This window comes from Streptomyces toxytricini, assembly GCF_014649915.1.
Taxonomy (GTDB): Bacteria; Actinomycetota; Actinomycetes; order Streptomycetales; family Streptomycetaceae; genus Streptomyces; species Streptomyces toxytricini.
The window spans coordinates 212,315-269,985 of record NZ_BMTY01000001.1; the positions used below are offsets into that span (position 1 = coordinate 212,315).

General features: G+C 72.8%; 47 protein-coding genes and 1 pseudogene (2 of these 48 running past the window's edge). 28 read left to right on the forward strand and 20 right to left on the reverse strand.

The genetic code is table 11. The features are described from left to right. From IE170_RS00880 to IE170_RS00910, 7 genes are all read left to right on the forward strand, one after another. A protein-coding gene (locus IE170_RS00880; protein WP_189807348.1) for an ABC transporter substrate-binding protein crosses the window boundary here: on the forward strand, window positions 1-867 show its 3' portion. 498 nt of this gene lie to the left of the window's left edge; the window shows 867 of its 1,365 coding nt (coding positions 499-1,365); its start codon lies off the left edge, out of view; its stop codon occupies window positions 865-867. Beyond that, the gene (locus IE170_RS00885; RefSeq protein WP_189807349.1) at window positions 864-1,796 is read left to right on the forward strand and encodes a carbohydrate ABC transporter permease; all 933 of its coding nucleotides are present in this window, start codon (window positions 864-866) and stop codon (window positions 1,794-1,796) included. The genes IE170_RS00880 and IE170_RS00885 overlap by 4 nt, the downstream gene beginning before the upstream one ends. Continuing rightward, a complete protein-coding gene (locus IE170_RS00890) occupies window positions 1,793-2,644 on the forward strand; it encodes a carbohydrate ABC transporter permease (protein ID WP_229884536.1) in 852 nt (283 codons plus the stop codon). Before IE170_RS00885 ends, IE170_RS00890 begins: the two co-directional genes overlap by 4 nt. 63 nt (window positions 2,645-2,707) lie before the next feature. Next, window positions 2,708-5,761, forward strand: a complete 3,054-nt coding sequence (locus IE170_RS00895) for an alpha-mannosidase (RefSeq protein WP_189807350.1) — start codon at window positions 2,708-2,710, stop codon at window positions 5,759-5,761. 158 nt (window positions 5,762-5,919) lie between these two features. Beyond that, window positions 5,920-7,944 carry an NADPH-dependent 2,4-dienoyl-CoA reductase gene (locus IE170_RS00900; RefSeq protein ID WP_189807351.1) on the forward strand — a complete coding sequence of 675 codons (2,025 nt, stop codon included), beginning with the start codon at window positions 5,920-5,922 and terminating at the stop codon, window positions 7,942-7,944. A gap of 47 nt (window positions 7,945-7,991) precedes the next feature. Further along, window positions 7,992-8,405 carry a PaaI family thioesterase gene (locus IE170_RS00905; RefSeq protein WP_189807352.1) on the forward strand — a complete coding sequence of 138 codons (414 nt, stop codon included), beginning with the start codon at window positions 7,992-7,994 and terminating at the stop codon, window positions 8,403-8,405. Window positions 8,406-8,408: 3 nt separating this feature from the next. Beyond that, a complete protein-coding gene (locus IE170_RS00910) occupies window positions 8,409-9,788 on the forward strand; it encodes an MFS transporter (RefSeq protein ID WP_189807353.1) in 1,380 nt (459 codons plus the stop codon). A 97-nt stretch (window positions 9,789-9,885) separates the two neighbouring features. Here the strand turns inward: IE170_RS00910 and IE170_RS00915 are convergent, their stop codons facing one another. Then, complete coding sequence (locus tag IE170_RS00915; protein ID WP_229884537.1) at window positions 9,886-11,445, reverse strand: alpha/beta hydrolase; 1,560 nt, start codon at window positions 11,443-11,445, stop codon at window positions 9,886-9,888. A gap of 462 nt (window positions 11,446-11,907) precedes the next feature. On the opposite strand from IE170_RS00915, the gene IE170_RS00920 reads away from it, so the two are divergent. The 4 genes from IE170_RS00920 (at window position 11,908) to IE170_RS00935 (ending at window position 17,678) form a co-directional block, all read left to right on the forward strand. Continuing rightward, the gene (locus IE170_RS00920) at window positions 11,908-14,289 is read left to right on the forward strand and encodes a SpoIIE family protein phosphatase (RefSeq protein ID WP_223855785.1); all 2,382 of its coding nucleotides are present in this window, start codon (window positions 11,908-11,910) and stop codon (window positions 14,287-14,289) included. Window positions 14,290-14,487: 198 nt separating this feature from the next. Beyond that, a complete protein-coding gene (locus IE170_RS00925; protein WP_229884538.1) occupies window positions 14,488-15,201 on the forward strand; it encodes a DUF4142 domain-containing protein in 714 nt (237 codons plus the stop codon). Between the two features lie 9 nt (window positions 15,202-15,210). Continuing rightward, the gene (locus IE170_RS00930) at window positions 15,211-16,602 is read left to right on the forward strand and encodes a DUF1996 domain-containing protein (RefSeq protein ID WP_189807356.1); all 1,392 of its coding nucleotides are present in this window, start codon (window positions 15,211-15,213) and stop codon (window positions 16,600-16,602) included. Between the two features lie 149 nt (window positions 16,603-16,751). Continuing rightward, window positions 16,752-17,678: an RNA polymerase sigma factor gene (locus IE170_RS00935; protein WP_189807357.1), complete on the forward strand. Its 927-nt coding sequence runs from the start codon at window positions 16,752-16,754 to the stop codon at window positions 17,676-17,678. Window positions 17,679-17,755: 77 nt separating this feature from the next. Here IE170_RS00935 and IE170_RS00940 read toward each other — a convergent pair whose 3' ends face one another. Then, complete coding sequence (locus IE170_RS00940) at window positions 17,756-19,123, reverse strand: PucR family transcriptional regulator (protein WP_223855784.1); 1,368 nt, start codon at window positions 19,121-19,123, stop codon at window positions 17,756-17,758. Window positions 19,124-19,569: 446 nt separating this feature from the next. On the opposite strand from IE170_RS00940, the gene IE170_RS00945 reads away from it, so the two are divergent. From IE170_RS00945 to IE170_RS00960, 4 genes are all read left to right on the forward strand, one after another. After that, complete coding sequence (locus tag IE170_RS00945; protein WP_189807358.1) at window positions 19,570-20,691, forward strand: hypothetical protein; 1,122 nt, start codon at window positions 19,570-19,572, stop codon at window positions 20,689-20,691. Continuing rightward, window positions 20,688-22,133 carry an NADH-quinone oxidoreductase subunit NuoF family protein gene (locus IE170_RS00950; RefSeq protein WP_189807359.1) on the forward strand — a complete coding sequence of 482 codons (1,446 nt, stop codon included), beginning with the start codon at window positions 20,688-20,690 and terminating at the stop codon, window positions 22,131-22,133. Before IE170_RS00945 ends, IE170_RS00950 begins: the two co-directional genes overlap by 4 nt. Window positions 22,134-22,271: 138 nt before the next feature. Further along, window positions 22,272-23,309, forward strand: coding sequence for an SCO0930 family lipoprotein (locus IE170_RS00955; RefSeq protein WP_373298931.1), 1,038 nt, complete (start codon window positions 22,272-22,274; stop codon window positions 23,307-23,309). 17 nt (window positions 23,310-23,326) lie between these two features. Beyond that, window positions 23,327-23,797, forward strand: coding sequence for a hypothetical protein (locus IE170_RS00960; RefSeq protein WP_189807360.1), 471 nt, complete (start codon window positions 23,327-23,329; stop codon window positions 23,795-23,797). Window positions 23,798-23,892: 95 nt separating this feature from the next. Here the strand turns inward: IE170_RS00960 and IE170_RS00965 are convergent, their stop codons facing one another. Next, entirely contained in the window at window positions 23,893-24,228 is a 336-nt protein-coding gene (locus tag IE170_RS00965; protein ID WP_189807361.1) for an antibiotic biosynthesis monooxygenase family protein, read from the reverse strand. A 236-nt stretch (window positions 24,229-24,464) separates the two neighbouring features. Then, on the reverse strand, window positions 24,465-25,421 hold the full coding sequence (locus tag IE170_RS00970; RefSeq protein WP_189807580.1) for a bile acid:sodium symporter: 957 nt from the start codon (window positions 25,419-25,421) through the stop codon (window positions 24,465-24,467). A gap of 131 nt (window positions 25,422-25,552) precedes the next feature. Here IE170_RS00970 and IE170_RS00975 point away from each other — a divergent pair, with 131 nt between their 5' ends. The 4 genes and pseudogenes from IE170_RS00975 to IE170_RS32330 all read left to right on the forward strand — a co-directional run. Then, a complete protein-coding gene (locus tag IE170_RS00975) occupies window positions 25,553-25,918 on the forward strand; it encodes a zinc ribbon domain-containing protein YjdM (RefSeq protein WP_189807362.1) in 366 nt (121 codons plus the stop codon). A 69-nt stretch (window positions 25,919-25,987) separates the two neighbouring features. Next, complete coding sequence (locus IE170_RS00980) at window positions 25,988-26,128, forward strand: DUF6126 family protein (RefSeq protein WP_189807363.1); 141 nt, start codon at window positions 25,988-25,990, stop codon at window positions 26,126-26,128. A gap of 50 nt (window positions 26,129-26,178) precedes the next feature. Further along, window positions 26,179-26,907 carry a trehalase-like domain-containing protein gene (locus tag IE170_RS00985; protein WP_229884539.1) on the forward strand — a complete coding sequence of 243 codons (729 nt, stop codon included), beginning with the start codon at window positions 26,179-26,181 and terminating at the stop codon, window positions 26,905-26,907. Window positions 26,908-26,959: 52 nt separating this feature from the next. Beyond that, window positions 26,960-27,013: pseudogene (locus tag IE170_RS32330) on the forward strand (hypothetical protein); the annotation flags it as partial. A 243-nt stretch (window positions 27,014-27,256) separates the two neighbouring features. On the opposite strand, the gene IE170_RS00990 reads toward IE170_RS32330, so the two are convergent. Together IE170_RS00990 and IE170_RS00995 are read right to left on the reverse strand one after the other, a co-directional pair. Beyond that, window positions 27,257-28,486 (reverse strand): cation:proton antiporter, encoded by a 1,230-nt coding sequence (locus tag IE170_RS00990; protein WP_189807364.1) that lies wholly within the window; start codon window positions 28,484-28,486, stop codon window positions 27,257-27,259. A 3-nt stretch (window positions 28,487-28,489) separates the two neighbouring features. Beyond that, the gene (locus IE170_RS00995) at window positions 28,490-28,960 is read right to left on the reverse strand and encodes a cation:proton antiporter regulatory subunit (RefSeq protein WP_189807365.1); all 471 of its coding nucleotides are present in this window, start codon (window positions 28,958-28,960) and stop codon (window positions 28,490-28,492) included. Window positions 28,961-29,231: 271 nt separating this feature from the next. Between IE170_RS00995 and IE170_RS01000 the strand changes: the two genes are divergently transcribed. Next, on the forward strand, window positions 29,232-30,203 hold the full coding sequence (locus IE170_RS01000; RefSeq protein WP_189807366.1) for a sensor histidine kinase: 972 nt from the start codon (window positions 29,232-29,234) through the stop codon (window positions 30,201-30,203). Beyond that, window positions 30,200-30,853, forward strand: a complete 654-nt coding sequence (locus IE170_RS01005; RefSeq protein WP_189807581.1) for a response regulator — start codon at window positions 30,200-30,202, stop codon at window positions 30,851-30,853. Before IE170_RS01000 ends, IE170_RS01005 begins: the two co-directional genes overlap by 4 nt. A 6-nt stretch (window positions 30,854-30,859) precedes the next feature. On the opposite strand, the gene IE170_RS01010 is transcribed toward IE170_RS01005, so the two are convergent. The 3 genes from IE170_RS01010 to IE170_RS01020 all read right to left on the reverse strand — a co-directional run bounded on the left by IE170_RS01010 (window position 30,860) and on the right by IE170_RS01020 (window position 35,192). Further along, the gene (locus tag IE170_RS01010) at window positions 30,860-32,746 is read right to left on the reverse strand and encodes a potassium channel family protein (protein ID WP_189807582.1); all 1,887 of its coding nucleotides are present in this window, start codon (window positions 32,744-32,746) and stop codon (window positions 30,860-30,862) included. Window positions 32,747-32,844: 98 nt separating this feature from the next. Next, a complete protein-coding gene (locus IE170_RS01015; protein ID WP_189807367.1) occupies window positions 32,845-33,897 on the reverse strand; it encodes a PucR family transcriptional regulator in 1,053 nt (350 codons plus the stop codon). A 77-nt stretch (window positions 33,898-33,974) separates the two neighbouring features. Then, window positions 33,975-35,192 carry a cation:proton antiporter gene (locus IE170_RS01020; RefSeq protein ID WP_189807368.1) on the reverse strand — a complete coding sequence of 406 codons (1,218 nt, stop codon included), beginning with the start codon at window positions 35,190-35,192 and terminating at the stop codon, window positions 33,975-33,977. A 1,010-nt stretch (window positions 35,193-36,202) separates the two neighbouring features. On the opposite strand from IE170_RS01020, the gene IE170_RS01025 reads away from it, so the two are divergent. Next, complete coding sequence (locus IE170_RS01025) at window positions 36,203-37,315, forward strand: tyrosine-type recombinase/integrase (RefSeq protein WP_506417264.1); 1,113 nt, start codon at window positions 36,203-36,205, stop codon at window positions 37,313-37,315. Window positions 37,316-37,347: 32 nt separating this feature from the next. Here the strand turns inward: IE170_RS01025 and IE170_RS01030 are convergent, their stop codons facing one another. The 5 genes from IE170_RS01030 to IE170_RS01050 all read right to left on the reverse strand — a co-directional run bounded on the left by IE170_RS01030 (window position 37,348) and on the right by IE170_RS01050 (window position 42,098). Next, complete coding sequence (locus tag IE170_RS01030) at window positions 37,348-38,343, reverse strand: IS5 family transposase (protein ID WP_223855783.1); 996 nt, start codon at window positions 38,341-38,343, stop codon at window positions 37,348-37,350. Window positions 38,344-38,478: 135 nt separating this feature from the next. Next, entirely contained in the window at window positions 38,479-39,855 is a 1,377-nt protein-coding gene (locus tag IE170_RS01035; RefSeq protein WP_189807370.1) for an SCO6881 family protein, read from the reverse strand. Between the two features lie 27 nt (window positions 39,856-39,882). After that, window positions 39,883-40,572, reverse strand: a complete 690-nt coding sequence (locus IE170_RS01040; RefSeq protein WP_189807371.1) for a hypothetical protein — start codon at window positions 40,570-40,572, stop codon at window positions 39,883-39,885. Then, on the reverse strand, window positions 40,572-40,880 hold the full coding sequence (locus tag IE170_RS01045) for a DUF6112 family protein (RefSeq protein ID WP_189807372.1): 309 nt from the start codon (window positions 40,878-40,880) through the stop codon (window positions 40,572-40,574). The genes IE170_RS01040 and IE170_RS01045 overlap by 1 nt, the downstream gene beginning before the upstream one ends. A gap of 78 nt (window positions 40,881-40,958) precedes the next feature. Continuing rightward, entirely contained in the window at window positions 40,959-42,098 is a 1,140-nt protein-coding gene (locus IE170_RS01050) for a C40 family peptidase (protein ID WP_189807373.1), read from the reverse strand. A gap of 581 nt (window positions 42,099-42,679) precedes the next feature. On the opposite strand from IE170_RS01050, the gene IE170_RS01055 reads away from it, so the two are divergent. Continuing rightward, a complete protein-coding gene (locus tag IE170_RS01055; protein ID WP_189807374.1) occupies window positions 42,680-43,426 on the forward strand; it encodes a DNA-methyltransferase in 747 nt (248 codons plus the stop codon). 95 nt (window positions 43,427-43,521) lie between these two features. On the opposite strand, the gene IE170_RS01060 is transcribed toward IE170_RS01055, so the two are convergent. From IE170_RS01060 to IE170_RS01075, 4 genes are all read right to left on the reverse strand, one after another. Next, window positions 43,522-44,454 carry a DUF5655 domain-containing protein gene (locus IE170_RS01060; protein ID WP_189807375.1) on the reverse strand — a complete coding sequence of 311 codons (933 nt, stop codon included), beginning with the start codon at window positions 44,452-44,454 and terminating at the stop codon, window positions 43,522-43,524. 211 nt (window positions 44,455-44,665) lie between these two features. Further along, window positions 44,666-46,243: a UvrD-helicase domain-containing protein gene (locus IE170_RS01065; protein WP_308428345.1), complete on the reverse strand. Its 1,578-nt coding sequence runs from the start codon at window positions 46,241-46,243 to the stop codon at window positions 44,666-44,668. Beyond that, complete coding sequence (locus IE170_RS01070) at window positions 46,149-48,335, reverse strand: ATP-dependent nuclease (RefSeq protein ID WP_223855858.1); 2,187 nt, start codon at window positions 48,333-48,335, stop codon at window positions 46,149-46,151. Before IE170_RS01070 ends, IE170_RS01065 begins: the two co-directional genes overlap by 95 nt. Before the next feature lie 158 nt (window positions 48,336-48,493). After that, window positions 48,494-48,727 (reverse strand): helix-turn-helix domain-containing protein, encoded by a 234-nt coding sequence (locus IE170_RS01075; protein ID WP_189807378.1) that lies wholly within the window; start codon window positions 48,725-48,727, stop codon window positions 48,494-48,496. Between the two features lie 503 nt (window positions 48,728-49,230). Between IE170_RS01075 and panD the strand changes: the two genes are divergently transcribed. After that, window positions 49,231-49,656, forward strand: a complete 426-nt coding sequence (panD, locus tag IE170_RS01080; RefSeq protein ID WP_189807379.1) for an aspartate 1-decarboxylase — start codon at window positions 49,231-49,233, stop codon at window positions 49,654-49,656. 398 nt (window positions 49,657-50,054) lie between these two features. Here panD and gnd read toward each other — a convergent pair whose 3' ends face one another. Further along, on the reverse strand, window positions 50,055-51,494 hold the full coding sequence (gene gnd / locus IE170_RS01085; protein WP_189807380.1) for an NADP-dependent phosphogluconate dehydrogenase: 1,440 nt from the start codon (window positions 51,492-51,494) through the stop codon (window positions 50,055-50,057). Window positions 51,495-51,681: 187 nt separating this feature from the next. On the opposite strand from gnd, the gene IE170_RS01090 reads away from it, so the two are divergent. The 4 genes from IE170_RS01090 (at window position 51,682) to IE170_RS01105 (ending at window position 57,315) form a co-directional block, all read left to right on the forward strand. Further along, window positions 51,682-52,995, forward strand: coding sequence for a transglycosylase family protein (locus IE170_RS01090; RefSeq protein WP_189807381.1), 1,314 nt, complete (start codon window positions 51,682-51,684; stop codon window positions 52,993-52,995). A gap of 1,077 nt (window positions 52,996-54,072) precedes the next feature. After that, window positions 54,073-55,560: an SDR family NAD(P)-dependent oxidoreductase gene (locus IE170_RS01095; protein ID WP_189807382.1), complete on the forward strand. Its 1,488-nt coding sequence runs from the start codon at window positions 54,073-54,075 to the stop codon at window positions 55,558-55,560. Window positions 55,561-55,941: 381 nt separating this feature from the next. Then, window positions 55,942-56,115, forward strand: a complete 174-nt coding sequence (locus IE170_RS01100; RefSeq protein ID WP_185902756.1) for a hypothetical protein — start codon at window positions 55,942-55,944, stop codon at window positions 56,113-56,115. 204 nt (window positions 56,116-56,319) lie between these two features. Beyond that, complete coding sequence (locus tag IE170_RS01105; RefSeq protein WP_189807383.1) at window positions 56,320-57,315, forward strand: NAD-dependent epimerase/dehydratase family protein; 996 nt, start codon at window positions 56,320-56,322, stop codon at window positions 57,313-57,315. Here IE170_RS01105 and IE170_RS01110 read toward each other — a convergent pair. Next, a protein-coding gene (locus tag IE170_RS01110) for a lipase maturation factor family protein (protein ID WP_189807384.1) crosses the window boundary here: on the reverse strand, window positions 57,301-57,671 show its final stretch. 1,090 nt of this gene lie beyond the right edge of the window; only the last 371 of its 1,461 coding nucleotides appear in the window; its start codon lies beyond the right edge, outside the window — the gene reads right to left on this strand; it ends in the stop codon at window positions 57,301-57,303. The two genes, IE170_RS01105 and IE170_RS01110, sit on opposite strands and share 15 nt — an antisense overlap.

A 57,671-nucleotide genomic window follows, 5' to 3' on the forward strand; every position in this document is an offset into this window, starting at 1 on the left:
TGGTACGTCACCCCGGAGATCCTCACCTACAACCGCGAGCTCTTCCGCGCCTCCGGCCTCAACCCGGACCGGCCGCCGACCACCGTCGAGCAGTTCTTCGACCACGCCGACCGGATAGCGGAGCGCTCCGGTGGCCGGTACGCGGCCTTCATGGCAGACCCCAAGGGCAGACTCCCCGGTGACTGGCAGAAGATGGGCGTGCCCATCCTCAACCCCGCCCGGAACCGGTTCGCGTTCGACACCCCCGGGGCCGTCGCCTGGGTGGAGCGCATGAAGTCCCTGTACGCCAAGGGGGCCATGCCGAAGGAATCCCTCCTCAAGTCCGACGACGTCAACCAGCTGTACGGCAGCGGAAAGCTCGTCTTCGGCCCCGGATCCCCCGGCTTCGTCCGCGACATCAAGCAGAACGCCCCGCAGGTCTACGCCGACACCCAGGTCGCCGGCGCCGTCACCGGCAGGCTCGGCCACATCGGCATCTACGCCCAGTCCCTCGGGATCCGCAAGAGCACCCGCCACCCGGACGCCGCGATCGCGTTCGCCCGGTGGGTGACCAACGGGCCCAACCAGGTCGAGTTCTCCCGGAACGCGACCGTCTACCCCTCCAGCGCGCAGGGCCTCGCCGACCCCCGCTTCGCCGACCGCGGGGACGGCCGCGACGCCGACACGGTCGCCCGGGCGGTCGGCGCCGAGCAGCTGAAGACCGCCGCCCTCGACGCCAACACCCCGGTCGAATGGACGAACCAGGTCGGCGACGCCGTGGTCCGCGAGGTGCAGAAGGCGATCAAGGGCGAGCAGGACGCCGCGACCGCCGTGCGCCGGGCCCGGGAGGAGGCCGACAAGCTGCTCGCCGACGCGGCCCGCAGGTGACCGGGGACGACCGCCGGCCCGCCGCGGCGCGCGCGGCGGGGGCGGCGCGCCGACCCCTCCACCGCCGGTGGTGGAGCCCGTACCTGTTCCTCGCGCCCGGCCTGGCGTCGGTGGTGCTGTTCGGCCTGTGGCCGTTCGCCAACACCGTGGTCCTGTCGTTCACCGACGCCCGCATCCTCACCGGCGGCGGCTTCGTCGGCCTCGACAACTACCGCCGTGCGCTGGGCGACCCGGACTTCTGGACCGCCGCCGGCAACAGCGTCCTGTACCTGCTCGTCGTCGTGCCGTGCCTGGTGCTGCTGCCGCTCGCCCTGGCCGTGCTGGTGCAGGCGAGGGTGCCGGGGATCGGGTTCTTCCGCTCGGCGTACTACACGCCGGTGATCGCCTCGGCCGTCGTCGTCGGCCTCGTCTGGCAGTGGGTGCTGCGCAGCGACGGCCTCGTCAACACGGTGTTCCTCAGGCTCCGGATCGTCTCGGAGCCGGTGCCGTTCCTGACCGACAGCACCCTGCTGCTCGTCTCCGCGATGCTCGTCACCGTGTGGAAGGGGCTCGGCTACTACATGGTCTTCTACCTGGCGGCCCTCGGGAACGTCCCCGCCTCCCTCCACGAGGCGGCCGCCCTCGACGGCGCCGGCCCCGTCCGCCGCTTCGTCCACGTCACCGTCCCGCAGGTGAAGCCGATGATGCTGCTGGTCGGCACTCTCTCCGCGGTGTCCGCGCTGCGCGTCTTCACCGAGGTCTACATCCTCGGCGGGGAGAGCGGCGGCCCCGGCGGCGGCGCCCGCACCCTGCCCTTCCTCATCCGCCAGGTCGGGCTCGGCTTCGCCGGCGAGACCGGTTACGCCTCGGCGATCTCCCTGCTGCTGTTCCTGCTCACCCTGGCGTTCAGCCTGCTCGGCCGCCGCCTGGCGAGGGGGGACGAGGCGTGACCCGTCCCCGGCCCCGCCCCCGGCCCGCGGCCCGCCGCGCGGCGGCGCTCGCCGCCCGGTACGCGCTCCTCCTGGCCGTCCTCGTCCTGATGACCGGGCCGCTGGCCTGGCAGTTCCTGACCTCGCTGCGCGGCCGCACCGAGAACGTCTACGCCGGCGTCCTGCCCTCGCAGCCGACCCTCGACAACTACGTCCGCGTCGCCGAGTCGTTCCCGCTGCTCCAGTACACCGCCAACACGCTGGCCGTGGCGGCCCTCGCCGTCACCTCGAACGCGGTGTTCGCCGCGATGGGCGGCTACGCGCTCTCCCGCGCCGGGTGGCCGGGCCGCCGCACGGTGTTCACCGTGCTCGTGGCGACGCTGATGTTCCCCTTCGAGTCCGTCATGGTCTCGATGTTCCTCACCATCCGCGGCATGGGGCTCGTCGACAGCCTCGTCGGGGTCTGGCTCCCCGGGGCCGTGTCCGTCCTCAACATACTGATCATGCGGTCGGCGTTCCTGGCCGTGCCACAGGAGATCGAGGAGGCCGCCGTCCTCGACGGGGCCGGCGAGTGGACCCGCTTCACCCGCGTCTTCCTCCCCGCCGCGAAGGGCTCGCTGGCCGTCGTGTGCCTGACCAGCTTCATGGGCGCCTGGGACGACTTCCTGTGGCCGCTGCTCGTCCTCACCGACAGCGAGCACTACACCCTCCAGCTGGGCCTGAAGACCCTCGCCGGCGCCACCACCACCAACGACCAGCGGATCATCGCCGCCGGTGCGATGGCCGCCCTGCTGCCGATGGTGCTGCTCTTCTTCGCCCTCCAGCGTTTCTTCTTCAAGGGCGTGGGCGAGGGAGCGGTCAAACTCTGACCGCGGCCCCGCCCGCGGCCCCGCCGCCCCGCACCCCGTCCCGTCCGCCTTCCTGGAGCCGCCGTGCACGACGACCGCAGTATCACCGAGCACCGCCTGCGCCGGACCCTCGCCGAGCGCATCAAACCCGCCGTGTACTCCCGGCCCGTCCCCCTCGCCGTCGAGCGCTGGGACGCCCCCGGCGAGCCCGTGCCCGCCGCCGAGGGCCTGGCGGCCCCGTACGCCCCCTGCGCCGTCGGCGACGCCTGGGGGCCGGCCTGGGGCACCACCTGGTTCAAGGTCACCGGCACCGTCCCCGGCGACTGGGCCGGGCGCACCGTGGAGGCCGTCCTCGACCTCGGCTTCGACCGGATGATGCCCGGCTTCCAGTGCGAGGGCCTCGTCCACCTCGCCGACGGCAGCGAGGTCAAGGCCCTCAACCCGTACAACGCCTGGGTGCGGGTCGCCGACCGGGCGGCCGGCGGCGAGCCGGTCGAGTGGTACGTCGAGGCCGCCGCGAACCCGGTCCTCGTCGAGCACGTCCCCACCTCCGAGGGCGACCGCCTCACCAGCGGCGCACAGCCGCTCTACCGCCTGGCCCGGATGGACCTGGCCGTCTTCGAGGCGGAGGTCTGGGAGCTCGTCCAGGACCTGGAGGTCCTCCACGACCTGATGGTGCAGCTCGCCGCCGACGACGCCCGCCGGTACGCGATCCTGCGCGCCCTCGACGCCGCCCTCGACGAGGTGGACCCGCAGGACGTGCCCGGCACGGCCGCCGCGGCGCGGGCCCGGCTGGCCGGGGTGCTCGCCTCGCCGGCCGCCGCCTCCGCCCACCGGATCAGCGCCGTCGGCCACGCCCACATCGACTCGGCGTGGCTGTGGCCGCTGCGCGAGACGGTCCGCAAGGTCGCCCGGACCGCCGCAAACGTGGTCTCCCTCATGGACGCCCACCCCGGATTCGTCTTCGCCATGTCCCAGGCCCAGCAGCTCGACTGGATCAAGACCCACCGGCCCGCCCTGTTCGAGCGGATCAAGAAGAAGGCCGCCGAGGGCCGGTTCGTACCGGTCGGCGGCATGTGGGTGGAGTCCGACACGAACATGGTCGGCGGGGAGGCGATGGTCCGGCAGTTCCTCTACGGCAAGAAGTTCTTCCTGGACGAGTTCGGCATCGAGACCCGCAACGTGTGGCTGCCCGACTCCTTCGGCTACACCGCCGCCATGCCGCAGATCATCCGCCTGTCCGGCTCGCAGTGGTTCCTGACGCAGAAGATCTCCTGGTCGCAGGTGAACGCCTTCCCCCACCACACCTTCCGGTGGGAGGGCATCGACGGCACCCGCGTCTTCACCCACTTCCCGCCGGTCGACACCTACAACGGCGACCTCGGCGGGGCCCAACTGGCGCACGCGGCCCGCAACTACCGCGAGAAGGGCCGCGGCACCCGCTCCCTCGCCCCCTTCGGCTGGGGCGACGGCGGCGGCGGGCCGACCCGCGAGCACCTCGCCCGGGCCGCCCGCCTGCGCGACCTCGAAGGCTCCCCGCGCGTCGAGGTCGAGCCGCCCGACGCGTTCTTCGAGAAGGCCCGAGCCGAATACCCGGACGCCCCCGTCTGGGCCGGTGAGCTCTACCTGGAGCTGCACCGCGGCACCTACACCTCGCAGGCCAAGACCAAGCAGGGGAACCGGCGCAGCGAGTCCCTGCTGCGCGAGGCCGAGCTGTGGGCGGCCACGGCCGCGGTGCGGGTGCCGGCGTACGCCTACCCGTACGAGGAGCTGGAGCGGATCTGGAAGACGGTGCTGCTGCACCAGTTCCACGACATCCTGCCCGGATCCTCCATCGCCTGGGTGCACCGCGAGGCCCGCGCCACCTACGCCCGGATCCACACCGAGCTGCGCGCGATCACCGTCGCGGCCCAGGCGGCGCTCGCCGGGGACGGCGACACCGAACTCGTCTTCAACTGCGCCCCTCACGCCCGCCGGGGCGTCCCCGCGGGCGGCGCCGGGGTGCCGGAGCCGCCGGCCGGGAGGGTGTCCCTGCGGGACCGGCCGCAGGGCGGGTACGTCCTGGAGAACGGGCTGCTGCGGGTGGAGGTCGACGGGCGCGGGCTGGTCGTCTCCGCCGTGGACCTCGCGGCGGGCCGCGAGGCGGTGGCCCCCGGGCAGGCCGCCAACCTGCTGCAGATCCACCGCGACCTGCCGAACATGTGGGACGCCTGGGACGTCGACGCGTTCTACCGCAACAGCGTCGCCGACCTCGCGGACCACGACTCCCTGGCCGCCGACCAGGACGGCCCGGACGCCGCCACGGTCCGCGTGGAGCGCTCCTTCGGCCGGTCGCGGGCCACCCAGTGGATCACCCTGCGGGCGGACGCCAAGCAGGTGGACTGCGTCACCGAGGTCGACTGGCACGAGAAGGAGAAGTTCCTGAAGGCCGCCTTCCCGCTGGACGTCAAGGCCGAACGGACCTCCTCCGAGACGCAGTTCGGGCACGTCCACCGGGCCACCCACACCAACACCTCCTGGGAGGCGGCCAAGTTCGAGATCTGCGCCCACCGCTGGATCCACGCGGAGGAGCCGGGGTGGGGCGCCGCGCTCCTCAACGACTCCACGTACGGGCACGACGTCACCCGCGACGTGCGGCCCGACGGCGGCCAGACCACCACGGTCCGGCTGTCGCTGCTGCGGGCGCCGCGCTACCCCGACCCGGAGACCGACCAGGGCCGGCACACCATGCGGTACGCGCTGGCGCCGGGGGCCGGGATCGGCGACGCGGTCCGCGAGGGCCGCTTCCTCAACCTGCCCGAGCGGACGGTGGCCGGCGCGGGCCCCGTCGCGCCGCTGGTCTCGGTGGCGGCCGCGGGCGGCCCGGCGGGCGGCGCAGTGGGCGGCTCGGTGGTCGTCGAGGCGGTCAAGCTGGCGGAAGACCGCAGCGGCGACGTCGTGGTCCGCCTGTACGAGTGCCTCGGCGGCCGTGCCGCGGCGGTCCTCACCGCGGACTTCCGGCCCGCGGCCGCCGTCGAGAGCGACCTGCTGGAGCGGCCCCTGGAGGGCACGGCGGTCGGCCCGGTGGCGGCGGACGGATCGGTGCCGCTGACGCTGCGCCCGTTCCAGATCGTGACGGTCCGCCTGCGCCGCGCCTGACCGCTGGCGGCCGCCGGGTGTGGGTTGCGCCACAGCCGGCGGCCGGCCGGCCCGGCGCGCCGGGGGAGTGGCCCGGAACTGGTTATGCACTTAGTTGCAAAAGGGGGGTCTCCTCGCTACAACAGGTTCCATCCACCCCCGCGCGAGGAGGCGCCCCCATGAGTTCCCAGAGCCGGTACCCGCACCTGCTGAGCCCCCTGGACCTCGGCTTCACCACCCTGCCGAACCGCGTGGTCATGGGCTCGATGCACACCGGCCTGGAGGAGCACGAGGGCGGCTTCGAGCGCCTCGCCGCCTTCTACGCCGAGCGCGCCCGCGGCGGCGCCGGCCTGATCGTCACCGGCGGCATCGCCCCCAACGACGCGGGCCGGCCCTTCGAGGGCGGCTCCCGCCTCACCACCGAGGAGGAGGCCGCCGAGCACCGGGTGATCACGGAGGCGGTCCACGCCGAGGGCGGGAAGATCGCCATGCAGATCCTCCACTTCGGCCGCTACGCCTACCACAAGGACCTCGTCGCCCCCAGCGCCCTCCAGGCCCCCATCAGCCCCTTCGTCCCGAACGAGCTGACCGAGGAGGAGGTGGAGCAGACCGTCGAGGACTTCGTCCGTGCCGCCCGCCTCGCCAAGATCGCCGGCTACGACGGCGTCGAGATCATGGGCTCCGAGGGCTACCTGGTCAACGAGTTCATCGCCGCCGCCACCAACCGCCGCGAGGACCGCTGGGGCGGGTCGTACGAGAACCGGGTGCGCTTCCCCCTGGAGATCGTCCGGCGCACCCGCGAGGCCGTCGGCCCCGACTTCATCCTGATCTACCGCCTCTCCATGCTCGACCTGGTCCCCGGCGGCTCCACCCTCGACGAGGTCGTCCACCTCGCCAAGGAGATCGAGGCCGCCGGCGCCACCATCATCAACACCGGCATCGGCTGGCACGAGGCCCGCATCCCCACCATCGCGACCTCCGTCCCGCGCGGCGCCTACACCTGGGTCACCAAGCGGCTGATGGGCGCCGTCTCCGTCCCGCTCGTCACCAGCAACCGCATCAACACCCCCGAGAAGGCCGAGGAGATCCTCGCCGAAGGCCGCGCCGACCTCGTCTCCCTGGCCCGCCCCTTCCTCGCCGACGCCGACTTCGTGGCCAAGGCCGCCGCGGGCCGCCCCGAGGCCATCAACACCTGCATCGGCTGCAACCAGGCCTGCCTCGACCACACCTTCAGCGGCAAGATCACCAGCTGCCTGGTCAACCCCCGCGCCTGCCACGAGACCGAGCTCGTCCTCTCGCCCACCCGGCTCGCCAAGCGCGTCGCCGTCGTCGGCGCCGGCCCGGCCGGCCTCGCCTGCGCCGTCACCGCCGCCGAGCGCGGGCACACCGTGACCCTCTTCGAGGCCTCCGGCCACATCGGCGGCCAGCTCGACATCGCCCGCCGCATTCCCGGCAAGGAGGAGTTCGAGGAGACCATCCGCTACTTCGGACACCAGCTCGCCGAGCGGGGCGTCGAGGTCCGCCTGAACACCACCGCCGACCCCGAGCTCCTGAGCGGCTACGACGAGGTCGTCGTCGCCACCGGCGTCACCCCCCGCACGCCCGCCATCGAGGGCGTCGACCACGCCAAGGTCGTCAGCTACCTCGACGTCCTGCGCGACGGCGCCCCCGTCGGCGAGAACGTCGCGGTCGTCGGCGCCGGCGGCATCGGATTCGACGTCGCCGAGTACCTCACCGACAGCGGCGAGGGCGCATCCCAGGACCCAGAGGTCTACTTCCGCCACTGGGGCGTCGACACCTCGTACGCCGGCCCCGGGGGCCTGACCGCCCCCGACCGCCCGGTCTCCCCGCGCCGCGTCCACCTCCTCCAGCGCAAGGCAACCAAGGTCGGCGCCGGACTCGGCACCACCACCGGCTGGATCCACCGCGCCGAGCTCAAGCACCGCGGCGTCGTCTCCGTCGCCGGTGCCTCCTACGACCGCATCGACGACGACGGCCTGCACATCACCGTCGACGGCGAGCAGCGCCTCGTCCCCGCCGACACCGTCGTCCTGTGCACCGGCCAGGAGCCGCGCCGCGACCTGTACGAGGAGCTGCGCGCGGCCGGCGTCGAGGCGCACCTGATCGGCGGCGCCGACGTCGCCGCCGAGCTCGACGCCAAGCGGGCCATCCGCCAGGGCACCGAGCTGGCCGCCTCGCTCTGATCCGCGGGGGGATTGTGGCGGCCCCACCGGGCCGCCACAATCTGCGGGTGACCCTGACACCGGCAGACGCAGACAAGGTCCTCAAGGACAACTTCGCCCCGTGGGTGCTGGCCCTCGGCCTGACCGTCGAGGAGACGGGCGACCGGCACGCCGTGCTGCGGCTGCCCTGGTCCGGCGAGCTCGCCCGCGATGGCGGCGGGCTGTCCGGGCAGGCCCTGATGGCCGCCGCCGACACCGCCACCGTCATCGCGATCAGCGCCGCGCGCGGCGGATACGGGCCGATGACGACCGTCCAGCAGTCGACGAGCTTCCAGCGGCCCGTCGCCGGCTCCGACGTGCTCATCGAGGTCCGCGTCACCAAGCTGGGCAAGCGGATGGCCTTCGCGGACATCACGATGACGCCGGAAGGGGCGCAGGACCCGGCCGCGACCGCGTCGACGGTCTACGCGCTCCTCGGCTGACGCGTGGCGTCGGCCTCCAGGACCCCGTTACCGCAGGACCCGGCTCCGCCGCTCCGGCGGAACCGGAGCTTCACCGTCTTCTGGCTCGGCCAGGCGCTGTCCGTCCTGGGCGGCTCGATCACCTACCTCGCCCTGCCGCTCCTCGTCCTCGACGCCACCGGGTCCATCGTCCGGATGGGCCTGCTCACGGTGGTCATGGGTGCGACCGGCATCGTGACGGGGCTGTTCGCCGGGTACGTCGTCGACCGCACCGACCGGCGCCGCCTGATGGTCGCCTGCGACCTGGGGCGCGCCCTGCTCCTCGGCGCGGTGCCGTTCGTGTGGCTCGCCGGGCCCCGCCTGTGGCTGCTGTACGTGCTGACGGCGGCGGTGACCGTCCTGAAGACGCTCTTCGACGTGGCGTACGTGACCTCCGTGCCGGCCCTGGTGCGCAGGGAGGACCTCGCCGCCGCCAACGCCCGCCTGATGGGCACCTTCGCGGTCGGCACGCTGTTCGGGCCGGTCGCGGCGGGCCTCGTCACGGCCGGCGTGGGCGCCGCCTGGGCGCTGGCCGTGGACGGGGCGACCTTCCTCGTCTCGGCGATCAGCCTGCGCTGGGTCGCCTTCGGCCCGGCACCGGAGCGCACCGGCCCCGGCGGGGGAGGGTCCGTCGGGGGCGGGTCCGGCCGGGAGGGGGCCCGCGGCAGGCTCCGCGAGGTGTTCACCACCGGCTTCGCGTTCCTGTGGGGCCACCGGCTGCTGCGGCCGCTGACCGTCCTGCTCACCCTGCTGACGTTCCTCACCATGGGCGCCACCGACCTGCTGGTCTTCCGGCTCCAGGAGGACCTCGGCCGGGACGCGGCCGTCGTCGGCCTCGTCGTCGCAGTGAGCGGCCTCGGCGTCGTCGCCGCGTCCGCCTGCGCGGCCCGGCTGCAGCGGGCCTTCGGGTTCGGCCCCTGCTGGCTGGGGGCGGTCGCGCTGATCGGAGCCGCCGTGGCCGTGACCGGGACCAGCGCCAGCGTGCCGGTGATCGCCGCCGCCGCGGCGGTGTTCATGTTCGGGATGACCCTCGGCGGCGTCAGCTCCATGACCCTGCGCCAGGAGGTCACCCCCGAGCCGCTGCTCGGCCGGGTCACCTCGGCGTTCTGGACGGTCCACAATGCCGCCGGCCCGATCGGCGCCGCCGTCCTCACCCTGTGCGCGGGCCGCTGGGGCGTGACGCCCGTCAGCCTCGCCGGCGGGGTGTTCTGCCTGCTGATCGCGGCCACCGGACTGCTGACGCCGCTGCGCTCGGCCCGGTCCGGCGGCCCGCCCGCCCCGCCGGCCGCGGCCGGCCCCGGCCCGGGGGCCGCCCGGCCGGCGGGCGCGGACACCGGCGGGGTCGGCGGAGCGAAGCAGACGTGACGCCGGCCGGCCCGATCGGGCCGGCCGGGCTCCGGGCCCGCACCCCGCTGGGGAGCACGGGACCGGCGTACGCCTGCGCCCCCGTCGGCGCGCCGGCTCAGAAGCGGAGCGGGGAGCCGCCCGGGAAGCGCTGCGGCGAGGACGGCACCGGCTCGGTGCGGCGCTCGCCGCCCGCCGGAGCCGTCCGGCAGGTCACGTCGGCAGCGGGCAGGCCGCCGCCGGCCAGGTAGGCGTTGACCGTCGCGTTGACGCACGACTCCGGCTCGAACAAGTAGACGCCGTGCCCCTCGCCGCCCTCGGCGAGCACCATGCGCGACCCCGACAGCGCCCGGTGCAGTGCCCGGCCGCTGTCCAGCGGGGTCTGGGAGTCCCACTCGTTCTGCACGGTCAGGACGTTCGCCCGGACGTTCGTCTTCGTGGGCGGCTCGATCGGCCGCTGCCAGTACGCGCAGGGCTTGATGTTGGAGGCGAAGTCGCCGTACAGCGGGTACTTCGCCTTGTCGCGGGCCGCCTCGCGGGCGTACTGCTCCGGATAGCGCGGCCACTCCACGTCGCCGCACACCACCGCCCAGAACGCGGCGGTGCCGTTGTCCGACGCCGGCTCCGACGCCGGCCGGAGCAGTCCGCGCTGCTCCGGAGTGAGGGCGGCGGGCCGGCCCTCCGCGGCGTCGACGAGCGCCCGGACGACGGGCGACGCCTGCGCCGGGTAGAAGAAAAGGGCCCGCGCCGTGCGGATGTCGTCACCCGTGAGCTTCTGCCCCTCGAACTCGATCGGCTCGCGGTCCGCGCGGGCCACCAGGTCCCAGAAGGTCTTGGAGACCGCATCGGGCGTCGCGCCCAGCCGGTACTCGCCGTCCCGCTCGGCCGCCCACCGCGTCCAGCGCGCGAACGCCGGCTCGGCCTCTGTCGCCCAGACCTGGATCATGCCGCGCCAAGCCCGCTTCGGGTCCACGCCGCTGTCGAGGACGAAGCGGTCGGTGCGGGAGGGGAACATCTGCGAGTAGACCGTGCCCAGGTACGTGCCGTACGAGTAGCCCACATAACTGATCTTCTTCTCGCCCAGTGCGGCGCGGATCGCGTCCATGTCGCGCGCCGTGTTGCGGCTGGTGATGAAGGGCAGCACCTGCCCGGACTTCTCGCGGCACTTCTCGGCGACGGTCTGCGCCCACGCGACGTCCGCCGCGAAGGTCTCCTCCTTGTACGGGCGGTTGAAGTCCTGCTCCTCGTCGGTCAGACCGCAGGTGACCGGGCTGCTCGCCCCGACTCCGCGCGGGTCGAAGCCGATGACGTCGTACCGGTCGCGGACGTCCTTCGGCATCAGCTCGGCCGCCATCAGCGGCATGTCCAGGCCGGGGCCGCCGGGGCCGCCCGGGTTCATCAGCAGCACGCCGTGCCGCTTGGCCGGGTCGGCGCTCTTCAGTCGGGATATCGCGATGTCGATCGTGCGCCCCTGCGGGCGCCGGTAGTCGAGCGGCACCTTGACGGTCGCGCACTCGTAGGAGGCCGGCTGCTCGGGGCTGCACCGCTGCCACGCCGGCTTCTGCGGGACGAACTCCGCGGTTCCGGCGGCCGACGCCTGCGGGGCGGACAGCAGGGGGACGGTGGTGGCGAGCAGGCCGGCGGCGGCGAATACCGGCGCGAGGCGTTTGATGTTCACGAAATGCCGTTTCCTCTCCGTGAAGTCGGTGGCGCCACCACCCTGTTGCACGGACGGGTCCGGGCGAATCATCCCGGAGGGCCGCCTCCTGTGCGCCTCTCGGACGAGCAAGGATCCGGACAACTGGCCGACACACCGCCCCAGTCGGGCCGAGCCTCGCGGGCCGGGCGGCCCCCGGCGGCCGCCCGGCGGTGCGACGGCGCAGGCCGCGCGGTACGGGGGAGCGCCCCGGCAAGGCCGGCCGCCGCCGCGGTCCCCGGCCGGGCGGCGTACGACGTACGGGGGACCCGCCCGGCGGGGCCCCGGACCCCGCAGTCCGTCGTACGGCGGAATGCGGGCGCGGCTGGGGCTGCCCGTCCGCGTCGGGGGAGGGAGGATGGAGGCGTCCCGGGTCCGCCCGGGGCACGGAACGGGCGGGCCGGCGCTTCCGCTCTCGGCGGCGGACGGGAAGGAGCGGTCGGCATGAGCACGGCGAACGGCGTCCCGGCCGACTCCGCAGGCACCCCGCCGGACCCGACCGGCCCCGCCGGCAGCCCCGGAGGGCCGGACCCCGGCAGCCCTACCGGAACCCGCGGCTCCGGCAGCCCCACCGGAACCCCGAGCCCCACGGGAACACCCAGCCCCACCGGAACCCCGAGCCCCGGCAGCCCCACCAAAACCCCCGGCCCCACCCCCACCGGAACCCCGGGTCCCACCAGCCCCACCGGAACCCGCGGACCCGGCGGCCCCACCGGAACCCCGGGCCCCGGCGGCCCGACCGGCCCGACCGGCCGCGCCGAACCCGGCGGGGCCGTCGGCAGGGCCGGGCCCCCCGGCCCCGGCACCGGGCGGGGCCTGCTGGACGTGCTCGGCGTCGCCGCGATCGTCCTCGACTCCGTCGGGCGGATCGTCCTGTGGAGCCCGCAGGCCGAGGAGCTCTTCGGCTACCCGGCAGAGGAGGCGCTCGGCGAGTACGCCGCCCGCCTCCTCGTCGACGACGAGCACCTGGGCGTGGTCCTGTCCCTGTTCGAGAAGGTCATGTCCGGCGGCGGGCCCTGGGCCGGGGTTTTCCCCGTCCACCACAAGGACGGCGGCACCCGCCTCACCGAGTTCCGCAACATGCGCCTGGAGGACCGCGAGGGCCGCCTCTACGCCCTCGGCATCGCCTCCGACCAGGCCACCCTGCGCCGCCTGGAGCGCGACCTCGCCCTCTCCGTGCGCCTGGTCGCCCAGTCGCCCATCGGGCTGGCCGTCCTCGACACCGACCTGCGCTACGTCATGGTCAACCCGGCACTCGAACGGATCAACGGGCTGCCGGCCGAGCAGCACCTGGGCCGCCGCGTCCACGAGGCCCTGCCCCGGGTGGACGCCGCGGCCATCGAGGCGGCCATGCGCGAGGTGCTGGTGACGGGCGTCCCCCGGCTGGACCAGTTCACCACCGGCCGCACCCCCGCCGACCCCCACCAGGACCACGCCTTCTCCGCCTCCTTCTACCGGCTCGACGACCCGGCCGGGCGGCCCATCGGCGTCGCCGCCTCCATCGTCGACGTCACCGAGCAGCACAAGACGGCGCAGGCCATCGCCCTGGCCCGGCAGCGGCTGGCCCTCATCGCCGACGCCTCCGTCCGCATCGGCACCACCCTCGACCTCGGGGTCACGGCCCGGGAGCTCGGCGACATCGCCGTACCCCAGCTCGCCGACGTCGCCACCATCGACGTCCTGGACGACGTCCTCACCGGCGACCCGCCGTCCGGCACGGCCCCCGCCGGGACCGTCCGGTTCCGGGCCCTGGCCGTCAAAGCGGCCCGCCCCGGCCCCGCCGTCCGCGCGGTCGACCCCGTCGGCACCATCGCCCGCTACGACGACACCCGCCTCGTCACCCGCTGCGTCCGCACCGGCCGGCCCGCCCTCCAGGCCCGCGTCAGGCCCGGCGACCTCGGCGGGATCGCCCGGGACGCCGAGGCCGCCGCCCTGCTCGCCGAGGCGGGACTGCACTCCTACCTCGCCGTCCCGCTCATCGCCCGCGGGGAGGTCATCGGCGCGCTGGGCCTGCAGCGCACCGACAACCCGCTGCCGTTCGACGAGGACGACGTCCTGCTCGCCCAGGAGCTGGCCGCCCGCGCGGCCGTCTGCATCGACAACGCCCGCTGGTACCAGAAGCAGCGCCGCGCCGCGCTCCTCCTCCAGCGGCACCTGCTGCCCCACCAGCCCACCCCGACGCCCGGACTGGAGATCGCCTTCCGCTACCAGCCCGCCCAGAGCGCCGGCGAGGTCGGCGGCGACTGGTTCGACGTCATCCCCCTCGCCGACGACAAGACCGCCCTCGTCGTCGGCGACGTCATGGGCAGCGGCATCAACGCGGCCGCCGCCATGGGCCAACTCCGCACCGCCGCCCGCACCCTGGCCGAACTCGACCTCGACCCCGCGGCCGTCCTCACCCGCCTCGACCACACCGCCACCGGCCTCGGCCACACCATGGCCACCTGCGTCATCGCCGTGTACGACCCCCGCCGCAACCGCTGCCGCATCGCCACCGCCGGCCACCTGCCGCCCGTACGCGTCGGCCGGGGCCGCCCGCCCGAGCTGCTGGACCTGCCCACCGGGGTGCCCCTCGGCGTCGGCGGCGTGCCCTTCGAGGCCGCCGCCCTCGACCTGGACGTCGGGGACGAACTCGTCCTCTACACCGACGGGCTCGTGGAGCGCCGCGACCAGGACATCGACACCCGGCTCCGCGCCCTCACCGACCTGCTCGACGCACCGGGCCGCCCACTGGAGGCGACCTGCGACCTGCTGCTGGGCCGGCTGCGCCGCCCGGACGACCGCGACGACGTCGCCCTGCTCATCGCACGCGCCCGCCCCCTCTGAGGGGACGTGCGGCCGCGGCACGGTACCAGTCTTCCGGGGAATGGACCGGATGTTTGTCCATTCGTGATGGTCCTTCCGAACGACCACCACAACTGGCACTAGCGTCCCGTGGCACCCGGGGAGCGCGGGTGCTCGCGGCACGACTGCCGTGTCCCTTGCCCCTGCCGCCCCTTCCGGCCCATGCAGCAAGGAGGCACAGTGCTGTCATTCCGTCGGTCGGCCGTCGGCAGCATGTCGGTCGCATCGAGACACGTGTTGGCCACGGTCGCCGTCATCGGCGCCCTCGCCTTCACCCTGATCGCGTTGCTGGTCCCCGTGGAGAAGTTCAACGGGGGATCGGCCGCCGCGACCACGCTCCCGGCCGCCGACGACGACGGCCTCGGAACCATGAGCACGGCCTTCGGGCCGCTGACCGCCCAGGACCGGGACTTCGTCCGCAAGGTGCGCCTCGCCGGCCTGTGGGAGCTGCCCGCCGGCCGTCAGGCCCTCCAGCGCAGCAAGCGCTCCGCCATGCGCACGGCCGGCGAGCACCTCGTCGAGGGTCACACCGAACTGGACCGGCGCGCCCTGGAAGTGGGCGGGGCGCTCGGCATGGAACTGCCCGACCAGCCCACCCGGCAGCAGCAGGAATGGCTCGACCAGCTCACCAACGCCCAGGGCACCCAGTACGAGCAGCTCTTCGCCCAGCTGCTCCGCCGCGCCCACGGCAAGGTGTTCTCGCTCGTGGCCCAGATCAGGGCGCAGACCCGCAACTCGATGGTCCGGGGACTGGCCACGGACGCCAACGCCACGGTCCTGGACCACATCACGGTCCTGGAGGCCACCGGCATGGTCGATTTCGACGGCCTCGCGGACGCGCCGCCGACCGCGGTCCCCGCGCCCGCCTCCTCCACCGTTTCCCGACCGAAGTGAAGTGATCGCATGAGTCAAAAGGGCCACAAACGCCGTCTGCGGACGTCGCACAAGGTCCTCGCCATGGTGTCCGCCCTGGTCCTGGGCGGCGGCGGGGTCGTGTTCGTCGCACAGGGCGCGTTCGCCGGACAGGACGACCGCGCCGCGCCGGTGACCGCCACCATCGACTGCCCGGACGTCGGCGACAAGCTCACCGACGTGCCCGAGAAGGCCCGTCCCGAGGTGGACAAGAACCTGGCCCAGCTCGACACCCAGGTCGCCGACGCATACAAGCAGCTCGCCACGGGCCGCGCCAAGGGCGGGGCCCTGCTCAGCGGCCTCGAGCAGCAGCGCGGCAGCACCATCGGTGCCATCGGCGACGCGATGGCGGGCGCGGGCGCGAGCCGGCAGGGCCTGGACGGGCTCGCCGGCTGTGAGATGAAGCAGGCGGCCGCCCCCGACCCGAAGGACGAGCCGGCGGCGGCGCAGGGGGTCGCTGCCCAAGGCGCCGCGGCCCAGGGCGGCCAGGCGGCGGCCAAGGGCGGCCCGGCCCGCAGCGACTTCGTCGCGATCGGCAACGTCCGGCCGAACGTCCGCAAGCCCGCGGACCGCCAGAACGCCTCCAAGGGCTCCTTCTCGGTGAACTGCGGCCGCAACGAGAACGGCCACTTCAACCCGGACAACGTCATCGTCGCGCCCGGTGTCAGCAACGGCGCCCACCACATGCACGACTACGTCGGCAACCTCACCACGGACGCCTTCTCCACCAACAACAGCCTCGCCGCCTCCGGTACCACCTGCACGAACGGCGACAAGTCCACCTACTACTGGCCGGTGCTCCGGCTTCGCGACGGCCGCGCCGAACGCGACGCCAACGCGCCCGGCGGCGGTCAGGACGGCAACGTCGGCACCATCCTCAAGCCGAAGCAGGTGACGATCGAGTTCAAGGGCAGCCCGGTCTCCAAGGTCGCCGCCATGCCCCGCTTCCTGCGCATCATCACCGGCGACGCGAAGGCCTTCACCAACGGGGTCGGGAACGCCAACGCCTCGTGGAGCTGCACCGGCTTCGAGAACCGCCAGCTGAAGGACAAGTACCCGGTCTGCCCCAAGGGCAGCGACGTGGTCCGCACGTTCAGCTTCCAGAGCTGCTGGGACGGGCGGAACATCGACAGCGCCAACCACCGCACCCACGTGGCCTTCGCGAACAAGGACGGCTCCTGCAAGCCCGGCTTCAAGGCCATCCCGCAGTTGGTCCAGCGCATCGTCTACAGCGTGCCGCCCGGCTCCCGGTTCGCCGTCGACAGCTTCCCCGAGCAGCTCCACAAGCCGGTCACCGACCACGGCGACTTCATCAACGTGATGTCGGACCGGCTCATGGCGAACGCGGTTCGCTGCATCAACGACGGGCGCACCTGCCGCTGAGTCCCTCGGGGCGGCGCACCCCCTCCCCCTCCCCTGCGCCGCCCCGAGAGCGGTGCCGGCCCGAAGCCGACTTCGGGCCGGCACCGCCGTACGCATGTGTGCAGCCGTTCCGAGGGCCCCCGGCGGGGCCGACGTACCGAGGGAGTGCCATGTCCGGGTTAGCACCCGAACCCGAACCCCGACCCCAGCCCGAACCGCATCCCGCGGCGGACCCCGGTGGCGGGGCCGGGCCGTCCGACGCGGAGCTCATCCGCCGGCTGCGGCGGGCGTTCGCGGCGGGGACCGCGGACGCCGGAGTCTGCGAACTGCTCCACCGGCGGCACGGTGCCGCCGCTTTCGCATGTGCGCGCGCGTGCTGCCGTACGCCGCACGACGCCGAGGACCTCGCCTCCGAGGCCTTCCTGCGGACCCTGCAGGCCGTCCGCTCCGGAGCCGGCCCGCGGGAGCTCTGGCGCCCGTACCTGCTGGCGGTCGTCCGGCGCACGGCCTCGGAATGGCGGGCCGGCGCGGGCCGGACGCTGCTGACGCCCGACGTAGAGCCGTGGTGCGGCCCCGGGGCGGGCGGCGAGGACCCGCAGCGCCGGCTGCTGGAGTGCGAGGACCGCCGGCTCGTCGCCCGCTCGTTCCGCACGCTGCCCGAGCGGTGGCGGGCCGTCCTGTGGCACACGCTGGTCGAGGACGACTGCCCGCACCCCGTGCCGCTGCTGCTCGGCATCACCCCCAGCGCGGTGACGTCGCTGGCGTTCCGGGCCCGCGAGGGGCTGCGGGAGGCGTACCTGCGGGCGCACCTCGACGGGGCCCCGGACCCCCGCTGCCGCCGGTACGCGGGCCCGCTCGGCGCGGCGGTCCGGCGCGGCGGGGCCCTGCGCGCGCCCGACCTGGCCGGACACCTGGCGTCCTGCGCGCACTGCTCGCGCGCGTACGCCGAACTGCGGGACCTGCACGCCGCGCTGCCCGCCGGACCGGCCGGCCAGGCGGCGGCCGGCCGCGGGCGCGCGCACGGCCCCGGACCGCTCGCGCCGGGAGGGCGGCGAGGGGGCCGGGGCCGTGGGGGAGTCGATGCGGGAGCGGATTGACAGGGGGGAGCAGGGGGACGGGGGAGAGGGGCGCGGGGTGGCTGTGGAGGTGCCGCCCGCGTCGGCGGGTCGCGGTGCTACAGGCCGTTGACGCGGGCCATGCGGTCCACGCCGAGGGGGCGGAAGTCGGTGGCGGCGGCGCGGGCCTTGCGGCCGACCCGCGCGTACTGGCGCCGCACCTGGGCCATGAGGCGGCGGCTGCGCAGGGCCATCTCCAGCTCGAAGCGGGTGCGCGGGTCGCGCAGTCCGGGGCCGAAGAGCTTCTCCAGCTGCCGCATCCGGTAGCGGACGGTCTGCGGGTGGACGCTCAGCGCCTTGGCGGCCTCGGGGGCGCCGCCTCCCTCCAGCCAGGCCAGGAGGGTGACTTCGAGCCGCTCGCTCTGGCGCGGCGTCAGATCGGCCAGCGGACGCAGCCAGCGGGCGGCCAGGGCGTGCGCGAGGGGTTCGTCCTGGAGCAGGAGGAGGGTGGAGAGGTGGTCGTCGACGAAGAGGGGACGGCCCTCCGGTCCGGGCCTGTGGGGGGCGAGGGCCAGCAGGCGCAGGGCCCAGCGCAGGGAGTGGCTCGTGTCGCGCGGTGCGACGGGATGGCCGACGGCCGCGAACCGGCCGCGCAGCAGGGACTCCAGGGCGGTGCGGGTGTCGGGGTCCTCGGGACTGGGGACGAGGAGGCACGGCTGGCCGCCGACCATGCCGGCCAGGGCGTCGCCGAGGGAGGCGGCCAGCTGCTGGGTCTCGCCGGGCGTCGCGAGGGCGATGGCGCGTATTTCGGGGGGAAGGGGCCAGCCGGCGGCGCGGGCGAGCTCCGACAGTGCGATTTCAGCCATGGGCATGTCACTTGTCAGAGCAGAGAAGAGCTCCCTCCGCGCCCGTTCGGAGGAGCTGCCCGGCCCCCCGTCCGACGCGACCACGGTGAGCGGGGCCGTCCGGGTGCGGTACGAGCCCTGGCGGGGGATCCGGTCGAGGACCGGGTCCGTACCCCCGCCGTGCAGTCCGGGCCCGTGCAGGCTGCCTCCGGGGAGTCCGGCCGCCGCGTCCAGGGCCGCCACGTCGAGGTCGACGTCCTCGTCCGGGTCGATCCCGGTGCGGCCGTCCTCGTCGGTGTCGTCGTCGACGTCCGGATGCCCCGCGGGCGTGCCGTACGGGCCTGCCCTGACCGGTTCGGGGCCGCCGTCGGGCGCGGCGCCGTGGGCCTCCGCCCGCTCCTGAGGGCGCGTCAGCGGCTCCCGGTACCCGAGCGCCGTCAGCAGGGCCGCCTCGACCTGTGCTCTGACCACCTCGTCGTCGAGGTCGTCCACCAGCGCGGCGAAGCCTGGGATGCCGTCCCTCAGCTCCTCCACCATCCCGGATGCCAGCCCGGGGAGTTCCCGGCGCAGGACCCGGGTCCACTCGCCGCGCGGTCGGGCCCAGATACGGTTCAGCAGTTCGCACATTGTTACCTCGTTCATGCCGGGGTAAGGCCTGCCCCGCGGGGAGGGTGACAGGCCCGCGTCGAGCCGCCCCCCTGCCCGCCGTACCGACGGTGCGGACGGGGCAGTTGAGCACCTCGTACACCCTCCAGGAGGGCGTCAACCACTTGCGGTCCCGCGGCTTTGCCTCGATTTTGCCGACGGGGAGGTGTGGTGGCCGACCAGGCGTGACCGGGAGGGCCGCCCCACCGTTGGAAGGGAATCTTCCGGGGACGTTCGGCGCGGCGGCGCCACGCGCACAAGAACTTGTCACGATTCGATAAATACTGTGGAGGCGTTGCGAAGGTCCACGATGCTTCTGCACTCCGGCCCCCGCTCCCGGCCGGCGAGGCCCATCTCCCGCCCGCCGCGGAGCAGTTCCGTCGACCACCCCGGGCGCCGAGTGCGAAGTGGAGTGCCTCGGGCCCGGCGTATGGGAGAACCCGATGCCCCTGTCCCAGACCCGCGCGCCCCGCTCCCACCGGGCCCGCCGGACCAGACGCCACGCCGGCGCGGCCGCGGCCGCGGCAGCCGGACGGCGGGCGGTGCGCCGACCTCCGCTGCTGTCCCCCGCCGGAGGCCCACGCCCCGCCACCCTGGCCCTCGGCGCCCTCGCCGCCCTCCTGGCCCTCGGCGTCGCCGCCCGGGCCGGCGCCCTCACCAACCTGTGGGAGTTCCTGGACTACGGGGCGGGCGTCCTTTCACTCGTCTCCCTGACCTCCGCCGTCCTGTGGGGCCTCGCCGCCACCGACCGCGTCCTGCTCACCTCCGGCCACCGGATCGTCGCCCAGGGCGTCCACCGCGGGCTCGCGGTCGCCGGCCTCGGCTTCCTCGCCCTGCACATCTGGATCAAAATCGCCGAATCGCGGACGGACGTCGGCTCCGTCCTCATCCCCTTCACCGACGACAACCAGCCGATGCTGATCGGACTCGGCAGCCTCGCCGGCTACTTCTTCGTCAGCACGGCCGTCTCCGGCGCCGTCCGCAGCGCGTTCGCCACCAAGGGCCGCTCCCGCTGGTGGCGGGCCCTGCACGTCGGCGCCTACCCCGCCTGGGGGGCGTCGCTCGTGCACGGCCTCAAGGCCGGCCGCCCCGCCAGCGGCTGGGTCACCGCGGCGTACGCCCTCTGCCTCGTCGCGGTCGCCACCCTCCTCGTCCTGCGCATGCGCGAGCGCATGAGGACCGAGCGGGCCCGTCCCGCCGCCGCGCAGCCGCAGCCCGCGCCCCGCCCCGGGGGCCGGGACCGCGCGGGGGCCGCCCAGCGCTTCGTACGCCGCCCGGCCGAGTGGGCCGCCGAGCGGCTGACCGCGCGCCTCGCCCGGCAGGGCGGGGGAAACCCGTCCGGGACGCAGCCCGGCCCGTTCGTCGACACCCTCCCCGATCCGCTGCCCGCGCAGGGCCCCGGCGCGGGCCGGGTGCCGCGCCCGGAGGCCCCGCCGCGGCCCACCCTCGCGCCGATCCCCGACCGCCCGCCCTACGGCGCGGGCGCCGCGTTCGTCACCAGCCGGCTCGACGTCGTCACCGACCGGCCCGGACAGCCGCTCGGCGGCGGGCGGAGGGGCCAGTGACCGAAGTGACCCCGGCCCTCGGCTGCGTGGGCCAACCCCGGGTGCTCGCGGGCCTCGACACCCTGCCGCGCCTGGACCGGGCCGACCACCTGGCCGTGCACGGCCCCCTGCCCCTCTACCGGCCCGAAGAGCTCGTCGAGCTCGCCGAGGACATCGACCTGCGGGGCCGCGGCGGAGCCGGCTTCCCCTTCGCCCGCAAACTGCGGGCGGTCATGCGGACCGCCCGCTCACGCGACGGGCGCACCGCCGTCGTCGTCAACGGCAGCGAGGGCGAGCCCAGTTGCCTCAAGGACAAGGCGGTGCTGCTGCACGCCCCCCACCTCGTCCTCGACGGGGCGCTCCTCGCGGCCGCCGCGCTCGGCGCCGACGACGTGGTCGTCGGCGTCACCCGCGACGACGTGGAGCGGTCCCTGCGTGAGGCCGTCGCCGAGCGCGGCCCGGCCGGCAGCCGCGTCCGCGTCGCCAGGCTCCCCGAGCGGTTCGTCACCGGTGAGGGCACCTCCCTCATCAACGGCATCGAGGGCGGGCCAGCCCTGCCCAACGGGCAGAAGGTCCGCACCAGCGACCGCGGCCTCGGCGGCGTCCCGACCCTGCTGTCCAACACCGAGACGTACGCCCAACTCGCCGTCGGCGCACGGCTCGGCGCCTCCGGGTACTGCTCGGTCGGCCTGCCCGCCGAGCCCGGGACCGTCCTGCTCACCGTCGCCGGGTCGACCGTCGTCGAGGTGCCGACCGGCACCTCGCTGGCGTACGTCCTGGAGCTGTGCGGGTACTCCCCGGGGCAGGGCGTCCTCGTCGGCGGCTACCACGGCCGGTGGCTCACCGCCGCCGCCGCGCGCTCGGTGGCGCTGTCCCGGCAGTCGCTGTCCTCCGTCAACGCCGTGCTGGGCGCGGGGGCGGTGCTGCCGCTGCCGGAGGACACCTGCCCCGCGGGCGAAGTGGCCCGCGTGGCCCGCTGGATGGCCGACGAGTCGGCGGGCCAGTGCGGCCCCTGCGTCCGGGGCCTGCCCTCCCTCGCCACGGCCGTGGAGGAACTGGTCGCGGGCGGCGGCAGGGCGGCCTGGGACGCGATCGAGAGCCGCATGCGGGCGGTGCGCGGCCGCGGCGCGTGCAGCCATCCCGACGGCACCTCCGGCTTCGTCGCCTCCGCACTCGCCGTCTTTGCCGACGAACTCCGCGACCACGCCCTCGGCAGCGGATGCGGCCGCCGCGTCCTCGGGGCGCTGCCGCTGCCCGCCGACGAGAACCCCGAGCGGCTCGTCGTGGACTGGACGCTGTGCCGGGGACACGGCCTCTGCGCCGACCTGCTGCCGGACGTCGTCCGCCTGGACGCGGACGGCTTCCCGGCGCAGGCCGTCATGCCCGTCCCCGAGCGGTTCCGGGCGAAGGCCCTGCGTGCCGTGCGGCGCTGTCCCGCCCTCGCGCTGCGCATCCAGGAGTGAGCCGCGCGGCCGGGCGCGCCGCCGAGTTCACCTCTTAGCGGCTTCTGACAAATTCCCCGCCACATCCATTCCAGGCCCCTTGCAGGGTTTATGAATTACTCGGCACCAAAACCCCCGGGAAAACCCGAAGGAGCGATCGTGAAGAAGATGCGCCGCGTGACAACCACCGGATCGGTGGCTGCCGTCCTGATGCTGACGGCGGCCTGCGGAGGCGGCGGCGGCGAGGCGCGCGGCGGGAATTCCGTACAGCCCGTGGGCGCGGGGCAGTCCCTCGCCGACGCCTACGGTTCCGGCCCCGGCGATCTGAGCGGCACCGGCGCGGGCTCCGCGTCCGGCGGTGACGAGGCCGGCGGCGCCAAGGGCGGGCCGGCGGGGCAGCTCGCCGTACGGGAGATCGCGTCGGTCGGCGGCGTCGTCACCGACGGCGCCGGGCTCACCCTCTACCGCTTCGAGAAGGACACCCCGGAGCCCCCGAAGTCGAACTGCGACGGCGACTGCGCCAAGGCCTGGCCGCCGGTCCCCGCCGGGGACGCCACGGCCTCCGCCGGCATCGAGGCGGGTCTGCTCGGCTCGGTCACCCGCTCCGACGGGACCAAGCAGCTGACCCTGGCCGGCTGGCCCGTCTACCGGTACGCCAAGGACACCCGGGCGGGCGAGGCGAACGGCGAGGGGGTCGGCGGGACGTGGCACGCGCTGGCGCCCGACGGGAAGAAGGCCGTCGACAAGAAGAAGGGCGGAGGCCAGGCCGGAACGGGAATGGGGATGGGAATGGGCGGCGGCTCGGATTCGGGAGGATATTCCAAGAATCCGGACAAGGAACTCTCCGTCGCCTCGAACGAAAAGCTGGGGAAGATACTCGTCGACGGCCAGTGGCGCACCCTGTACCGGTTCGACAAGGACAGCGCATGGCCCATGAAGGTCACCTGTGTCGGTGCCTGCGCGGAGACGTGGAAGCCCGCCGCCCCGGTGGACAAGTCCAAGGCTTCGGGCATCAGGCCGGAACTGATCGGCACGGTGAAGCGGCCCGACGGCAGCGAGCAGCTGACGATCGACTGCTGGCCGGTGTACACGTTCACCGGCGACACCCAGCCCGGCCAGACCAGCGGCCACAACAAGCAGGGCCTGTGGTTCGCGGTCACCGAGACCGGCAAGAAGGCCCCGGTTTCGGCCGGCTGAGACCCGTGAGGAAAGCCGTGTTCCCGACCTCCGCCCGCCTGGCCGCCTGCGCCGCCGTCCTGCCCGTGCTGCTCCTGTGCGGCGGCTGCGCGGAGGGCGGGGCGGCCGCCTCCCCAAGCGGGGCCCCGGCCCCGTCCGCTTCGCCGGCGCCCCGCCCCGCCCCGCTCGCGGAGATAGCCGGAGCCCTCGGCTGCACGCCCGAGGTCACCGTGGACGCCGAGGAGTTGCGGGAGGGTGCCTGCGGCACGGGGCCGACCGCGTACCGCATGGCCACGTTCGGCACGGAGGAGGGCCGCACCGCCTGGCTGGCGGAGGCCCGCGCGTACGGGGGCACCTACCTCGTCGGCCCCCGCTGGGTCGTCACCGCCGGCTCCGCCGAGGCGCTGGCCCCGGTGCGCGACCGTCTGGGCGGCACGATCGAGTCGGCCCCGGGCCACGGTGCGCCCGCCGACGGCCCCTCCCCGCACGAGGGACACGGGGCCCCCTGACGCGGGCCCGCGCAACCGGCCTGCGCGGTGCGCCCGCACGACGGGGCGGCCGACACCCTCCACCAGGGGTGCCGGCCGCCCCGTCCCCGTTCCCGTCAGCCCCTGCGGTGGTGGGAGGAGACGTGGAAGAGGCGCGGCTGGACGTCCACGGCGATGGCCGCCGCCTCGTCCATGTGCACCCGGGCCTCCGGGTTGTTCAGCATGGCGCGGTAGTGCGCCTCGCTCTCCCACTGCGCGTAGTTGATGACGCGTTCTCCGTCCTGGCTCGCGTGGAAGTTGGCGCAGATGAAGCCGGGCTGGTGCTTCATCGTCTCCTCGGTGGCGTGCGACAGGAGCGCGATCAGCTCGCGCTGGCGCTCCGGCGCGACCGTGAACACGTTGATGAGGGTGGCGACGGGCCGGCTGCTGTCGATGTTTGCGGTAACGGTCATGGGCGGATAGCTGCCCTTACCGATGGGGCCGGTTGCGCGGGGCGGCACAGATCGGCCCGATCGGGTGGCCGTGCTGCGCCACCCGGCCCCCGGGGCGGCGGGATGGCCGGTTCCGGCAAGTCGTGCGCCGAGCGGCGGCGGGATGCCCTGCCGGCGGCCGCGACCGCTCTGGGCGGCCGCGGCAGGCGCGCCCGCCCAGCCCTTGAGGGCCCGTCCACCGGCCGGTGCGCGCCGGTTCAGCGGGCCGCCGGCCCCGCCTCCGGCACCAGGCGCGGCACGAGGCGTACGTACGCCGTCATGCCGAGCACCTCGACCAGGGTCTGCGCCACCACGACCGCGGCCGCGACGGCGAAGGAGTCCGGGAGGGCGAGGGCCAGGGGGAGGACGACGAGGGAGTTGCGGGTCGCGCCGGTGAAGACGATCGCCCGGCCGCCTCCCGTGTCGAGGCGGAAGAGGCGGGCGACGGCCCTTCCCGCGAAGGCCATGACGACGAGGAAGGCCGCGTAGAAGGGGACCACTGCGGCGACGTCGGCCAGGCTGCCGCCCACCTTCGGGACCTGCCCGGCGACGACCGTGAAGAGGGTCGCGGCCATCAGCGGCACCATCGCCGTGGTCGCAGCCTCCGCGGCCCTCGCTCCGGCCGGGCGGCGTGCCGCCCACGCCTGGAGTGCCCAGGCGAGCGCGAGCGGGACGGCGATGAGGACGAGGAACGCCTCCAGGAACGGCCCGAACGTCCCGACGCCGGCAAGGCCAGGCCCCATGAAGGCGGAGAGGAAGCAGGGGAGCAGCAGCATCTGCGCCAGCAGCAGGAGCGGCGTGGCGGCGAGCAGGCGCCGGCTCGAACCGCCCGCAAGGCCCGAGAAGACGATGACGTAGTCGACGCACGGGCACAGCAGCACCAGGAGCACGCCCAGGCGGACGGCCTCGTCGGCGGGGAGGAACGCGTACATCGCGGCCACCACGAGCGGGACGACGGCGAAGTTCACCACCAGCGCCGCCGACAGGAACCGGCCGTCCCGCAGGGAGCGGACCAGGTCGGCGGCCGGCACCTGGAGGAAGGTCACGAAGAGGAGGGCGCCGAGGACCGGGCTGACGGCGTGCTCCAGGCCGGGGCCGACGGCCGGGACGCCCCACCCCAGCAGCCCGCCGGCCGCGATCGCCGCGAGGTGGATCGCGACCTGGCGGTCCTCCATCCGCTCGACCAGGCCACTGGCTTCCCGCTGCTGCACGTCGCTCCGTACGTCTCGTCCCTGATCCCGCTCCTGAGCGGCGGCGCCTCCATCCTCACACGTTCCCCCCACGACCCATGGCCTACGATTTCCGCATGAACGACACCACGCCGCCGTGTCCGGAATGCTCCGGTACCTACGCCTACGAGATGGGTGCGCTCCTCGTCTGCCCCGAGTGCGGGCACGAGTGGTCGCCGGGCCCGTCCGAGGCCTCCGCCGGCGAGTCCGGCGAGTCCGGCGAGAAAGTGGTCAAGGATGCGGTCGGCAACGTCCTCCGGGACGGCGACACGGTCACCGTGATCAAGGCCCTGAAGGTCAAGGGCAGCCCCTCCGGCATCAAGGCCGGTACCAAGGTGCGCAACATCAAGCTGGTGGACGGCGTCGACGGCCATGACATCGACTGCCGCATCGAGGGCTTCGGCAACATGCAGCTCAAGTCCGCTGTGGTCAAGAAGGCCTGACCCGGCGGGTACCGTGGCGGCGGGGCGGGCCCGCCCGCCCACGGCCGGCTTCGAAAGGCAGATTGGGACGTGACCACGAAAACGGCGGACGGGGAGAAGTGGAAGGAGCGCGGCGTGATGCTGCGCGTCTTCGTGTACGTCTTCGCCACGCATGCGTTCGCAGGGTTCGTCTACCTGCTCTTCTACCTGGGCCAACACGCGGAGAAGTGATCCCGGCCGCCCCGGCGCCGTGAGGGTGTCCGCCTCCGGCCGGTAGCGCGGTGGTCCTCCGTGCCGTCTCTCCCTTTCCCGGCGCCGGCCTGCCGCGCGACGGACGGACCGCCGCCCTGGTCGCCCGCGACGGGTCGGTCGACTGGCTCGGCCTGCCCGACCTCGACTCCCCGTCCGTCTTCGGCGCCCAGCTCGAAGCCGGCCGCGGCGGCCGGTTCCTCCTGGAACCGGCCGTTCCGCACCGCACCGAGCGCCGCTACCTGCCCGGGACGAACGTCCTGGAGACCACGTTCGCCACCGCCCGGGGCAGCGTGCGCGTCACCGACGCGCTGACCCTCCACGACGATCGCGCGCTCGCCCCGATGCGCGAGCTGCAACGCCGCATCGAGGGCCTGTCCGGGGAGGTCCCGATGCGCTGGCGGGTGGAGCCGCGGTTCGGCTACGGCACCCGCACCACACACCTCTCCCGCCGGGCCGGCGTGCCCGTCGCGGCCGCCGGCAGCGACGCGCTCGCCGTCTGCGCCCGGGACGCCGGCGAACCGCGCATCGCGGGAGACGCGATCGGCGGCACGTTCCACACGGCACCGGGCGGCAGCGCCCTCATCGCCCTGCCCTTCGCCCACCAGGAGCCGTTCGTCCTGCCGGCCCGCGCCGAATGCGACGCGCGCCCGGAGGACACCTGCACCGCCTGGCGCCGCCGGGCAGCCGAACGCACCCCGCCCTGCAGGTGGCGCGAGCCGGTCATGCGCAGCCTGCCGGCCCTGAAGCTCCTGGTGTAGGCCCCCCTCCGGTGCGGTCGCGGCGGCCGCGACGACCTCGCTGCCGGAACACATCGGCGGCGAACGCAACTGGGACTACCGCTTCTCCTGGGTGCGCGACCCCGCCTTCACCCTGGCCGCCTTCCTCCGGCTCGGCTGCCCCGCCGAAGCCCGCGGAACCGCCCGGCTTCCTGATGCTGCACTACGGGCTCGGCACACCGCTCGTCACCGTCGCCGCGCACATCGGGTCCGGCGCCCTCGTCGGGGGCTTCACCGCGCTCGGCGCCTGACCCGGGGCCGGAAACGGCCGGGGCGGCGGCCGCCGGCACGCTCCCGCGTACCGGCGGCCGCCGCCCCGGAGATCCTCACGTCACACGCGGCCGACCGGGTCCTGGAGGGACTTCGGCGCAGCCGCCTCGCCGGCCGACGGCCCGCCGCCGCTGCGGCGCTTGCCGATCCACGCGGCGACGGGCTCGGTGTAGCGGGCGGTCAGCGGCCCGACCACGACCAGGACCAGCACGTACGCGGTGGCCAGCGGCCCCAGCTCCGGCTCGATCCCGGCGCTCACGGCGAGGCCCGCGATGACGATCGAGAACTCGCCGCGCGCCACGAGGGTGCCGCCGGCACGCCAGCGGCCCTTGACGCCGACACCGGCCCGCTTCGCGGCCCAGTAACCGGTCGCGATCTTCGTCAGGGCGGTCACGACGGCGAGCGCCAGCGCCGGCAGGATCACCGGCGGAATGCTCGCCGGGTCGGTGTGCAGGCCGAAGAAGACGAAGAACACCGCGGCGAACAGGTCCCGCAGCGGGCTCAGCAGCGTGTGGGTGCCCTCGGCGACCTCGCCCGACAGGGCGATGCCGACGAGGAACGCGCCGACGGCCGCCGACACCTGGAGCTGCTGCGCGATGCCGGCGACCAGCAGGGTCAGGCCGAGGACCACCAGCAGCAGCTTCTCGGGGTCGTCACTGGAGACGAACCGCGAGATCAGACGCCCGTAGCGGACGGCCACGAACAGCACCGCGCCGGCCACGCCGAGCGCGATCGCCAGGGTCGCGCTGCCCGCCGCCAGGCTCACACCGGCCAGCAGGGCGGTCACGATCGGCAGGTAGACGGCCATCGCCAGGTCCTCCAGGACCAGCACGCTGAGGATCACCGGCGTCTCGCGGTTGCCGAGGCGTCCCAGGTCGCCCATCACCTTCGCGATCACGCCGGAGGAGGAGATCCACGTGACGCCGGCCAGCACGACGGCGGCGACCGGGCCCCAGCCCATCAGCAGCGCCGCGAGCGCGCCGGGCACGGCGTTCAGGGTGAAGTCGACCAGACCCGCCGGATACTGCGTCTTGAGGTTGGAGACGAGGTCGCTCGCCGTGTACTCCAGCCCCAGCATCAGCAGCAGCAGGATGACGCCGATCTCGGCGCCGATCGCGACGAACTCCTCGCTCGCGCCGAGGGGCAGCAGACCGCCCTTGCCGAAAGCCAGGCCCGCCAGCAGGTACAGCGGGATGGGCGAGAACTGCAGACGGCCGGCCAGCCGACCGAGCAGGCCGAGCCCGAGGATGATCGCGCCGAACTCGATCAGGAAGATCGCGGAAGAGTGCACCCGTCACTCCCGTCCGAGTATCGCGGCTGCCGCCTCGACGCCCTCGCGGGTGCCGATCACGATCAGGGTGTCCCCGCCGGCCAGCCGGAACGCCGGCGTCGGGGACGGGATCGCCTCCGCCCGCCGCAGCACCGCCACGACGGACGCGCCGGTCTCGGTCCGCATCCGCGTCTCGCCGAGGGTCCGGCCGTTCCAGTGCGCCCCGGAGGACAGCTCGATGCGCTCGGCGACCAGCCCGAGGCCCGTCGTCGACAACAGGTTCGGGCTGTGGTGCGCCGGCATCAGCGCGTCGACGAGGGTGTCCGCCTCCCCGCTCGTCAGGTGCAGCGACTGCGCGCAGGCGTCCGGGTCGTCCGAGCGGTAGACGTTGACGGTGCGCGTCCCGTCCAGGTGAGCGATCACCGAAAGATGCTGGTGTTCACGCGTGGTGAGGTCGTACTGCACGCCGATGCCGGGCAGCGGCGTGGTGCTCATCCGTGGAGCAGGCACAGCCCATCCCCTTCTGTTGGTCTTTCGATGTGGTGCGAAGTGCGGCGGGATCGGGCAGGCCACCCGGCGCGGCAGAAGGACATGTTGCCAGGTGCGAACAACGCCGGCACATGGGTGTCACCACGGATGGACAAGCGGCCCCCCACCCGCCAGGCTGGCGCGGGGCCCCTGCGGCAACCGCAGGTCAGCGCCCGCATGACGGCGGGCATCAGGGCGGCGACAGTGGAACCGCCGAATACGGAGAGGGGCACGGACCATGTCGCTGTACTGGCGGATCTTCCTCCTCAACGCCGCCGTCCTGATCACGGCCGCCCTGCTGCTCCTCGGCCCCGTCACCGTCTCCACACCCGTCCTCTTCGCCGAGGCCCTGGTCCTCCTCGCCGGCCTGGCCGCCATGCTGATCACCAATGCCGTCCTGCTGCGCATCGGCCTCGCCCCGCTCCAGCGCCTCACCCGCGCCATGGCCACCGCGGACCTCCTCCGCCCCGGCCACCGCACCGCCGTCACCGGCACCGGGGAGATCGCCGAACTGACCAGGACGTTCAACGCGATGCTCGACCGCCTCGAAGCCGAACGCACCGCCAGCGCCGGCCGGGTCCTCTCCGGGCAGGAAGCCGAACGCCGGCGCATCGCCCAGGAACTCCACGACGAGGTCGGACAGACCCTCACCGCCGTCCTCCTCCAGCTCAAACACGCCGCCGACCACGCCCCGGAACCCGTCCGCGAAGACCTGCACCAGGCGCAGGAGACCACCCGCGCCGGCCTGGACGAGATCCGCCGCATCGCCCGCCGCCTGCGCCCCGGAGTCCTGGAGGAACTCGGCCTGCACAGCGCCCTGCGCGCCCTGGCCGCCGAGTTCTCCACCTCCCGGCTCGGCGTCACCACGCACATCACGCCCGGCCTGCCGCAGCTCGACCCGGCGACCGAGCTCGTCTTCTACCGGATCGCGCAGGAGGCGCTCACCAACACCGCCCGCCACTCCGGTGCCCGCACGGTCGAGCTCCACCTGCGCACCACGCCCGGCGGGGGAGTCGGCCTGCTCGTCCGGGACGACGGCAGGGGGATCGGCCCGGCCCCGGAAGGCGCCGGCATCCGCGGCATGCGGGAGCGCGCCCTGCTCGTCGGCGCGGAGCTGCGGATCGGCCCCGGCCCGGCCGGCGGAACACAGGTACGCCTCGACGTCACAGGCAGCACCACGGAACACCAGCCCCGGGAGAGCGCCCGATGACCGGACCGGCCCGCATCCTGCTCGCCGACGACCACGTCCTGGTCCGCCGGGGCGTACGCCTCATCCTCGACGCCGAACCGGACCTCACCGTCGTCGCCGAGGCCGCCGACGGGGCCGAAGCCGTCGACCGGGCCCGCGACCCCCGCGTCGACCTGGCCGTCCTCGACATCGCCATGCCGCTGCGGACCGGCCTCCAGGCCGCCCGAGACCTCGCCCGCATCCGCCCCGACCTGCGGACGCTGATGCTGACGATGTACGACAACGAGCAGTACTTCTTCGAGGCGCTGCGGGCCGGCGCCTCCGGGTACGTCCTGAAGTCCGTCGCCGACCGCGACCTCGTCGAGGCCTGCCGCTCCGCCCTGCGTGACGAGCCCTTCATCTACCCCGGCGCCGAGACCGCCCTCATCCGCAGCTACCTCGACCGCGTCCGCAGGGGCGACCCGCTGCCCGCCCGCCCCATCACCGAACGCGAGGAGGAGATCCTCAAGCTCGTCGCCGAAGGCCACACCTCCAAGGAGATCGGCGACCTCCTCGTCATCAGCGCCAAGACGGTCGAGCGGCACCGCGCCAACCTGCTCCAGAAGCTCGGCCTCCGCGACCGCCTGGAGCTCACCCGCTACGCCATCCGCGCCGGCCTCATCGAACCGTGAGCCGCCTCACCGCGGGGCGGGCCGGTGCGACGGCGCCGTGCGGAGCAGTTCGGCGAGGCCCTGCCGGGTCGCGGCGATGACGACGCGGTCCTCGGGGCCCAGGACGTACCCGGGGTGCAGGTCCCACAGCAGCTGCGGCAGCTCGCCGTCGGACGGCGGATTGGCCAGGTCGGGCCGGCGGGCCCGCGGATCGGCCGTGTCGAGTGCGAGGACCCGCCACACCCCGGGGCGGAACGCCTCGGCGACGGTGCGGCCCTCCAGGTGCGGATGCCCCGCCACGACGAGCGCGGCGAAGACGAGGACGCGCCGCTCGACGGGGATCGCGCCGAGGATCTGGCGGCCCATCATGGCACCCGCGAACGCCGGCGCGGCGAGGTGCCTGACGCTGCGGCTGCGGGTGAGGGCGCCCGGGTGGGCGGTGCGCAGGGTGCGGTGCACGGCGGTGGCGAAGTCGTCGTCGTACAGGCGCAGCGCGACCTTCAGGTCGCCCTTGACCGTACGGGCGTAGAGCGTGGCCTCCAGGTTCGTGGTGTCGGAGCTGGTGAGCGCGAGCAGGGCGTGGGCACGGTGGATCTTCGCGGCTTCCAGCACGCCCTCGTCGGTGACGTCGCCGAGGACGACGGGCACCCCGAGGCTGCGGGCGAGGGGGATGCCGCGGGCGTCGGGGTCCTCCTCGACGCAGACGACGGGGACGTCGAGCTCGCGCAGCCGCGCGAGGACGCGCGTGCCGATCCTGCCCAGGCCCAGCAGGACGACGTGCCCGGACAGGCCGCGCGGCGGCCGGCGGAGCACGCCCGCGGCCCGGAAGGTGCCGAGCGCCTCGAGCGCGCCGGCGACGAGGAGGGGCAGCAGGGCGAGGCCGACGAGCCCGGAGAGGAGCTGGAGGACCTGGCGCGTGGTGGACTCCTCGACGGCCGGGTCGTTGATGGAGAACAGGTCGAGCAGCGTGAGGTAGACGGCGTGTACGGGGTGGGTGTCGGCGAGCACGGCCGTGGCCGCGCTGAGCGCCAGGACGGAGGCGGCGATCCCCGCGAGCGCCCAGCGCAGCCGCGGGGAGAACAGCTCGCCGAGCGGCGCGCCGCGGCCGGCGAGGCGGCGGGCGGGAACGGCGGGCCCGGTGTGGCGGACCGTCTCCAGGACGATCCGCCCGCGCCCCGCGGCACCCTCCACGGTGCGGTCGTCCGGGAGGAGTTCCGGTGCGGACGGGCCGCTGGAGTCGGAGCCTTCGGCGCCCGCGGGGTCGGAGGCCGTGGAGGAGAGCAGCGCCAGCGTGCACAGCCCGGGGTCGGACGGCCCGCCCCCCTCCTGCGGGGGCCGTTCCGCGGCCCGCAGCAGCAGGCCGTCCGCCTGGACGACCTTGCCCGACCCGGCGGCCGCGGTCGCCGCGAGGGCGGGGGCCGCGGTGTCCGCGTCGGACAGCACGGTCGTGGACGCCTCCAGGACAGCCCGGTCGATCCCGGGCTCGGCCACGAGGACGGCCTGGTCGAGGAGTTCCTCCAGGTGCTGGCCGAGCTTGCGGTTGTACATGCGCACCACGAGCCGCAGGCCGGGATTCAGCCGGCGGGCGGCGAGTGCGGCCCGCAGGTTCGTCTCGTCGTCCTCGTACAGCAGCGCCAGGGCCGCCGCCCGGTCCGCGCCGGCCAGCAGGAGCACGTCCTCGGTGGGGGCCGAGGCCACAAGCTCCTCCTCCGGGGGCCCTGCGACCGGGGCGCCGGCTCCGGGCAGCGCCCCGAGCACCGCGCCGAACCTGCCCGCCAGGCCCCGGACCGGCCGGCGGACCGACGGCTCCTCCTCCCGGGCGCCGGGGACGACGAGGACGACGTGCCGGCGGTAGACGTCGCGCAACTCCGCCGCGAGCCGGTGCGCCAGCCCGTCGTCGCCGCACACCACCATGTGCCCGTCCCGGCCGCCGTACGCGCCCTGCTGCGGTGGCACGGCCACGCCGCCCCCTTCCGTCGTCCTCCGGATCGCCCTGCGCGGGCCGTGCGCGGTCAGGTCCGCCTCGCCGGCCAGTCGAGCAGGCGGGCGCCGATGACCGCGGTGTGGAGCGTGTAGCGGTGCATGGGGTCGTTCGGGTTGAGGCAGGTCAGGGTGTGGATGCGTTCGAGGCGGTAGGTGAGGGCCCGGACGCTCAGGGACAGCCGCCGCGCGGCTTCGGCGGCGGTGCAGCCGGTGTCGAAGTAGGCGATCAGGGTGTCGATCAGCGGCTGCGGTCCGCCGCGCGCCTGGTCCAGCGGGCCGAGCGTGGTCTCCACCAGGTCCACCAGCGCCTGCCGGTCGCGGGCCAGGACGGGGAAGACCAGCAGGTCGGCGGCGCGCAGCAGCGGCTCGTCGAAGCCCATGCGGTGGGCGACGTCGAGGGCGTTGAGCGCCTCCTCGTAGCTGTGGCCGATGCCGACTGCGCCCCGGCGGGGCCGGCCGATCGCGACCCGGCCGCCGTCGGTCGCGGCGTGCGCCCGCTTGGCGAAGTGGACGAGGACGTCGTCCTGTTCGGCCGGCGCGACGCACACCATGCGGCCCTCCTTGGTGGTGAAGAGGATGCGCCGCCTTTCGAACCGGGCGAACAGGCCGGCCTCCACCTCGCGCGGCACGGGGTCGGTCTCGTCGTACGGGGCGGGCCCTTCGGCGACCGCGACCGCGTGCGTACGGGACAGGCGCAGCCCGAACCGCTCGGAGCGGGCGGAGAGCTGCCCCGGGTCGCCGCGGCCGTGGAGGAGGTCGTCGATGAACTCGCGCCGGGCGGCCTCCTCCCGGCGGACGACGAGCCGCTGGGCGTGCTCGTACCCTTCGGCGAAGGCGTCGATGGCCTGCTCGACGGCACTGAGCACGCTGTCCAGGTCCCCCGATCCCGGCCGGCCGACCCGGCTGGCCGCGAGGTGCCCGCGGACCAGGGCGCGCCATCCGTGCCCGGCCTCCGCGGCCTTGGCGCCGAGGGCGCGCCGTGACTCCAGCTCGGCGCGGGTCAGGCGGCGGCCGGTCGCGGACGCCTCGGCGATGATGCGGCCGTAGCCCTCCAGGAAGCTCGTCTGCGTGGTGTGCTGCACCGGTCGGCGTCCCCCATGGTTCTTCTGCTGATGTGTCAGTTTTCCACGCGGCCCCGTGCCCGGCGGCCGCCGCGTGCTCACCGGGCGGTGCGGGCGGGGTCGATGCGCTCCGCGGCGGGCATGGCGGCCGGTGCCGGGGGCACGGGGCGGCGGGTGAGACGGGCGGCGACCGGCTCGGTCCACCGGGCGGCGACCGGGCCGAGGAGGACGAGGATGAGGACGTAGGCGGTGGCGAGCGGCCCGATGCGGGGCTCGACGCCGACGGCGAGGCCGGCGATGACGATGGAGAACTCGCCGCGCGCGACGAGGGCGCCCCCGGCACGCCACCGGCCGGCGGACCGGATGCCGGCGCGGCGGGCCGCGTACCAGCCGGTGGCGATCTTCGTGAGCGTGGTGACGATCGCGAGGACGAGGGCGGAGGCGAGCACGGGCGGGATGTCGGCGGGGTCCGTGGACAGGCCGAAGAAGACGAAGAAGACGGCGGCGAACAGGTCGCGCAGCGGGGTGAGCAGGGTGCTTGCCCCCTCGGCGACCTCGCCGGAGAGGGCGATGCCGACGAGGAACGCGCCGACGGCCGCGGAGACCTGGAGCTCCTGGGCGATCCCCGCCACCAGGAGGGTCAGCCCGAGGACGACGAGGAGCAGCATCTCGGCGCTGTCGGAGGAGACCGCGCGGCTGATGACGCGCCCGTGGCGCAGCGCGAGGTACAGGACGGCGCCGACGGTGCCGAGCGAGATCAGCAGGGTGAGCGCGCCGCCCGCGAGGCTCACACCGGCCAGCAGGGCGGTGAGGATGGGCAGGTAGAGGGCCATGGCGAGGTCCTCGATGACCAGGATGCCGAGCACGACCGGCGTCTCGCGGTTGCCGAGGCGGCCGAAGTCGCCGAGGACCTTGGCGATGACGCCGGAGGAGGAGATCCAGGTGACGCCGGCCAGCGCGACGGCGGCGACGGGCCCCCAGCCGAGGAGCAGCGCGGCGGCGGCACCGGGCACGGCGTTGAGGACGAAGTCGACGGCGCCGGAGGGGTATTGGGTCTTCAGGCTGGTCACGAGCTCGGAGGCGCTGTACTCCAGGCCGAGCAGCAGCAGGAGCAGGATCACCCCGATCTCGGCGCCGGTGGCGGTGAACTCCTCGCTGGCGGTGAGCGGCAGGAACCCGCCGTGTCCGAAGGCGAGCCCGCCGAGCAGGTAGAGGGGTATGGGGGAGAAGCCCACGCGTCCTGCGAGTCGCCCCAGGAGTCCCAACCCGAGGATGATCGCTCCGAGTTCGATGAGCATGACTGTGGTGTTGTGCACGGGCCTGTGTCCTCCGGTGGCGGGTACGGGGAAGGCGGCGGTGCCTTCGCGGGATCCCGGCGGCGGGGAGCGTGCCGCCGGTGGTGGAGCGCAATACGGGTACGGCCGCCCGGACCACGGGCGCGCTCCGCGCCGGATACGGCGATTGCCCCGTTCGGGGCGTGAGGGGACTACGGGCGGCGATCCGGCGGATCAGCGGCCGCACGGACGAGTGACTCGCGTACGCCGACGCTGAACGGACGGATGAAGCGTCGAAGAGAGGGGACCCGAGAAGATAGGCCCCTCACCGGGAATGTGTCAGAAGCGCCGGTCGTCGGAGCCGCTGAGGCCGATATCGGGCACGCGGCCGCGGGGAGCGTTGTCGACCCGGACGGCCCGCAGGGAGCGGTCCCGGGCGGGGCGGAAGCGTTGATCCACGGAAGCGAAGGGCAGGGTCGGGGCGTTGCAGCGTCGTCGCACGTCGTCCCCCGTTCTTCTGGCATCGATGGCCGCCAGCGGCGGTCCGCAAGGATGAGCGCCAACCCGCTCAACGGAGCGTAAGGGCTCGGTAAAGGATTCTAGCGCAGGAGGAATCCGCTCATCCTTGCCAAATGATCTATTTGGCCACAAAACGACTCTCGTCGTGGTCGCAATACGGTGGCTGCCCTGCACGCCGGGTCATGCCCCGACCGCTGCACTGCGCTTCCCCTGGAGGGGCCCGCACGTCCCGGTCAGCTCCCTTTCGAGGGGCCTCCGTGTAGCATGCCTAGCGCCCTTGACCTGCAGGAAGCAGGCAGGGAGCCGTCATTTGGGAGTTCAGCATGCTGCGCACCATGTTCAAGTCCAAGATCTGACTATTTGGCGTTGCCGCAGGTCAGGGGCATCATGTGCCCCCTTCAGGTCAGCAAACGGCCAGCATGCGTCCGCATGGTGTCCGCGCTTGCTGACCACCGACCTGCGATGCGGCGCCTGAGCATGATCCTTGGGCTGGAACGGATGGTTCATCGATGGCCCGACAGCTCGCCCGCGGCATGGGTTCCTTCTTCAAGGACTGCGACTGCGCCAAGCCCACCCGCTGCCCCCACCCCTACTCGATCCGCTTTCGCGACGCGCTCGGCAAGCAACGCGAGGAGTCCGGATACGACACGCAGGACGACGCGGTCGAACGCCTCACGCAGCTGTATGCGGAGAAGAAGACCACGGCACCGTCGGTGGCGGCGGCCCGCCGCGAATTGGGTCAGCTGACAGTCGAGGAGTACGCCAAGCAGTGGCGGCCGAGGCAGCGCCGGATGACTGACTACTCCACCGGCGAGCACGTCGACAGCTCGATCAACGTCCACATCGTTCCGCGTCTGGGAGCGCGGAAGCTGAACTCGGTCACCCCGATGGTCGTCGAACGCTTCCTGGACGAGATGGAGAGCGACGGGGTCGGCCGGGGAAACCAGGTGAACATATTCCGGGTCCTGAAGACCATCCTGCGGGACGCGTACGCCAAGGGGGCCATGGCTGACGACCCCGTGAAGGGGGTCCAGGAACCGGAGTATGTGCGCGAGCAGGTCGCCATCCCGTCGCTCGGCTACGTGACGAAGGCGCTGACGGTCGCCGACGAGGACCTGGCGTTGGAGATCGTCATGATGGCGGGGTGCGGCCTGCGCAACGGCGAGGCGCGGGCGGTGAACATCCACAACGTGGTGGCCCAGGACGTGTATCGGGTGCGGGAGCAGATCCACTCCAACACGCTGAGGCCGGCGAAGCTGAAGCACCGCAAGACGGGGGAGTTCCGTGAAGTGCCCCTGCCGCGGTCGGTGCGGGAGGCGATCGAACGCTACGCGGCCAAGCACGGCACCACGAGGGACGGCTACCTGCTGCGCGGCCCGGGCGGCTACTTCACCGAAGGCATGGAACGGCGCCGGGTGAGGAAGCTCTTCAAAGACCTGCCGCCGGAGGAGGGGGTCGGGATGTACGGCTTCCGGCACTACTTCGCCTCCAACGCCCTCGGCAACAACATCCCCATCACCGACGTGGCTGAGTGGATGGGCCACAAGTCCATCGAGGAGACCTACCGCACCTACCGGCACCTGATGCCGGGCAGCATCACCAAGGCCGCCCGGATCCTGGACGCCGGCCTCCGGGAAGCCGCCTGATTCTCGGCGCTTTTAGAGGACGCGCGGATAGGTTACGGGCGACGGACGGGCCGCGTATGCCATCGGAAGATCACCCACGCTTCGCGGATCAGGCGCCGGATTATGATGACTGCGCTGGCGAGTGCTACCCATGCGGCCTGCACCACCGAGCTGCGGTCAGTCACGATCGCCAGTGACTTGAACCCCCGCGTGTGCCAGGAGTTCGTCCGTTCGACAACCCACCGGCGGGTGTGGTTAATGGGCACGAACGCACCCTTGGGAGCGATCCGCCACCCGCAGCCCAGCTCGGTCAACAGGTCGCGGGTCACGCGCGAGTCGTAGCCGGAGTCCAGGTGCACGGTAATCCTGTCGGGCAGATAGAACCCAAAGCGTCCCAAGGTCTCCAGGGTGGGCCGCAGCAGCGGCGAATCATGCCGGTTGGCGCTGGCGAGCACGCACCCGATCGGGAGCCCGGTGCCTTCGACCAGCAAGGACCTCTTGGTCCCCGACTTTCCGCGGTCCACGGGCGAGGGACCGGTGTTCTCGCCACCGCTGGGGGCTTTCACGATGCACCCGTCCGCGGCGAGGTCTTCCAGGTCCAGGCCGATGGCCTGGTCATAGGCGTCGAGCGCGGCCTGGTGCAGGGAGGTGAAGACCCCGGCGGCAATCCACTCGTCCCGGCGGGACCGCAGAGTGGTCGCGGAGACCCGGTGGTCGGCGTGCTGTTGGTAGGTGCCGCCCAGTACGAGCCGGGCCAGGAGCTTGTCGAAGACGATCCTGTCTGGGACCCGGGGTCGATGGCACCCCAGCGGGTGGGTGATCTGCCGGCGCGGGAGCAGTTCGCCGTGATCCTCGCCCGCGGCGTGGTCGGGGCCCTCGCGCTCATCCCCCTGTGGGCCGTCATCGCCCTGTTCGTCTAGAAGGAGAAGGCCGGTGAGTCCGGCGGCGAGGAGCTGCGGGGCGGTCAGGCCGAGCAGGATGCCGCGCCTGCTGCGGTGGGGGAACTTCACGGTGGCCGAGGGGACTTCGGCCTGGTGCTTACCGGACATGAGGGTTCCAGACGGTGGAGGTGAACGAGAGACGGGGCGGACGGCACTCTTCTGGAGGACACGGCGGGGCTCCTTCGACGGTCGAGTCGGGAGGGGGCGGGCTGCGGAGGGGCAGCCCGCCCCCGATGGGGAGGGTCAGGAACCCTCAGGCGGCTGGGTGGGGAACGCCCAGGGCGCCGGCGAGCTGGTGGCTGCCGCCGAGGGCCCGGCGGGCGGCGTGGTGCCGATGTGGCTCACGTCGCTGCCCGGAGCCGACGTGCTGGTGGGACGACCGGAGCTGCCGCTGACGACCTGAGCACCCGGCTGGGAACCTTCCGCTTCCTCTGCGCCGGGCCGGGTGATGAGCGGCGGGATGCCGGGGCGCTGGATCAGGGCCCGGCCCTTGTCGCCGGGCGCGTTCGGGTCCTCGCCGTAGCGGAAGCGGGTCTGCGGCCTGGGCGGGCCGGCGTCGATGCCCTCCTTGCTGAGGTTGCCGCCGGCAGGATTGATGCCGGAGGCGACACCGTCGGCACCCGCTCCGGGAACCTGGCTCGGTCCCTGGGGAGCGGGGGTTCCGGTCCCGACCCGCATCGCCAGGCTGCCGGCGGTCTTCGCCGCGCCGGCGGCGACGGCCATGCCCGCGACGCCGGTGCGGTGCAGGTCGTCATGGCCGCCGCCGTCGCTCGCCCAGTGGACGAACTTGTACGTCGCGTACGGGCAGAGCAGCACCAGGACCATGACGACGATGCCAGCCATCGCGTCCGACAGGGCCGACAGGCCATCGTTGGCGTCGCTCTTACCCATGGCGGAGACGCCGATCAGGAAGACGATGGTCATCAGGAGTTTCGAGACGATCAGGGTGGCGGTGGCCTCGATCCAGCCCCGGCGCCAGCGCTTGGCGACTTCCCAGCCGCCGCCCGCGCCGGCGAACACAGCGAGGGCGACCATGATCAGGACGCCGACCTTCCGGGCGACCATGACACCCCAGTACAGGAAGGCGCCGATCGCGCACCCGAAGGCGACCAGGGCGGGAACTCCCCAACCCAGGCCGTACATCGCACCGAGCTGGTTGATCTTCACGACGCGGCGGATCGCGTCGTCGACCGAGGTGTTGGCGGCTTGGAACAGTCCGTCGGACAGGGCGTCGACCACGGTGATGGCGACGGTGGTGAAGGCGATGGCGGAGAAGCTGAACAGGACGCCGGTCATGGTGCCGATCGCGGCCTGGGCCAGGGCCCGCTCGTCGCGCCGCCAGGCCGCGAACATGAGCTGAATGCAGAAGATGCCGACGGTCAGCGCGAGCCCGATGGGCAGCAGAAGCTGGTAGTTGTCCCGGAACCAGCCGGCGTTGAGGTCGATGGCGGTCGTCTCGTTGACGGCCTTGGCGGCGAGGTCCGCCGCGCTGGCCGCCAGCTCTCCTGCCGACTTCGCGATCCACGCGCCGATGCCGTCGGTGACGGCCCCGGCCGGGTTGGTGACGAAGTCGACGGCGGTGCACACCTTGTCCATCATCGGAAGGCCGCAGACGTCCATGGGGGTACCTCCTTTCGTGAACGGGACTCAGGGCGCGACGGACGGCATGACGCCGGCCAGGGTGCAGGGCTGGTTGGGGCGGCACTGGACCGCGAGGGTGGTGGAGCGGCTCTCCGCGCCGCCGGCGGGCGAGCCCTTCCAGGCGATCGTCTGCTTCCCCGAGACCGTGACCGCGTAGACGTACGCCTGGGTGATCGCGCCGGGGTCCTCCTGAAGGGCCCGGGTGAAGGCGTTCGGGAAGTGCCCCTCGTTCACGGTGGCCGTGGCGAACTGGCCGTTGGCGGCCATCTCCTTCCACAGCACCGCCGAGGGGATACCTCGGTCGACGGAGGCCGCGTCGGCGTACTTGACCTCCGGGGTCAGCCACGCGCGCAGAGTGCGCCGCAGTTCGGCCTGCGGGTACGCCCGGGTGTCGTACGACCACAGCGCCGCCGCGGCCGCCTTCCCGAAGGCGATCGGGTCGGTGGTCCTCGGCGGAACCGGCAGGGCGCGGGGGCGGGTGATCACCGTGGTCGGCCCGGACGGCGTGACGGCCGAGGAGGAAGTCGGCGGCGAACTCGGACGTGGGACAGGGGCCTTGGCGGGTTCCCTGCTGTCGCGGGTGAGGTAGGCGGCCAGGCCGGCGAGGGCGAGGAGCACTGCCAGGACGACGGTGCCGAGCAGCGCCCGGCGGCGCACGCGAGATGCGCCGCCGGGGTTGGAAGAGTGGGAAGACATCAGCGGACCTGCGTCCCCAGCGTGCTGAAGAACGCGACCACGCCGTTCGCGGCCCCGAGCAGGAGGGCTGCGCCGGCGCTCACCAGGACGCCCTTCTTGCCGTTGGCTTCGGCCTGGTGGCCACCGGAGTGGTGGCCCCAGGCCCACACTCCCGCGCTGACCGCGAGCGAACCGACCACGGCGATGAGCCCGAAGAGGTTGATGGAGCCCATCACCTGCTTGAGGACGTTCAGGCCCGGCAGCCCACCCTCGTTCGGCTTGATCCCGGGGTCGTAGGCGAGCTGTATGACCTGTTCGGCGAAATACATGGGAACTCCAGTTCGAATGAAGGCACGCCGAAGCCCGTGAAGGTGGAGCGGCGGTGCGAGAAAGGGGAGAGGTGCCGGTCAGACGACTCGGCGGACCGCGAGAATCCCGGACTTCCAGGCGGCGACGGTCGTGATGCGGACGACGTCGCCGGTGCGCGGAGCGTGCACGACCAGGCCCTGACCGATGGCCATGCCGACGTGCTCGGGTACGGCGGCCGTTCCCTCGGTGAAGATCAGGTCACCCGGCCGAAGGGCGTCGGCCGAGACCGGCTTGCCCTCCTTGACCTGCGTGTACGTCGTCCGCGTCAGGGTGATTCCGGCGGCCTTGTACGCCTGCTGCATCAGGGAGGAGCAGTCACACCAGCGCATCGCCTTGTCGCCGTGGGAGTCGGTGCAGGTCCCGCCCCACTGGTACGGCGTGCCGAGCTGGCCGAGCGCCCACCGGATCGCCGTCTGGACCTCCCGCGGAGCGGTCGCGGGGATGCTGTACTTCTCAGGCAGCGCGCCGGCCGGGATGGTGCCGAAGTCGGTGCCGTCCCCGTCGGCGGCACAGCCACCCGTGGCGCCAGGCGCAGGACCGTCCGGAACCGGCGACGGTGACGCACCACCGCCGCCGCCACCGGTTATCGGCAGCAGGGGCTCGATGGCCTTCTGCAAGGCCGTGGCCAGCGGCTCCCACTTGGCGTACGCCTCGGGGAAGCCCGACTTCTGCACCGCTTGGGCGGCCTGCGTGACGGACAGGGACTGCCAGCCCGAGACCTGCCGGAGTCCCTCGTAGAACTTGGTCGAGGCGTGCACCGGGTCGAGGATCTCGTTCGCCGTGCCCCAGCCCATCGACGGCCGCTGCTGGAACAGTCCAAGAGAGTCGCGGTCGCCCCAGGTCAGGTTCCGCAGGCCGCTCTCCTGCAGGGCGGTGGCGAGGGCCACGACCTGCCCGCGGGCCGGGATGTTCATCGCGACGCCGGTGGCCTGGATCGTCTTGACGAAGGGGATCTGCTCGGCCGGATTGTGCAGCCCCGGCACGGAGACCGAAGCCTTGCCGCCACCATCCGGGATGGCCTTCACCTGGCCGGCGACCGCCGCGGTGTCCACGGACTGCGTGCCGTCGGTCGGGCAGGAGGCCGACGCGGTTCCGGCGCCGAAGGCGAGGATCGGCACGACCAGCAGCATCGAGCCCGCCGCGAACAGGCCGACGACGCCCTTGGTGGTCTTCTTCATCGTCGCCGCCGTTCACCGAGGCGGCGGGGCCGGTCGGGTGACGGCGTCGGGTCGGGGCGCGGGGGTGTCAGGACATGCTGCATTGCAGCGGCTCCTCGGTGTTCGTAGGAGACGCGGTGCCGGCTTCTCGTGCAAAGCCGCCGGCACCGCGCCGATGTGCATCCGCCTCTCGGACGGGCCCGGGGCCAGAGGAGTCAGCAGCTCCCGGACGCCGGTCTCAGGTCACGCGCGGCAGCCAGCCGCGCTCGTAATCTCAGGCGGTACAAAAGGGCCTCCGGACGGCATCGGGAAACGCGCGGGCAACGTGCTTTCCTGCTGGCCCGATCGGACGAGACACCACGGATATGCACAGGTCAGCGAGGTGGAGCGAGGCTCCTTCCCGGCGACACGGCGAGACAGTAGACCGCGATTCCGGCCACACCAAACGACCTCCGGCCCCGGCCCCGAGCCATCGCCGCCTCGTTAGGTCCGGCCGGAATCCACGGCTAACCTCCGGCGCAACCCCGCCAGAGACGAGCGCCGTTGCGCGCTGTCCGGCATGGGTTCCACGACCCTCCGCGCCCCCGAAGAGAGGCCCTCCCATGAGCTACGCGCTGCACCGAGGCGACGCCCTGACCGTCCTGAAGGCCCTCCCGGACGAGAGCGTCAACGCCGTGATCACCGACCCTCCGTACAACTCCGGCGGCCGTACGAGCTCGGAACGCACCGGACGGACCGCGCGCGCCAAGTACGTCACCAGTAACTCGGTACACGACCTCGCCAACTTCCCCGGCGAGAACCGCGACCAGCGCTCCTACCGCTCCTGGCTGACCGAACTGCTCACCGAGGCGTACCGGGCCTCCACCGAGCACGCGGTCGCGATGGTCTTCACCGACTGGCGCCAGGAGCCGACCACGACCGACGCCCTGCAGATGGCGGGCTGGACCTGGAGCGGCACCCTCCCGTGGATCAAGCCCGCCAGCCGGCCCCGCAAGGGCGGGCCGAAGCAGGACTCCGAGTTCATCGTCTGGGGCGTCAAGGGATCCCTCGACAACACCCGCGACCTCTACCTCCCCGGGCACTACATCGCCTCCCAGCCCCGCAAGGGTCGGGTCCACATCACCCAGAAGCCCGTCGCGATCATGCAGCAGCTCGTCCAGGTCTGTCCCGAGGGCGGCACCGTCCTCGACCCGTTCACCGGCAGCGGCTCCACCGGCGTCGCCGCCCTCCGGGAAGGCCGGAACTTCGTCGGCGTCGAACTCTCCCCGCACTACGCAGACGTCGCCGAACAGCGCCTGCGTGCCGAGCTGGGACAGGACGACTTCACCCTCGCCGGACCGGAGAGCTGATCATGAGAAACGAGAAGCCGGGGCTGGCGGACCACAGACGCCGAAGGGCGGCTGGAACATCGAGAACCGATGCTCCAGCCGCCCTTCGGCTTGTCTCAGGCCGCCTCGAACGCCCGCCGGATTAACGGCGCCGCCTTCTCCAGGTCTCCCGCCGAGGCGACACGAATCTCCAGGTCCCCCGTTCCGAGATGCCCGATACCGCGCATGTCCCGGGTGAAGCCCTCCTCCAGCACGACCGTGTCCGGGTCGAGTCTGAGATAGACCAGGATCACCTCGTGCTTCGGACGGAACAGGACCGAGGCCACGTTCACCAGCCGCCGGTAGGCGATGTAGTGCTTGAGGAGCACCACCTCGACCTCGTCCCACGCCGTCACCGCCTCGTCCACCTCCGCGAACAGATCCCGAAGGCAATCCGGAACAAGACCGGCGCCCGCCGGCGCCGGAGCCGCCGGGGCCGCCGCAGCGTCGTCGGCCCCCGCGTCCCGAGCGCGGCTCCGCCGGGGAGCCGCGCTCGGCACGCCGGGAGAGGAGTCCACCAGCAGCAGGCTCAGCAGTCCGCCCTCGAAGACCCGGTAGCGCACCAGGTCGATCCGCTCGGGCACCCTCTGGACGGCCACGCGGTCGTGGTGCGAGAAACCGGCTGCGATGCAGACCATCCGCGGCCGCCGCCAGTCGACGGACTCGGCCGCCCCCGCGCCGAGCACCTTCCTGACGAGTGCCTCGAACTCGAGCTGTGCCGACTCCAACCACGCCATGTACGAGACCGCCTGCGACAGCACCCCGCTGTCGGAGCCCTTCTTGAACTCGATCACCACCGGGCTGCCGTTCTCATCCAGCCCGAGCGTGTCGATCCGCCCCCGATGCCACGGCCCGGTCGCATACTCCGACGCCAGGAACCGGATCCCGAGCATCTGCTCCAGCCCGGCCTCGACCCGCCGCTGCAGCTCCACCTCCAGCGCCACCGTCGACCCGGACAACTCCACATCCCGCCCGTCCGCGGCCTGCCGGAACAGCATTAGCTCGGCCATCAGCGCCCCTCCCATGAGCTTCGTACGAAGACCAATCGTCGGAGAACTCGCTGTATTCCACATGCAGGCACTGAGGCGGCAGGTTGTACAGCCGGGCCGTCTGCCACGTTGCCAGAAGAAGTGTTGTGCCCGGCGGGCCCTGCCGCCGGTCCGTGCGGCGCGCAGAGGCGAACACAGCTGGGCTGGAGGAGGCAACGGGGCTCAAGAGCTCTCACACTATGACGCTGAGGTCTCGTGCTCTGGTGAGTGCGACATAGAGTGCGCGGTGGGCCTCGTCGCCCGGGTCGAGGCCCTTGCGGAGCGCGGCCGCGTCGGACTCCTCTAGCCGCACTCCGACCCTGTCCCATTCCCTGCCCTTCGCCTGATGGCAGGTCAGGCCGAGTACTAAGCGCTCGTGCTGGACGTTCAGGCGTGTGCGCAGGTGGTTCAGAGCCTTGCGTGGTGTCCGTTTGTGCGCCTCAGACGGCTCGATAGGGGCCGTAGTGACCACAGTCCGCACCAGAGCGGTCCAGACCCCGGAGTGATCACTCTGGCTCGCCAGGCATATGAGTGCGTTCTGCAGGGCCGGGCGGAGCTTCTCGAACGTCTCGACTTCCTTGATGCCTAGGGTGGCCCAGGCATCCGGGAGAAACAAGGCCGGCAGGCCGAGGGTCGTCTGAGTGAGTTCGTTCAGGAGCAAGGTGCACACGGCCTTCTGGAACGGCCCCATATTCCACCGGGCAGTGGCTAGGGGGAGGACCTGAGGGGCGCAGTCCCACAGGGACCGCCACTTCCGCGCGAGCACGACATCGACGTCTTTCGCCGCTCCTGCGGGTAGGACTGTGGTCTCCCCGCGGCGCAGTCCGCGTGTCAGTGACGTCTGGCCCACACTGTCGCGCCATCGGAACGTGGTCCGGAGTTCGCCGCGTTCGAACTTCAGTAGTTCGAGGAGCCGATGCACGCTCTCCGGACGGGCGCCGCGAAAGGCGTAGAGGGCCTGCCAAGGGTCTCCCACCAAGGTGACGGCCAGCCCAGCGTCCGCCGCGACGCGGATAATCTCCACGTCCAGGTCGTTCGCGTCGTAGACCTCATCGACTAGCAGGGACCTGATCGCCGTGGCGAAGTAGGCCGTGACCCGGGCGCGGATGTTCTCGGCGTCGAGAGCGTCGCGCAGGACCTCACGCACGTTCTCGTGAGTGCACAGACCGTCGTTCACCGCTGCGGAGAAGTCCGCCGGTTTTATGTGGTAGCTAGCTTCATCCTCCTGCTGGTAGGCGGTGATGACACGGGTGCCCACGAGGCGGAGAACCGGTTTCGCTCTCGTGCGGATGGTGGGCAGGAGGGTCGGCCATGTGTCCAGCACCTCCAGCTCCTCGTGGCTGCCCGGCCACTGGATGACCCGAGACCGTAGGAGGTGAGTGAGCAGGTCGTTGAGGACGGTGTCGAGTGTGACGATGCGATGGGGCCAGGCTAGGGCTGAAGGGCCCCACTGTCGGGACACGCGGCTGCGTATTTCTTCAGTGGCCGAGCGGGTGAAGCTGACCGCCACGACCGCCCGGTGGTCGGTTGTGCGCGCGAAGCGGTGCAGGCCGAAGCGTTGGTGCGAGACAGTCGTCTTCCCTGAACCAGGGAACGCCTCTATATAGAGGAGGCGGTGAGGACTGGCGGCGAGAAGGAGCTGTTCCCGCGTGAGGATGGGGTTCTCAGCTCGGCGCCTACTCATCGGTATTCGCCATTCGATGTGCGGCTGTGGGCCAGGCGCCCCTGGGGGAGGGGCGCCGAGGCAGGAGTTCTTCCCAGGGCGGCACATCCGGCTCTGGTCGGCCGGGAAACGGTTCGTACCCGGCTGCTTCCGCCCAGTAGCTTTCCTCCTCCTCGTCATCGTCCAGCCAGTGGAAGTCCTCCACATCTGTGGCGTACTGCTCGTCCCGGCCCGATTCGCTCTCCACCACGAGCCAGTCCGGCTCGTTGAGCGGGCCAAGGCAGTCGTCCTCTGAGCCGGCATCACTTTCGTCGACCGGGGTGGGTGCATACAGGAACTCGAACAGCTGCCGCATGTGCTCGGGCACGACCGGAAGGACCCAAGCCTGCTCGGGGTCTGTTTCGTTGGCTTCCGCGAGGAGACCGGCGAAAGCCAACGCGAAGTCGCCCTTCTTACGCCTGCTGCTGCGAAACAGCTCATACACCGTCTGGGGCGTCACCTCTGCCAGGCTCAGACCGACCTCGTACAAGGCCTCCTCGACCAGGTACTCGTTACCTTCGGTGATGGACGGCTCCAAGGTCGGGTGACTGACGAAGGCATCTACGACCGATGGGTCATGCTCAGAGAGCCAACCCGGCTTTTTCCGCTCCTCGCTGTCGAACGGTAGGTCGCTGTCGACGAGGATCGCCAGCCTGGCGCACAGTTCGCGGCCGCGGGTCGCCAGAAGGTGCACCGGCCACTGTCCGACCTTCCAGCCCATGGGCACGATGCTGAGCGCGTCGATGAACGCGTGCTTGCGTGCGTCCGTGCCGGCCCAGGTCCTGCCAAACTCCCGCACGACAGCGGCGTCGGTGACGCCTTCGACCAGTAGGAGGCGTTCGGCGAACAGTGCAGCGGACCGGCTGGCGTCCAGATGCAGTCGTGTCTTCCGCAGCGTGACGTCCCGGTGCTCAGCCGGTACGACGTCGGCAACAGTGCGGCAGACCCTTCCTCGCGCCGTCCTCCGGACGACGACGAGCTCCTCCGGGGCACAGGACGTGATGATGTCTGTCGCATGGGTGGAGAGGACGACCTGTAGCTCCGGTCGCCTCTTGACGGTCCTGCGCAGGTAGCGGACCAGCGCCTGCTGCAACTGCGGATGGAGGTGGGCCTCGGGCTCTTCGATGACGACTGTCGCGTGGAACGGTTTCGTACCGAAGAAGGAGTCCTCCTCCGAGTCGGCGTCAGCCTGTGCCTGTTCGAGGTTCAGGGTTGCCTCCCGGATTTGCTCCTCTTCGGTGAGGGGCGGCTGATCCGAGGTGCCCGAAGGAGGCCAAAGCCCGGCCTGTGGGGGTTCGGTGGAGTCGGGTATCGCTGCCAGAGTCACGGCGATGTGCAGCAGGTTGACGTACCCCAGCCCGGACACTTCGAGGGGCCGGGCGAACTTCCGCCCTTCCATGACGGCGAGCATGACTTCCAGGACGCGGGCCAAGTAAGTGTCGTCGATGACTTGACCGCGTATGTAAGGCCATTGACGACTCACTCCTGCCGAAAGATCTGTGAGGTACCCGCCGATCCGCTTCTCGACGGCGTCGATGATGCTCTCCTTGGCCAGCTCCTCGAGCAACTGGGAGGCGCGCGCCCGAAGCCCCACCAGGTTCCGGGTGCCGTTCAGGCGTTGCTGCTCGGCGCGGAGCAGCTCGACCAGGATCCGTGCCTCGCGACGCGCCAGCTCGTCGAGCGGATGACGCCAGGCCGGCAGGTAGATCAGCTTGTACGGGTCCAGGTCCAAGGACCTGCCGTGCGCGCTCTCGATCTTCGTGGCGACGCTTCCGAGCCGACGGCTCAGCGTCACGCCCCAGTTCTGGGCGACGTGACCGAGGGGCCGGTGGTCGGCCTCGTGTAACTGGTGTCCGAGGCGTCCTTCCTCGGCGAGGCTGGCACCCAGCTTGTAGGCAACCTCGATACTGCGTGTGGACCTTTCGGGGGCGAGCGTGGCGGATCCATACCTCGGCAGGACCGGGAAACGGCTGGTGGGATGGGCCAGATAGAGGGCGTCGGTGAGTGTCGTCTTCCCGGCGCCGTTGGCTCCGAGCAGCACACTGAAACGACCGGGGAGATCACAGGTCATCTCCTCCTCTGCGCTTGCCCGGAAGCCAGTGACAGCAATACGACTCAGGTGCACCATGCCCCCCACGGACCAATCAGTACGGGTGGACATCGTCACTCATGCCACTGACAATCCTTGAAGGAGGCTGCCTGCTTGAGGGTATCTGTCGGATTGTTCCTGAATTCCCTTCGCTTTGTCAGGTGTTCGGCAGCCGTCGAACCAGGTGGTCTTGTGGAAGGCTTCGTGCGGTGGGGGCGTTGAAGGTCGATCTAGTGGATCTTCTGTTGCTCCAGCCACCTGAAGACCTCGGTCCTCTTGTATAGGACCTTGGCGTTCTTGCCTCGGCCGAGCTTGTACCCCTTCAAGCCCAGCTTCGACGCTTCCCTGTAGACCCAGCTCGTTGACATGCTCAGCATCACGGCGACCTCGGAAGTCTCCATGAGGATGGGCTCGACGGGTGGGCGCCGTCGAGGGTGGGGGGTGTCGAAAGGCTGCGGTTCCATGGTTGAGACGACTCCTTCGAGGCGGGGCTGGGCGCGATCATGGTGCCGAATTGCTCTGCGTTCTGGCGGGTTCCGGTGGTGGTTGCTGCCCGTCCTGCGGAACTGGCCAGAGTCGCCGATCCGGCTAGGCCATGGTCACGAGAAGGGCCGGTTTCGCTCAGCCGGAGATTGCTGCTAGACGGCTGCGCTGTTTGCGGCTCCGGCGGCGCCGAGTCCCGCGCTTCACGCGGATCGTGCGCCGCCATACCGCGAGAGTGACGGTGGTCACGAGGGCTCCTGCGGGTGCACTGCGTAGGCTTGTGAGGTCGTCGCGGTGGAGTCGGGGCATGCGTATGCAGCCCCTTGGCGTCGCCTGATGATGCGTCAGTAAAGTCAGCAAGTGGTCAGCATGAGTCCTGAAAAACCTGGGAACAGGTGCCCGAACTTGCGACTCGTTGTAAGGTGTGGAAACAGCCCTTGACCTGCAAAAAGCAGGCAGGGAGCCTATGTCCAGGAGTACCTCAATGCTTCGAACGATATTCAAGTCCAAGATCCACCGGGCCACCGTCACGCAAGCCGACCTGCACTATGTCGGGTCCGTGACCATCGACGCCGATCTGCTCGATGCCGCCGATCTGCTGCCCGGGGAGCTCGTGCACATCGTCGACATCACCAACGGTGCCCGGCTGGAGACGTATGTCATCGAGGGGGAGCGCGGGTCCGGGGTGATCGGGATCAACGGGGCCGCCGCGCATCTCGTGCACCCCGGCGATCTCGTCATTCTGATCAGCTACGCCCAGGTCGACGACGCCGAGGCGCGGGCGATGCGGCCGCGCGTCGTGCACGTCGATGCGGACAACCGGATCGTCGAGCTCGGGGCGGATGCCTCCGCGCCCGTTCCGGGCAGTGACCAGCAGCGGAGCCCCCACGCCGTGGCGGCCGCCGGCTGAGTCGGTCGGGGAGTCTCACACCCCCGTCATGCCGCCGGCCGTGTCCGGCAGGCGTGGGGCCGTGAATCGGGGGAAGGTGGGCCACATGCCGATCCCGATCCACGTACCTGCCGAGCAGACGCAGCCGCCCGTTCCGGAGCCCACTCCGGTGCCGCCGCCGCCCACGCCCGGGCCGGGGCCGGGACCGTTCCCGGATCCGGAGCCCGTGCCGCGGCCGGAGCCGCCGGAGCCCGCGCCGTTCCCCGAGCCGGACCCGGTGCCCCCGCCGCCCGGGCCGGCGCCGATCCCGCAGCCGCCGCCGCCGAGCTGACCGGGCGGGGGCGCCGCAGCCCCGCCGCCCAGCCGGCCGACGCCGAGCCGCGGCGGAGCCGTCCCGGCTCCGCCGCGGCCGTCGTGCGTCAGGCCGTGGTCTCCGTGCGGTCGCCGCTCCAGAGGGTGTGGAACGAGCCCTCGCGGTCCGTGCGCCGGTAGGTGTGGGCCCCGAAGAAGTCCCGCTGCCCCTGCGTCAGCGCCGCCGGGAGCCGCTCCGCGCGCAGCGCGTCGTAGTACGCGAGCGACGCCGCGAACGCCGGAACCGGGATGCCGCCCGCCACCGCGGCCGCCACCACCGCACGCCAGTCGTCCTGCGCCGCGCCGATCTCCTGCGCGAACCCGGCGTCGGCGAGCAGGCCGGGCAGGTCCGGCCGGGCGTCGTACGCGGCGCGGATCCGGTCGAGGAACGCCGCCCGGATGATGCAGCCGCCGCGCCACAGCGAGGCCACCGCCCCCAGGTCGATGCCCCAGCCGTACTCCTCGCTGCCCGCCCGGATCTGGTGGAAGCCCTGCGTGTACGAGACGATCTTCGAGGCGTACAGGGCCTGCTCGACCTTCGCGGCGAACGCGTCCGCAGCCCCGCCCTCCAACGGCTGCGCCGACGGGCCCGCGAGCCCCCGCGAGGCAGCCCGCAGCCCGGCGTGGCCCGAGACGGCGCGGGCGAAGACCGCCTCCGCGATGCCCGACACCGGAACGCCCAGGTCCATGGCGGTCTGCACCGTCCAGCGGCCGGTGCCCTTCTGCTCGGCGGCGTCGGCCACCACGTCCACGAACGGCTTGCCGGTGGCCGCGTCGACGTGCGCCAGCACCTCCGCGGTGATCTCGATCAGGTAGGAGTCGAGCCGGCCCCGGTTCCACTCCCGGAACGTCTCCGCGATCCGCGCGGGGGAGTAGCCGGCGACCTCGCGCAGCAGGTGGTACGCCTCCGCGATCAGCTGCATGTCGGCGTATTCGATGCCGTTGTGCACCATCTTCACGAAGTGGCCTGCGCCGTCCGGGCCCACGTGCGAGGTGCAGGGCGTGCCGTCGGCGGCCTTCGCCGCGATCCGCTCCAGCATCGGGCCGAGCGCGTCGTACGACTCCGGCGACCCGCCGGGCATGATGCTCGGGCCGAGCAGCGCGCCCTCCTCGCCGCCCGAGATCCCCACTCCGACGAAGTGGATTCCCCGCTCGCGCAGTTCGCGCTCGCGCCGCCGCGTGTCCTCGAAGTGCGCGTTGCCGCCGTCGATGACGACGTCGCCGGGCTCCAGCAGCGGGGCGAACTCGCGGATCACCGCGTCCGTCGGCTCGCCCGCCTTCACCATCACGATCAGGCGGCGCGGCCGCTCCAGCGCGTCCACGAACTCCTTCGCGGACTCGGCGGCGACGAAGTCCCCCTCGTGCCCGAACTCCTCGACCAAGGCACGGGTCTTGGCGGCGGTCCGGTTGTGCACGGCCACGGTGAAACCGTTGCGGGCGAAGTTCCGGGCGAGGTTGCTGCCCATCACCGCGAGCCCGGTGACACCGATCTGGGCGGTGCTGCTCATGCGTGCGCTCCTTGGTGCTTCGATGTGCGGGGATCACCGACGCTACCGCGGCGCGGCCCGCAGCGGACCGCCCGCCGCTCGGAACAATGTCAACTTGCCCTGCTGTGCGCCCTGTTGTGCCCCTTGTCACGGCCGTGACCAGACCGTTAGGTTGTGCGGTCACCAATGTCTTCGATGGGGGCTCCCAATGGGTGTACGGGGTCGGCACCGCCGGTACCAGCCGAGCAGCATCAACCGCGCCTCGCTCGCCGTCACGGCGGGCGGCGCCGGCATCGCGCTCCCGCTGATCGGCGCCGGGACCGTCCACGCCGCGTCCGCGGAGACGTGGAGCAAGGTCGCCGACTGCGAGTCCGGCAACGACTGGCGGATCAACACGGGCAACGGCTACTACGGCGGGCTCCAGTTCAGCCAGACGACGTGGCGCGCCTTCGGCGGCACGCAGTACGCGCCCCGCGCCGACAAGGCGACCCGGGAGCAGCAGATCGCCGTCGCGGAGAAGGTGCTGAAGGGGCAGGGCCCCCAGGCCTGGCCCACGTGCGGGAAGCAGGCGGGGCTCACCCGCGGCGGCCCCGCCCCGGACCTCTCGCCGCAGGGCGGGGCGAAGGCCACCGTCCAGGTCGTCAAGGTGCAGGCGCAGCCCGCCGGGAAGGCCGCGGCGGCGCCCGCCGCGCCCCGGCCGACCGGGACGTCGGTCCTGCCGAACCCGTACGTCGTGGCCCCCGGCGACTCGCTGTCGTCGATCGCGGTCCGCCAGCACGTCGAGGGCGGGTGGCAGGCCCTGTACGAGACCAACCGCACCACCGTCGGCGCCAACCCGGACCTGATCTTCCCCGGGCAGCGCCTCACCCTGCGCATCACCGCCGCCCCGCCCGCGCAGAACCCGGAGAAGCCGCCGCGCACCGCCGAACCGGTCAAGCCGGTCACGCCCGCGGCGCCGCCCGCCGGCGAGCAGGTCGCCGAGCCCGCCGAGAAGCCGGCGCAGAAGCCCGCCGAGAAGCAGGCGGCCAAGCCCGCCGGGAAGGCCGCGCCCAAGCCGGCCCCGGCGCAGCAGAAGCCCGCGGAGAAGCCCGCCCCGGCGCCGAAGCAGCAGACCGGCGGCGGCTACGTCGCCCCCGTCGACGCCTCGGTCGGCACCCGGTACAAGGCCAGCGGATCCTCCTGGTCCAGCGGCTACCACACGGGCGTCGACTTCCCCGTGGCGACCGGTACGTCCGTCAAGTCCGTCGGCCCCGGCCGCGTCGTCTCCGCCGGCTGGGCCGGCGCGTACGGCTACCAGGTGATCGTCCGGCACACCGACGGCCGGTACTCCCAGTACGCCCACCTCTCGGCCCTCGGCGTGAAGGCCGGACAGGACGTCTCCGCCGGCCAGCGGATCGGCCGTTCCGGATCGACCGGCAACAGCAGCGGCCCGCACCTCCACTTCGAGGTGCGGACCGGCCCCGGCTACGGCTCGGACATCGACCCGCTGAAGTACCTCCGCGCCCACGGGGTCGGCATCTGACGCGGGCGGGTGCGGCGGCCGTGAGCGCGACCAGGCCGGCCGCCGCGACCGCGGCGCCGGCCGACGCCCCGCCGTGCCCGCCGCCCCGTACGGAAGCCTCGCCGAACAGCGTCAGACCGACCGCGGCCGCCACCACCGGGTTGACGACGGTGAGCGCGGCCGGCGGCGCGGTCAGTCCCGCACCGCGGTACGCGGCCTGCGACAGCAGCATCCCGCCGCCCGCCAGGACCGCCACGGCCGCCGCGTCCGGCCGGCGGACGCGCGCGAAGCCCCGGACGACGCCCTCGGCGGGCGCCTTCGTGAATACCGACGCCATCCCGAACGCCGTGCCCGCCGCCGCAGCAAGCGGCACAGGCCGCCGCATCCGGCGGGCGGCCACTGACGGCGCCGACACCCCGGCCGCCGCCACCACCGGCAGGCAGCACCCGCTCCCCGGCAGCCGGTCCGCGTCCCCATCCGGGTTCCCGCCCGTCGGCGCCGGCAGCGCCGCCGGCCCGGCCGAGGCCGGCGCGGCCCCGCGCCGGGCGGCCGCGCCCGCCGGCGCACGAACAGGGCCGCCATCGGCAGCCCGAACACGATCGTCAGTGCCCCCAGCGGCTGCACCAGGCTCAGCGGCCCCTACGCCGGCGCCACGACGTGCAGCACGGCGCCGAGGCCGTTCAGCGCGACGGCCGCCCATCAGCCCCGCCCGGCGCAGCGGCGCGCACGGCCGGCCGGACCTCCCGCGGCGACCCCCTCCCGCACGATCGCGCCGCCCGCGTACGCGGCCGAGGACGCCAGGCACAGCAGCGGAGACAGCCCAGGGCACTCATGCACCGGCACCCCGCAAGGCCGGGCGCGGGGCGCGTGCTCCTCCCCTGGAGGACCACATCGGCCCAGCTCAGGACGTACTGCGGAAGGATGACCCGGTCCCGCCCGCACTCCCCGCGCGGTACGCCTCCCGTGACGGTCCGGACGCGGTGGGTGAGCTTCCGCCATACGGGTTTGGTCCAGGGCCCGCAGCATCCGTACAGTTGCCGTTTTGAGGACTTCCGCAGCAGGCGGATGCGGACGAGTGACCAAGGAACGGCAGCGGCCATGACGGCGACCGAGACCGAGACCGAAGACATCCAGGCGTACGGACCGGGCATCGACCCCGAGCGCCTGGCCGTCTGCCTCAGTGTGCTCGACGAGCTCGACAAGCTCGACATCGACCACCCCGACGCCGTCGCCGTGCGCCGGGCCACCGCCGGGATCTACCGGACGGTGAAGCAGCGCCGCCGCCAGGAGCGCCGCGCCGCCAAGACCGCCAACGACAAGGCCGTCACCGAGGCCACCGCCACGGGCTCGGCGCAGCGCATCGACGACGAGACCGAGGGCATCCTCCCGAGTTCCGTCACCGAGGCCGGCCGCATCGCCGGCATACTCCAGCGCCCCCGCTCCTGCTACGTCTGCAAGACGCGGTACGTCGAGGTCGACTACTTCTACCACCAGCTCTGCCCGCCGTGCGCCACCGAGAACCGCACCCGCCGCGAGGCCCGCGCCGACCTCGCCGGCAAGCGCGCGCTGCTCACCGGCGGACGGGCGAAGATCGGCATGTACATCGCCCTGCGGCTGCTGCGCGACGGCGCCCACACCACGATCACCACGCGCTTCCCCAAGGACGCCATCCGCCGCTTCAAGGCGATGGAGGACTCGGCGGACTGGATGCACCGCCTGGAGGTCGTCGGCATCGACCTGCGCGACCCGGCCCAGGCCGTGGAGCTGGCGGACCGCGTCGCCGACGCCGGACCGCTGGACATCCTGATCAACAACGCGACTCAGACGGTGCGCCGCCTGCCCACCGCGTACGCCGCGCTGGTGGACGGCGAGGGCGCCCCGCTGCCGGCCGGCGAGCTGCCCGCCCACCACGTCATCGGCGCCTTCAACTCGGGCGCGGTCGACGGCCTCGCGGCGCTGCCCGTCGGCGTGAGCGGCCTGGAGGCGCAGAAGGTCGCGGACCTCGCCCTCGTGGCGGGCAACGCCAGTCTGGAGCGGCACCTGGACGGCACCGCCATCGACGCGGGCGGCCTGCTGCCCGACGTCGTCGAGAGCAACACCTGGGTGCAGACCATCGACCAGATCTCCCCGGTGGAGCTGCTCGAGACCCAGCTGTGCAACTACACCGCGCCGTTCATCCTGATCAGCAAGCTCCGGCCGATGATGGCCGAGGCCGCCCGCAAGGCCGCCAGCGGGCGGGCGTACATCGTCAACGTCTCCGCGATGGAGGGCGTCTTCAGCCGCGGCTACAAGGGCGCCGGGCACCCGAACACCAACGCGGCCAAGGCGGCGATGAACATGGTGACGCGGACGAGCGGCCAGGAGATGTTCGAGACCGACCGGATCCTCATGACCTCGGTCGACACCGGCTGGATCACGGACGAGCGACCGCACTTCGACAAGCTGCGGCTGGCCGAGGAGGGCTTCCACGCCCCCTTGGACCTGGTCGACGGCGCGGCCCGGGTCTACGACCCGGTCGTCCGCGGCGAGGCCGGCGAGGACCTGTACGGCGTCTTCCTGAAGGACTACGCGCCCGGCAAGTGGTGAGCGGCGGCCCGAGCCGCCCGGCTGCGACAGCGCCCCGGCCCCTCCTCCCGAGGGGCCGGGGCGCTGTCGCGTTTCCCGGTCCACGACGGCTGCCGCGACGGCTGCTGCGACGGCTGCCGCGAGACGGGCGGGGGCGTCCCAAAGGGCAGACCTCGCCGCAAAGGTGACATACAAACCGCGGAACCGATCGGTTATTCGCGCCATTGGGGTGGATTTTGCCAATCTACAGAGCGGCAGCCTGCTCAGATGTGTAATCTGAGGGGCACGTTAGAGCCCCACCCAGGCCACGCTCCACCACGGCGCCACCGCGTCTTGAAACTCTTCATTCCCGATACCCGATGCGGTTGGCCGCCGGGTCAAGCGACACCGAAGGAGTGCGCGGTGACAGACACGAAGACGAAGTCCGACGAGCTGCTGGAGCGCACGGGGTGGAAGGGCCGCCCCCACAGCGACGAACTGGGCAGCCTCGAGGTCTGGGCCCGCTCGGCCCCGATCCGCCTCGCCGGCTACGAGGACGACCTCGCGGAATCCCACATCCTGCCCGGCATCGACTAGCCGGGCATCGAACCCCACCGCCCCTGCGGCCGTCACAGGACGGCACGCCGGCAAGGGGGCGGAGCACGGCTCGGCGGGCGGAGGCAGACGTGCCGCCGCCCGGGGCCGGGCAAGCGGAGTTCCCCGTTCGCGTCCGCCCTCGGCGTCATCGCCGAGAGCGATCACGGCTTCCACCGCCGCGCCGGCCCCCGGCACGCTGGCTGCATGACGAAACTGCTGATGCTCGGCGGAACCGAGTTCGTCGGACGCGCCCTGACCGACGACGCCCTCGCCCGGGGCTGGGACGTCACGGTCTTCCACCGCGGCCGCCACGCCCCGCCCCCCGGCACCCGTGCCGTACACGGCGACCGCACCGCCCCCGGCGGCCTCGCCGCCCTCGCCGCGCCCGGGGCCGGCGAGTGGGACCTGGTCGTCGACACCTGGTCCGGCGCCCCCACCGCGGTCCGCGACACCGCACGCCTGCTGCGCGACCGCGTCGGCCACTACACCTACATCTCCAGCCGCTCGGTCCACTCCTACCCCGGAGTGCAGGACGCCGCCGAGGACGCCCCCCTCGTCGACGGCTCCCCCGACGCCGACTCCACCGCCTACGCCGAGGACAAGCGCGGCGGCGAGATCGCCGCCACCGACGCCTTCGGCGACCGCGCCCTCCTGGTCCGTGCCGGCCTGATCCTCGGCCCGTACGAGAACGTCGGCCGCCTCCCCTGGTGGCTGGGCCGCACCGCCCGCGGCGGCCCCACCCTCGCCCCGGGCCCCAAGGACCTGCCGCTCCAGTACATCGACGTACGCGACCTCGCCAGCTGGACCCTCGACGCCGCCGCGGCCGGCCTCGGCGGCCCGTACAACGCGGTCTCGCCCGCCGGCCACGCCACCATGGGCACCTTCCTCGAAGCCTGCACGGCCGCCACCGGCGGCGCCGCCGACCTGCGCTGGACCGACCCCGCCCGCATCCTCGACGCCGGAGTCGAACCCTGGACCGAGCTGCCCGTCTGGCTGCCCGAGGGCGAACTGCACGCCTTCATGTTCGGCGCCGACGTCTCCAAGGCGCTCGCCGCCGGCCTGCACTGCCGCCCCGTCGAGGAGACCGTCGCCGACACCTGGGCCTGGCTCCGGTCCCTCGGCGGCACGGCCCCGCTGCGCCCCGACCGCGGCGCCAAGGGCATCAGCCCCGAGAAGGAGGCCGCCCTACTCGGACGCTGACCGCGCTCCGGCCCCGCCCGAGCCGGACACCACCGAAAGACGGGTCGGGGGCAGGTACTCCCGTACCAGGCTTCGATGCCACCACGCCCCCGTCTCGCGCAGCTCCCGCCAGGTGGTGAACCGGTACCGGTACAGCCGGGCCCGCACGTACACGGGCGGGGCCTCCGGGAAGGGGTTGCGGCGGATCAGCCGCAGCGTGTCCCGGTCGCCCTCCAGCAGCCGCTCCACGAACGGCCCGAACCAGTCCCGGGCGTAGCCGGGGGAGAGCGCCGCGAACCACATGAGCCAGTCCAGCCGCAGGTGGTAGGGGGCGAACTGGCGCGGGATCCGGCGCGGATCCCCCGGCTTGCCCTTGA

Excerpts from the sequence above, each read along its gene's own strand:
- IE170_RS00900 (WP_189807351.1), top strand. The coding sequence starts at position 5,920 with ATGAGTTCCCAGAGCCGGTACCCGCACCTGCTGAGCCCCCTGGACCTC.
- IE170_RS00920 (WP_223855785.1), top strand. The coding sequence starts at position 11,908 with ATGAGCACGGCGAACGGCGTCCCGGCCGACTCCGCAGGCACCCCGCCG.
- IE170_RS00930 (WP_189807356.1), top strand. The coding sequence starts at position 15,211 with ATGAGTCAAAAGGGCCACAAACGCCGTCTGCGGACGTCGCACAAGGTC.
- IE170_RS00935 (WP_189807357.1), top strand. The coding sequence starts at position 16,752 with ATGTCCGGGTTAGCACCCGAACCCGAACCCCGACCCCAGCCCGAACCG.
- IE170_RS00940 (WP_223855784.1), bottom strand. The coding sequence starts at position 19,123 with ATGAACGAGGTAACAATGTGCGAACTGCTGAACCGTATCTGGGCCCGA.
- IE170_RS00945 (WP_189807358.1), top strand. The coding sequence starts at position 19,570 with ATGCCCCTGTCCCAGACCCGCGCGCCCCGCTCCCACCGGGCCCGCCGG.
- IE170_RS00965 (WP_189807361.1), bottom strand. The coding sequence starts at position 24,228 with ATGACCGTTACCGCAAACATCGACAGCAGCCGGCCCGTCGCCACCCTC.
- IE170_RS00970 (WP_189807580.1), bottom strand. The coding sequence starts at position 25,421 with ATGGAGGACCGCCAGGTCGCGATCCACCTCGCGGCGATCGCGGCCGGC.
- IE170_RS00975 (WP_189807362.1), top strand. The coding sequence starts at position 25,553 with ATGAACGACACCACGCCGCCGTGTCCGGAATGCTCCGGTACCTACGCC.
- IE170_RS00995 (WP_189807365.1), bottom strand. The coding sequence starts at position 28,960 with ATGAGCACCACGCCGCTGCCCGGCATCGGCGTGCAGTACGACCTCACC.
- IE170_RS01000 (WP_189807366.1), top strand. The coding sequence starts at position 29,232 with ATGTCGCTGTACTGGCGGATCTTCCTCCTCAACGCCGCCGTCCTGATC.
- IE170_RS01005 (WP_189807581.1), top strand. The coding sequence starts at position 30,200 with ATGACCGGACCGGCCCGCATCCTGCTCGCCGACGACCACGTCCTGGTC.
- IE170_RS01010 (WP_189807582.1), bottom strand. The coding sequence starts at position 32,746 with ATGGTGGTGTGCGGCGACGACGGGCTGGCGCACCGGCTCGCGGCGGAG.
- IE170_RS01025 (WP_506417264.1), top strand. The coding sequence starts at position 36,203 with ATGGGTTCCTTCTTCAAGGACTGCGACTGCGCCAAGCCCACCCGCTGC.
- IE170_RS01030 (WP_223855783.1), bottom strand. The coding sequence starts at position 38,343 with ATGTCCGGTAAGCACCAGGCCGAAGTCCCCTCGGCCACCGTGAAGTTC.
- IE170_RS01035 (WP_189807370.1), bottom strand. The coding sequence starts at position 39,855 with ATGGACGTCTGCGGCCTTCCGATGATGGACAAGGTGTGCACCGCCGTC.
- IE170_RS01040 (WP_189807371.1), bottom strand. The coding sequence starts at position 40,572 with ATGTCTTCCCACTCTTCCAACCCCGGCGGCGCATCTCGCGTGCGCCGC.
- IE170_RS01045 (WP_189807372.1), bottom strand. The coding sequence starts at position 40,880 with ATGTATTTCGCCGAACAGGTCATACAGCTCGCCTACGACCCCGGGATC.
- IE170_RS01050 (WP_189807373.1), bottom strand. The coding sequence starts at position 42,098 with ATGAAGAAGACCACCAAGGGCGTCGTCGGCCTGTTCGCGGCGGGCTCG.
- IE170_RS01055 (WP_189807374.1), top strand. The coding sequence starts at position 42,680 with ATGAGCTACGCGCTGCACCGAGGCGACGCCCTGACCGTCCTGAAGGCC.
- IE170_RS01060 (WP_189807375.1), bottom strand. The coding sequence starts at position 44,454 with ATGGCCGAGCTAATGCTGTTCCGGCAGGCCGCGGACGGGCGGGATGTG.
- IE170_RS01065 (WP_308428345.1), bottom strand. The coding sequence starts at position 46,243 with ATGTGCCGCCCTGGGAAGAACTCCTGCCTCGGCGCCCCTCCCCCAGGG.
- IE170_RS01070 (WP_223855858.1), bottom strand. The coding sequence starts at position 48,335 with ATGTCCACCCGTACTGATTGGTCCGTGGGGGGCATGGTGCACCTGAGT.
- IE170_RS01075 (WP_189807378.1), bottom strand. The coding sequence starts at position 48,727 with ATGGAACCGCAGCCTTTCGACACCCCCCACCCTCGACGGCGCCCACCC.
- panD (WP_189807379.1), top strand. The coding sequence starts at position 49,231 with ATGCTTCGAACGATATTCAAGTCCAAGATCCACCGGGCCACCGTCACG.
- gnd (WP_189807380.1), bottom strand. The coding sequence starts at position 51,494 with ATGAGCAGCACCGCCCAGATCGGTGTCACCGGGCTCGCGGTGATGGGC.
- IE170_RS01090 (WP_189807381.1), top strand. The coding sequence starts at position 51,682 with ATGGGTGTACGGGGTCGGCACCGCCGGTACCAGCCGAGCAGCATCAAC.
- IE170_RS01095 (WP_189807382.1), top strand. The coding sequence starts at position 54,073 with ATGACGGCGACCGAGACCGAGACCGAAGACATCCAGGCGTACGGACCG.
- IE170_RS01105 (WP_189807383.1), top strand. The coding sequence starts at position 56,320 with ATGACGAAACTGCTGATGCTCGGCGGAACCGAGTTCGTCGGACGCGCC.